Here is a 56654-nt window from a genome sequence, read left to right as displayed (position 1 = left end):
GGCTGCACGCCCAGGGCATCGGCCAGGGCGACGTCGTCGGCCTGCAGATGTACAACTCGCCGGAGTACCTCGAGGCCTTCCTCGCCGCCTGCCGTGTGCGCGCAGTACCGGCCAACATCAACTACCGCTACGTCGCGGACGAGCTGCGCTACATCTACGACAACGCCGGCATCAAGGCCTTGTTCTACAGCGCCGAACTTGAACCCGCCGTGACCGAGGTGCTCGACGCCGCACCGGGCCTGACCGTGAAGGTGCGCACCGGCGGCGGCACGCCGGCGCTCGCCGGCGCCGTCGCCTACGAGAACGCGCTGCTCGATGACACCCGCGCCTTGCAGGGGATCCGCTGCAGCGACGACGACCTCTCGCTGCTCTACACCGGCGGCACCACCGGCAAGCCCAAGGGCGTAATGTGGCCGCACAAGGATCTCTTCTTCGGCAGCCTGGGTGGCGGCGGCTTCTACGCCCCCGCCGACGGCCCGGTCAAGACCCCCGAAGAGCTCGCCGACCGCATCCGCAAGGCGCACCCGATGCGCTTCATGCCGGTCGCCCCGCTGATGCACGGCGCTGCGCACTGGGCAACCATGGTGTCACTGTTCGCCGGCCACACCGTGGTGCTCAACGACCAGCACCACTTCAATGCAGAGCACGTGCTCGACATCGCCGCGACACAGAAGCTCAACGGCATCACCCTCGTCGGCGACGCCATGGCGCTGCCCATCCTCGACGCCCTCAAGGCCCACCCCGGGCGCTGGGACCTGTCCACCCTGTTCCTGTTCGGCAATGGCGGCGCCGTGATGTCGGCCCACATCAAGGAGGCGCTCAAGCCCTTCCTGCCCGCCAACGTGTACTTCAGCGACGGCATCGGCTCGTCCGAGGGCGGCCAGCTCGGCATGGGCGCCAAGCCGATCGAGGGCGGCATGATCAAGATCGCCGCCCGCCCCGATCTCAAGGTCGTCGTCGACGGCAAGCGCATCGCCGCTGCCGGCGAGTCCGGCATCCTCGCCCGCAGCGGCTACCTGCCCCTGGGCTACTACCGCGACCCGGTCAAGACTGCCGAGACCTTCGTCACCATCGACGGCACCCGCTACGCGATCACCGGCGACGCCGCCAAGCTCGCCGACGACGGTGCGATCATCGTCTTCGGGCGCGGCAACAACTGCATCAACACCGGCGGCGAGAAAGTCTTTCCGGAGGAGGTGGAGGAGACGCTGCGCATGAGCCCGCAGATCCTCGACGCCGTCGTCGTCGGCCTGCCCGACCCGCGCTGGGGCCAGAAGGTGACCGCGGTGGTGTCGGTGCGGCCCGGAATGTCGCTCGACCTGGATGCGCTGAAGGCGCTGTGCCATGCCCACCTGGCCGGCTACAAGGTGCCCAAGGAGATCGTGACCGTGCCCGAGGTGATGCGCTCGGCCGCAGGCAAGGCGAACTACGTCTGGGCCAAGGAAGTCGCCCAGCGCGCGCTCGGCACCCCCGCCACCGCCTGACGTCATACTCCCGGCAGGCACCGCGCGCGCCTGCCGGGAGATTGCTTCAGGCGAAAGCGTCAGCGCCCTGCATCCAGCGGGAATGTCGCGCTGGCCCTGCGGTACGCGCCAGACCTCTGCCAGACACCGGGGTGCCATCGGAGCTTTCCTCTACGTGGCATTTCAATCCCGTAGGCGACTGAACACGTAGTCGTGGTCCTTCTGCGGCTCGTGGCAAGCGAAGCAGGCGCTGGCTGCATTGCCCCCCACGACCCGATTTGCTCGGTCGCCACCGCCAAAGCCCTCGAACCCCCAGCCGCCTGTCGCCGCATATTCCCTCGCGTCCCGGTGCATCACACCGACGACCTTTCGCGTCCCCTCCGTGACGGCATTGTCGGCTGGAATCGCTTCCAGAAGATCGAACACGATGACGGCACCATCCGGGAACGTCCCGGACTGGTAGCCGGCCAAGGCTTTCGGGTTCGCGTAAATGTGATGGATGCCGCCGAAGGCCTCATAGAGCGGATGGCCTTCGTCGATGACCATGGTCTTGATGTGATGCCAGCCGCGATACTCCTCCGGGTATGGCACGAGCGGTTCGGCCGAGATAGCCGGCAGAACGAGCGCCATCGAAGATAGAAAGCTCAGGATGCGTTTCATCTTGGATACCTCCTATTTCAGATCGGCCAGCGCAGCGCCAAAGTTGATGTGGAACGGCTGCCCGTCGATGACCAGCGCGGGCACCGACACCACGCCGTAGCGCTCGGCCTGAGCAATACGACTCTTCTGCTTGCCCAGATCGACGACCTCTACCGCGTATCGCGTCGGATCGAGCGCCTGAATGAAGTGCTGCTCGGCGGATACACACACTGGACAACCAGCATGGAAGAACACGGCTTCGCTCATGATTGACTCCTCAGGGCTATCGGTCACATGCATCGAGGCGATGCATAATGCAGATTAGAGTGACCACATCCTGCTTGTCAAGAAATGCATCGAGGCGATACATTACAAGCATGAATCAGACCTCTCTCCTGCTCGAGCGCCTGGGGGCACTCGTGCAGCAGTCCGTCCGCGACGAAGCGACGCGCCACGGCCTGCTGCCGATCCACATTCAGGTCTTGCACTACCTCAAACTGGCCAACCGCTACAGCGACCTGCCCATCGCCATTGCGGAGTATTTCGGCATCACCCGCGGGACGGTCTCGCAGACGCTCGCGGTGCTTGAACGCAAGGGATTGCTGACCAAGGAGCCGGACGCGCGACACGGCAAGCGCGTGCACCTGAAATTGACCCCCGCAGGCGAGTCTGTCTTGAGGGATAGTTGGGTAGAGCGTGTGGAGCAGTTGCTCTGCGAACGAACGGGTGAGGCCGATGCACTCGAGAGCACGCTGCGCAAACTGCTTTCAGCCATGCAGCGCGTGAATGGACAGCGTGCCTTCGGCCTATGTCATCAATGCGCTCACTTTCTGAAAGAGGAAGGCGGCGCACGCTGCGGACTCACTCGCGAGCCGCTCGCCACCGAGCAAACTATTCGCATCTGTCGTGAATGGACAGCAGCAACACCGAAGTGCGCTTGATTACATGGCTGCCCCAGATTAACAGCCACCCTAAGATCTCGCGCAGCAGGTTTCCAATTGCTCAGCCGCCAAGGGTGATGAACAGGTCATCTGTCCCTTGTGGGTCGGGTTGCGAACGACACCTCACCCGACTCGTCGGAGGAAAGCCGCCGTTTGAGGTTCGCTTCCCGCAAACTGCCGCTCGCCAACGAGTCCTGCGGACCCAGGCTGTCATTGCCTTCCGGCTAGATTGCTATGGATCTTGTGAGCAATTTCCACCCTTTCGGCATTGGGGTAGTTCTTATTGGCCAGCAAGACAACCCCAAAGCGCTCTTCAGGCACAAACGCAACGTAAGCACCGAAGCCGTTGGTGGCACCAGTCTTGTTAACCCACACATTGCTTTCAGGTGTGGCTGCAGGAACCTTAGCGCTTACTGGGGTCGGATTCAGGATAAGCTTGGGAGCATTGCCTTCTTGCAGCGTAGGCAAGTCAACAGGCATTGCGTATTCCTCCCAGATGAGGCCTTGAGTCATCTGGCCTACGCTGAAATAGCGCTTGCGAGTATTGTTTAAAGCCGCTTGCAGCATGCTATCCAAGGGCAACATGCCCATGTTGGCCTTCAAAAAGGTGCTCAGGTCAGAAGCCGTTGTTTTGATGCCGTAGGCTTCACTGTCCAACATACCTGGATTGACACGCACAGGCTTCTTATCCTTGTTGTAGCCCCAAGCGTAGCTGGACATCTTCTGTGCAGGGACGCTCAGATAAGTGCTCGTGAGACCAAGGGGCTGGAAAATGGCTTGAGTCATGGCGGTGCTGAAATCTTGCCCCAGACTTTTCGCCGTGATCCACCCTAAAGCACCGATGCTCGGGTTTGCATAAGTACGCATCGTGCCGGCTCTGAATGCAGGCTTCCAGGTGCGGAAGTATTCCAGAAGCTGCTCCCGAGTTTGGACTTCATCAGGCACCTGCAGAGGAATGCCGCCAAGGGTGTGCGTTCCAAGATGGAAAAGCTGCAAGTTGCGGAAGTCCGTACCACCCAACTCCGGTAAGTAACTTGCTGCGGTATCGGTCAGCTTCAGCTTCCCAGTGGCTTCTGCGTGCGTCGCCAGTGTGGCTGTGAAGGTCTTGCTGATAGAGCCAATCTCAAAAATCGTCTCGTCAGTTACTGGTGTTTGTTTCTCAACATCTGACACGCCATAGTTAAAGACATACGTCTTCTCCCCCAAGACCAATGCCACTGCCATACCAGGAATCTGATTCTTTTCCATGGCAGGCAGCACGACTGCAGAGATGGCTTTCATTGCTTCAGCATCGGAAATCTCAGCAGCATTGACAGCCGAGCCCAGACCAAAGACAGCGGCTGTCAGAAGGACAGTAAACAGACGGTTTTTCAACTTTTACCCTACGGGTGAAGGAGGGAAGCCAACGCTGGCAGTTGCGATGCAATTGAGTGCTGTAGCGCTACGAGTTAGGGATTCTAAAGAATCTGATAGCAAATTGGATCGGCATCGCGGAGCGATGACTGACTGCCTCTGGCCGGACTGAGACCTTCACCAGTGATGCAACCCGGCCCACCACCCCCGAGCGTCTCGACCCGATCCATAGCCGCCAGAGAGCTTTGGGGAAAACTGTCGTTCAACGGTGCGGTCAGGCACCCGGGAAAGCGGCCGCGCTCTTCCCGGGTGCCTGACCGCCTGCTATGCGATTCGTTTCGCATGATCCAGGATTAACTCGCCCGTTCCAACGTGAAAACCAGCCCGAATGCGCACTGGATCCTGCACCGGGACCTCTGTGAGATAAAGGAGCCGAGCTTCCTCTCCGCACGTCGGAAAAAACGGCGCCCCTGGTTCTGAATGCAGAAAGAAGTCACCGGACAACATTCCGCAATTGGGGCAGATATTGGCAAAGTACTTAGCTTTATTAACCCGGCAATCAAATAGGTTTTGATATAATTCGGGCATGGAAAAGATCGATGCCCGCAAGCTTCCGCCCGAAGCCCTGGAACACATTCGTCGCCAAGCATTTGTACTGCGCAAGCAAGGCTACACATGGACGCACATCGCTGAGGTGTGTGGGGTTCATGTCGGTACCGTTTTGAAATGGGCACGCCGCGCCCAGGCCGACGACCTCGACGCCGTCATCAAGGGCGGGCAACGTGGTCGGCGCCATGGCTCGGGACGAACTTTGACGCTGGTTCAAGAGGAGCAACTGCGTTTGAAGATCATTGGCTCGAACCCCGCCCAACTGCAGCTCGAGTTTGCGCTGTGGAATCGTCGCGCGGTCATGCTCGCGATCAAGCAGCTCTTTGGCATCGACATGCCCATTCGCACCGTCGGTGAGTACCTTCGGCGGTGGGGTTTCACGCCGCAGCGGCCGGTCAAGCGTGCGCTTGAGCAGGATCCGGCCCGGCTCAAGGCGTGGCTTGAGGACGAGTATCCGAAGATCGTTGCGCGCGCCAAGACTGAGGATGCCGAGATCTACTGGGGTGACGAGACCGCCATTCGCCAGGACTCGCACTGGGTGCGCGGCTACTCGATGGCGGGGCTGACGCCTGAGCTTCGACTGCCGGCCGGTCGCCACGGATCGACATCGATGATCTCGGCGATCACCAACCAGGGCTTGGTGCGCTTCTCGTTCTTCGAGGGCGCCATTGATGCGGACCGCTTCATCGTGTTCTTGAAGGACCTGATTCAGGATGCGCAGCGTAAGGTGTTCCTGATCGTCGACAATTTGCGCGTGCACCGCGCCAACCGTGTCCGCGAGTGGGCTGTCGAAAACACCGAGAAGATCGAGCTGTTTTACCTGCCGCCGTATGCGCCGGAACTCAACCCCGACGAGTATCTGAACCGGGATCTGAAAACGACGATACGCTCCGGGCCGATTGCCAAGACCGCCGCCGCACTTCTCGAGAAGGCGCGTACGTGCATGGAACGCATCGCTGCGATGCCGGATCGTGTGCGGTCGTATTTCAGCCATGAGTACGTTCGGTACGCTCAGTAATTTAGCTATTTGATTGCCGGGTTAATAACTGTCTTAGAGTACCTAAACTGGAACGTTGGCATTCGTTTTTGTACGTAACTCAGTATGTCGTCCGGGAGAGCAACAACATCTGAAAGAACACAAACCTCATCTATACCCTCAACAGTCGGCGCCAAAAGTGCCACCACCGGCATCCTTTCCCCGCACTTCCAGCATCCGATCTTCATTCCGACCATATAGATCGGAGGAGATACTGTCAGAAATTCGTCGTCCATAGCCATCTACGCATAACGTCGCCCATAACCCGAAGCCGAAAGCGGAGCGACGAAGGAGCGTAGCTTTTGGCTGTCGGGGTTCATGGGATTGTTAGCGCCTTTCACGGAACCTCCCAACGGCTTCCTCCACGTTGGTTTGAGCGTTGTAAACGCTCAATGAACAGACTGCGGCCCCGATGACTGATACAGCAAGAGCAATTAGGGCACTCGATGTTGGTTGGCTCCAGTTCGCAAACCAGACGATAATGGAACTGGCCATGAAGATCAGGCTCCATGCAAGCGCTGCACTGAAGCCGGCTTTAAGTCTCCAATAATCCGGCCATTCGAGCAGTACACTCGACTTGTCTTTCTCTGGAAAAAGCAGACGTCGCCCTGACAAGAATGTCCAACCGCACAGGCCAGCAGGAAGCATTACGAGATACTTCAATTGCTCCTCGGGAATCTTTATTGATGTTGCTAATGACAGAACTTGATTGGAATACAGCGCTTCAACGAGGACACCGACAAGCACGACAACCGCCTCAAGGCTCAGAAAAAAGAAGCGAATGGTTTCAAAGAGCTGCCTCATCAGTGCTTCATATCCCTTTCGGCACTTACTCGCTGAAAGTGCCTGACTGCCTCAACAGCCAGATCTTCAGGGTGAGGCTCCTTAGAGAACAAAAAACTCTTTTGGGTGTCCGAAGTACGGATTACGACATCCTCCCCGTCATGAGTCCCAACGACTCGACCTATCCCGTATCCATCTGCTGCCATGAGCATAGCGGCATCTGCCATCGCGACCTCGCCATCTGGTTCGAAGGCTGGGTCACGCAGGATCGCGGTAACGAGACGAGTGATAGCCGTAGAAAGCCCTTCGCCCTGGTCTTGAGTCTCTCGAACAGAAACTTCGGAGGCGTTCCGTTCTTTGATGTAGGTATTCAACGATCCCCAAAGACGACCGAACAGTGGATTTGGCGGATGCACCTTGGCGGACAACTCGGTAATTCGCTCTAACGCTTGGAGCTTGAGGCCAAAGGCTCGATAGTCTGCTACGGGCTCGACATTGCAGCCAACGAAGAAATTGTCATAGGTAGCCTCAATGATCGCTTTGAACCTCCGGGGGAATACGTCGCTTTCGACGCCATTCCACACATGCATGTATGCAAGGCCCGAGTATTCCGGTAGGTAAACAAAGGGAGCGCTCGCAATCAATAGATTTGGTGCTTCTGCATCAACCTCGGACTTGGTCGACGTATCAACAAGCGTAACATGCCCTACGTCAGCGAACTTCGCGAGCTTCCCGAAGATAAATGGGAGACTTTCATGCCGCCTATCTAGGACGGTCGTGATGGTCCAACGGGATTGGCCCACCGAAATAGTGGCGGCTTCAGCGATGGCATTCATGAGCCGCTCTTGATCGAGGGTTCCGAGCTTAATTACTCGGCCCAAGTAATATCGGCCTCTTCGCATCCTGCACTCCCTTTAATAGGCCCTGATAAGCGCTAACGACGGAGCTCAGCGACAGGCGAAAAGCGAAGCTTTTTTCCTGTCCGCTGGAGCGCATTGTTAGCGCTCGGTTCGATGAGACATTGCTCAGCAACACATTCAAACGTGTCGTCGCGGAAATAAAACAAGAAATGTTGGCCATTGCCGCTGGGTGAATCAATAGTTTTCCAGTCTTGTCGCGCATTAAGCAAAGCGCTATCGCCTTGAACTAGATAGAACTCACCCCATGCAGGGGCAAGTTTGCTAAATCGACACTGCCCTCGGAACCAGCCCTCATCATTCATTGAGCCAAGGCGATAACGTTCGCAGTGCACGAAGCGCAAGATTGCAACTTCGTCCTCTTCAAACTCAGGGTACTGAAATGCATTGACGTAGAACGAAAGGACCAAGTCCGAGCCTTGGATCTCGACGGCCGAACTCGGCGCATTGGGCTCTGCATTCCAGCCCTCATTGAGTTGAAGGAACGATGTCTGCATAAGAGCGCTAACGTTCAGCGTAACCGGCGCCCGACGGAGCGCAGCGAAGTTGGGCGTCCGAGTTCACGTTGTTGTTAGACCTCGCTTCAATCTGCGGTCGCGCGAAGGGAATCAAAAACTTCACTGAGGTTATCTGGTTGCAGCGCCCAGCGATAGGCGGGATGAACCTCCCAGTCAAAACCAAAGTCCACGAATTTGTGGGAGAGATATCGGCTCTCCTCAAAGAATCGTCGCTGAATCAACTCCCCAACCTCCTTGCGCGCCGTGATGAAGTTGATCTTGTACAAAAACGCCGCCAAATCCTTGAAGTCCGCCGTCCTACCGCCATGGAACTTGAACGCGCCGCTCTGTTGAACATTGCGAATCTTCGAGAACAAGCCCTCGGTCGTATAAACATACCCGGCCGCGGTCTTCTTCTCTTCGCGCGATGGTTTCATGCCTAGAAGAAGGCGCTCGATGTCAGGAAGCTCTGACCTATACTCATTGACCGTATCTTGAAGGCGGCCCTGTGAGTACTCCTCGAAGACGTCGTTGAAATTGTCCGTACCAATGATGTTCTTGTCGTTGGCGCGAGCATTCCGGGCGGCCAGTGTGCACAGTTTGACGATGTCCCTCGGACGCTTCCTGACCAAAGACATGAGCATCCGATAGGTCGGAATATTTTTCCAGTTTCCTCTACCGTGAAATACCTCCTCCATGACGGGAGACAAGAAGCGTGCTAGCTGAATCTGATTCATCGCAACAAGTTCGGGCGTCGTATGTTGGCGACCGTGGTAGTGTTCGATCCGTTTGGCCAGCATTGCAAGGATTTCGTGGTTGGTCCACGCGTACCACAAAACCGACCCTTCGATCTTGTCGGTGGATTCGTCCGACGTTCGCACAAGGTAGTAGACGTCAGATCGTAGGCTTATTCGGAAACAGACCCCCTTGCATTCCGACGCTAGGTCGCGCACTGCGTTGAGAAGTGCAGAGAGCTTCTTAACGTCTTGAGGATTGCCCTGCCAGCCGCGATCAAGATCGTCCAGGTAGACAAATATCTTTCCGCTCTTCAAGAAGTCATCGACAACCGCGCGCTTAGCTCCAGATAGATTTGCGTAATTGTCGGCCTTAAAGGTTGACTGAAGAAAGTCAATAAACTTACCGCCGTACTCGTTGAGTTTTCCTCGCCAATCGGCGCGGAGCAGCCCAAACGAAATCAGTGCCTTTCTCGCAATAATCTCGGTGATGCCAGTCTTCCATTCGCGGATCAACTTCAGGAAATTTGTTTCTGCGTCGCCGATCCCAGCAATGTCATCCGGTTTGATCAATAGTGATAGCCGCCCTTCTGCGGCATCCTCGGCCATCGCCACATGGAATAAAGCAGATTTTCCGATGCCTTTGTGTCCCACCAAGACCCGTATGGGCAGTTCGTTTGCAACCTGCTCATAAACAGCGCCCTTGAGGTAATAGCTTTTCAAACGCTCTATATCTTCATCTTCCGCGGCTTCATGCCCAAACAGCGCGGCAATGTTTTCTTCGGTGAAATTCACTCTGGTCTTCCTTAGTACGGTAATGGTGCGCTGAGGATGGTAGCTGGTGAGGACTAACGTGCAAGCTCAGGGGCGCGTAGCCGGCTTGCCGGCGAAGCGTCCCTTTGGAGCGTAGTGTTAGGCCTTCCGTGGAGGGGGCATACGGACGCCCAGGCAGTTGTAAATCGGTGATCAAAACGCATCATGCTCGGCCATTGGGAAATGCGTTTCTTCGCCTTCGAATTCTTTGTGCACCACAAAATCACTCACCCTATTAACCCGGCAATCAAATAGGTTTTGATATAATTCGGGCATGGAAAAGATCGATGCCCGCAAGCTTCCGCCCGAAGCCCTGGAACACATTCGTCGCCAAGCATTTGTACTGCGCAAGCAAGGCTACACATGGACGCACATCGCTGAGGTGTGTGGGGTTCATGTCGGTACCGTTTTGAAATGGGCACGCCGCGCCCAGGCCGACGACCTCGACGCCGTCATCAAGGGCGGGCAACGTGGTCGGCGCCATGGCTCGGGACGAACTTTGACGCTGGTTCAAGAGGAGCAACTGCGTTTGAAGATCATTGGCTCGAACCCCGCCCAACTGCAGCTCGAGTTTGCGCTGTGGAATCGTCGCGCGGTCATGCTCGCGATCAAGCAGCTCTTTGGCATCGACATGCCCATTCGCACCGTCGGTGAGTACCTTCGGCGGTGGGGTTTCACGCCGCAGCGGCCGGTCAAGCGTGCGCTTGAGCAGGATCCGGCCCGGCTCAAGGCGTGGCTTGAGGACGAGTATCCGAAGATCGTTGCGCGCGCCAAGACTGAGGATGCCGAGATCTACTGGGGTGACGAGACCGCCATTCGCCAGGACTCGCACTGGGTGCGCGGCTACTCGATGGCGGGGCTGACGCCTGAGCTTCGACTGCCGGCCGGTCGCCACGGATCGACATCGATGATCTCGGCGATCACCAACCAGGGCTTGGTGCGCTTCTCGTTCTTCGAGGGCGCCATTGATGCGGACCGCTTCATCGTGTTCTTGAAGGACCTGATTCAGGATGCGCAGCGTAAGGTGTTCCTGATCGTCGACAATTTGCGCGTGCACCGCGCCAACCGTGTCCGCGAGTGGGCTGTCGAAAACACCGAGAAGATCGAGCTGTTTTACCTGCCGCCGTATGCGCCGGAACTCAACCCCGACGAGTATCTGAACCGGGATCTGAAAACGACGATACGCTCCGGGCCGATTGCCAAGACCGCCGCCGCACTTCTCGAGAAGGCGCGTACGTGCATGGAACGCATCGCTGCGATGCCGGATCGTGTGCGGTCGTATTTCAGCCATGAGTACGTTCGGTACGCTCAGTAATTTAGCTATTTGATTGCCGGGTTAATAAGCACATCGGTTGTAAAGCCCTTTGTGTTTACGGATATCCGTTTGTCAAAAGCGATGGATATGCCCGCGCTGCCGTTCCACGGAAGACGGATGACTCCACCGTCCACTACCACCGGCTCTGGCAAGACTGCATTTATATTCTTCAGCCAAGTATCGGTGATGTATAACCTATTTGGTGTAATTTCACCTTTTGAACCAAGAGCTTCAACCGTGTACGCCATAGCGAATGCGGTATTCATCTGGAATTCGGCTGGATGATAGACGAACTGTTGCTGAAGTAGCCCTTTGCCGTACTCAGACGGCTCTCCGGTGTAATGAAGGATGGAGTGACCAGTAACGTTTTGGGGCGTGTACTGGCACCTTTCTCCCCCGGCTAAGATGGTTCGTAATCCAAGCGCCTGATCAACCAGTATTCGCTGTAATTGGAAATGTTTGATAAGCAGGTCACGAACATAGAACAGAAATGCCCCATGATTTATATATGCGGGATCGGCCAGGTCGGTTGTTCGAGCGATTCCATCATTTATAACCAGAACACGCTCGGTTGGCATCGGCGGGACACCTGAAATAAGGGGATAACCTAGCAATGAATAGGCGCTTTCTAGGGCGTCAAATAGCCCTCTGTCCCGTAGCTTCGTCAACTGCCAACCGACGCTTTCGAGTGCTTGTCCGTACCCGCAAATGTCAAACCAAGACGAAATGCAAGGGACCACCTCCAGTTCCTTGTCTTTTACCCTGTGGCGCCAATGAACCCGCTCGAGGTATTCCGTCGTTTCAAACGGGTGATGGCTATCCTGTGCCATATTTTCAAGGCCTAAGTTTGTTTTAGGGCGACTGCCCTGCTGTGTAACATCGGCACTGCTCCGTAACATCGAACACCGACCTGCGTCGTAAAGCGCTTGCTGCCTTGATGCACAGGGCATAGACTGTACAAAACAACAGTCATAACAAGCCATGAAAACCAGCACTGCACCGTTACCGCCGCTGCGTTCGGTCAAGGTTCTGGACCAGTTGCGGGCACCTCGAAAAACCTCGGCACCTCTGTGATTGGTAAAATTGCGTTGTCCTGATTTGATTCTCTGACGCCAGCCATGAAGAATCGCACCGCCATCAAAACGGACCTATTCGCCGACGAGCATCACCGCAAGAAGATCGACACGCTCGGAGATCCGCTGGCCGAGATCGAGTCGTACATCGACTTCGGGGCGTTGGCGGCGGAAGTGGATCGGGTGGCGCCGCGTCCGGTGAGTCCGCAAGGCGGTCGTCCGCCGTATCTGACCGAGACGATGGTGCGGATTCTGGTGTTGAAGCGGCTGTACAACCTGTCGGACGAACAGATGGAGTATCAGTTGCTCGACCGCATGAGCTACAAGCGCTTCTGCGGGTTGGCCAGCGCGGTCAATATTCCGGATCGAACGACGGTATGGACGTTCGAGAATCGCATCGGCGAAGCCGGCGCGAAGGTCCTGTTCGACGGAGTCACGGCCCAACTGCTCAAGCACGGCTACATTGCCCGCGGCGGTCAGATCGTCGATGCGACGCTGGTACCTGCACCGAAGCAACGTAACAGCCGTGAAGAGAACAAACTCGTCAAGGAAGGTGCGATGCCGGCTGACTGGAAGCCGGCCAAGCGGCGCCAGAAAGACACCGATGCCACCTGGACCAAGAAGCACGGCAAGAGTCACTTCGGCTACAAGCTCTCGATCAACGTCGACAAGAAGTACAAGGTCATCCGCAAAATCGAGACAGGCACGGCCAGCACTCACGACAGCCAGCACTTCGAGAACGTGTTCTACACCCTGAACACGAGCCGAGACGTCTATGCGGACCGGGGCTACACGTCCAAGGGACGTGAAGACTGGCTCAAGGACAAGGGCTACCGTAATCAGATCCAGCGCAAAGGCACCCGTAACAAGCCGCTGTCCGAATGCCAGCAAGGGCGTAATCACCGTATCGCCAAGACGCGCGCCCGGGTCGAGCACGTGTTCGCGGCCATCGATCAGATGGGTGGCAAGATGATTCGCACGATCGGTCAAGCGCGAGCGAACTTTGCGATGACGATGATGGCCGCCTGCTACAACCTGAAGCGGCTGGTGTACTTCCAGAAGGCCGGAGTTGAGGCTTTCTGACGCCTGAAATGGGCCGAATCGCCGCTTCAGAGGGCGATTCGGAAGGAAAACGGGGCGATATCGCCGGGTAAAGCGGTGATTCGCCGAAGAAATCGTACCGAATTCGGTCATGGCCAGTATTTGGCGGTCGGGTTCACTGAAAACCTCGCGTTATTCGAGGTGCCCTTGCGTGAGCGCATACGCTACTTGCATTACAGCTTACGAACCGAACAGGCGTATGTCCACTGGGTTCATGCCTTCATCCGTTTCCACGGTGTGCGTCACCCGACAACCTTGGGCAGCAGCGAAGTCGAGGCATTCCTGTCCTGGCTGGCGAACGAGCGTAAGGTTTCGGCATCCACGCATCGGCAGGCATTGGCGGCCTTGCTGTTCTTCTACGGCAAGGTGCTGTGTGTGGATCTGCCCTGGCTTCAGGAGATCGGAAGACCTCGGCCGTCGCGGCGCTTGCCGCTCGTGCTGACCCCGGATGAGGTGGTTCGCATCCTCGGTTTTCTGGAAGGGGAGCATCGTTTGTTCGCCCAGCTTCTGTATGGAACGGGCATGCGGATCAGCGAGGGTTTGCAACTGCGGGTCAAGGATCTGGATTTCGATCACGGCACGATCATCGTGCGGGAGGGCAAGGGCTCCAAGGATCGGGCATTGATGTTGCCCGAGAGCTTGGTGCCCGGCCTGCGCGAGCAGCTGGCGCGTGCCCGGGCATGGTGGCTGAAGGACCAGGGCAATCGCACCGACTTCGCATAAGCAAATGCAATAACGCTTTTACTTTCATGACCTTGCGAGACTCCTGTTCACATTGTCATAAGTTGTGTAGTTTCCTACCTTTTTGGGTATCCCATGAAGGCAGGAAACGTCATGCCGCTGACGCAGGTGTTCGTCTCGATTTCCGACCCGCGCAGCGCGCGGCATGCGCGCCACGTCCTGGCCGAGTTGCTGACGGTGGCGGTGTGCGCGGTGCTCTCGGGTGTCGACGACTTCGTCGACATCGAGTTGTGGGCCGAGGCCAAGATCGACTGGTTGCGAGGCTTCATGAAGCTTGAGCATGGCATCCCGTCTCACGACACGATCGGACGCGTGTTCGGCCTGATCGCGCCCGACGAGTTCGAGTCCGCGTTCCGGCGCTGGGTGGGCATGGTGGTGCCGGCGCTGGCCGGGGATACGGTCGTGGCGATCGACGGCAAGACGAGCCGGCGCTCGGGCGGCAAGAGCAAGACTGACGCCAGTCCGTTGCACCTGGTGAGCGCGTTTGCGGCCGGCATGGGCGTCGTGCTGGGCCAGACGGCGACCGCCGAGAAGTCGAACGAGATCACCGCGATTCCCGAACTGCTTGCCAAGTTGGCGATCGAGGGCTGCGTGGTGACGATCGACGCGATGGGCACCCAGACAAAGATCGCCCGCACGATCCGCGAGCGCGGCGCGCATTACGTGCTGTGTGTGAAGGAGAACCATCCGAACCTGCACGATTCGATCCTGTTTGCCGACATCGATCCGCGAGGGCCGCTGACGCCGAGCTCGACCCATGAGACCACGATCAAGGACCACGGTCGCATCGAGATCCGCCGATGCCGCGCCTACGCCGCGATCGATCGCCTCTACAAGTCCGAGGACTGGCAGGATCTGGCAAGCTTCGCGGTGGTCGAGCGCATTCGCACCGTGGGCGATCACACCAGCACCGAGCGCGTCTTCTACATCAGCAGCCTGCCCGCCGACGCCGAGCGCATCGCTCGGGCCGTACGCAGTCACTGGGAGGTGGAGAATCGGCTTCACTGGTGTCTGGACGTGCAGTTCAACGAGGATCAGTCACGGGTGCGCAGCGGCTATGCCGCCAACAACCTGGCCATCGTTCGCCACATTGTGATGAACCTGCTGCGGCTCAACACGACGCGCAAGGCGAGCATCAAGTCCAAGCGCATGCTGGCGGCGACTATCGACGAATTTCGTGCCGAGTTGCTTGGGGTTATGACATGAAGGTGCGATTGCCCTGGCTGAAGGACCAGGGCGAGGGCCGCAGCGGCGTTGCGCTTCCCGACGCCCTTGAGCGGAAGTATCCGCGCGCCGGGCATTCTTGGCCGTGGTTCTGGGTCTTTGCGCAGCACACGCATTCGACCGACCCAAGGAGCGGTGTCGTGCGTCGCCATCATATGTATGACCAGACCTTTCAGCGCGCCTTCAAACGTGCTGTGGAAGAAGCAGGTGTCGCGAAGCCTGCTACACCGCATACCCTGCGCCACTCATTCGCAACGGCCTTGCTCCGTAGCGGTTACGACATTCGAACTGTGCAGGATCTGCTCGGCCATTCCGACGTCTCGACGACGATGATCTACACGCACGTACTGAAAGTCGGCGGTGCCGGCGTCCGATCACCTCTCGATGCACTGCCGCCCCTCTAGCGAAAGGTAGAGCGACCCTTGACAATCTTGGCGGATTCACTGCCCATGCCCGGAACCCATCGGCGTCGCGTCGAACGGCCGGTTTCGGAAACTGCTCCCTGTGTCTGCTTCTGGCCGAGTCGAGCCAAGTCAGGGTTCAAGTTGGCCTCCGTAAACCGGTCACCCAAGGCGATCCAGCGAGGGAATTCCTGGCCGGATCTCCAACGGCCGTTGATGACCGGGTAGTTGTCGCACGGGGCTCGGGCGAGGGCTTCCAATCGGCTTGGGGTATCAACTGATGCAACCAGGCAGCGGCGGCCGCCTTCCGAGGAATTACCGGTCATGACGCCCACCTTGGGCGGAACGTCGATCTAGAAAACAAGTTCACTGGCACTTCGGTTTATGGGGACCGGTCTCCGCCAGCGTAAAGAACCGGCCCCGTGAAGGTCCGCTGTCACCTCACAAGCCTTAACAACAGCTTCCGTGCCTCTTCGAGCAAAAGCGTCGAGGATGCGACAGCAGTGGCGATCAGCCAGTCATTCGCGCTCAGGTCGACGGTGTCGAACACCGCCTGCGCTGGCGCCCAATGCACCACGACGATCTGCAGCAGGACCACGCCCAACAGGGCCAGCCACAGCTTTCCGTTGCTGAAGAACTGGCGATTGAAGGCACTCCCATGCTCGGTGCGGGCATTGAAGATGTTGAAGAACTGGAAGAGCACGAAGGTGGTGAAAGCCAGGGTCATCGCGCGTGCGGTATCGCCCGAGGCCATGGCCCAGGCATAGACGCCCAGGGTCCCCGCCGCCATGGTCAGACCGTACAGCGCGATGCGCCACATGCGTTGCGGCGACAGGATGGCGGCATCGTCGGCGCGTGGCGGCTGGTCCATGATCCCCGGGCGGGCCGGCTCCACGCCGAGCGTCATCGCCGGCGGGCCATCCATGATGATGTTCACCCACAGGATCTGCACTGCCGTGAAGGGTGTCGCCAAGCCCATGAAGGGCGCCCCAAGCACGGTAAGAATGGCACCGATGTTGGTCGACAACTGGAAGCGGACGAACTTGACGATGTTTTCGTAGATGGTTCGTCCCTCGCGTACTGCGCCGACGATGGAGGCAAAGTTGTCGTCGGTAAGCACCAGCGTAGCAGCCTCCTTGGTGACTTCCGTACCGGTGATACCCATCGCCACACCGATGTCGGCACGCTTGAGCGCAGGGGCGTCATTGACGCCATCGCCGGTCATCGCCACGACATGACCGCGCCGTTGCAGCGACTCCACGATACGCATCTTGTGTTCAGGCGCCACGCGGGCGAATACCGCGCTGCGTTCGACCAGCACAGTGGTGGCCTCGTCGCTCAGGCCATCGAGTTCGCGTCCCTCGTGCACCTCGCCGACCAGGCCGAACTCGCGCGCGATGGCGGCGGCCGTCACCGGATGGTCGCCGGTGATCATCTTCACCCGGATCCCTGCAGCATGGCACTGCGCAATCGACTCGCGCGCCTCGGGGCGCGGCGGATCGATGATGCCGACCAGTCCGCACAGGCTCAGGTCATTCACCCAGCCCATCAAGTCACCCGAGGGATCGAATGCAGACGCCGGAATCCGGCGCCCAGCGAGCGCGAGCACCCGCATCGCGCCCTCGGCGAGCTCCTGGTTGGCGCGGAGCAACGTTTCTCGGGCCTCCGTGTCCAGTTCGACCTCGCCATCCCTTCCCTGCATGCGTGCGGCGCGGCCGATCAGCACATCGGGCGCACCCTTCACCCAGACCTGCACCGCGTCGCCATCGTGGTGGAAGGTCGCCATGAACTTGTGCGCCGAATCGAACGGCAGCTCGGCAATACGCGGGGAGTGCTGGTTATGTAATGCAGGATCGATCCCGGCCTTGACGGCGAGCGCCAGCAGCGCCCCTTCAGTCGGGTCGCCGATGAGCTGGCCGTCCTGCAGGCGCGCGTCGGCACACAAGGCGGCCGGGAGCAAGAGTTCATGAAGCTCGGTGCCGGCAGCGCGTCCTTCTTCGTCCAGAATGCGGCCGGCGGCGACATAGCCCTCTCCTTCGATGGCATAGCGGCGGCCTGCAGTGTGCAGCACGCGAGCGGTCATCTGGTTCAGCGTCAGCGTACCGGTCTTGTCCGAGCAAATCACCGTGGTGCACCCGAGCGTCTCGACTGCAGCAAGCTTCTTGACGATCACGTGGCGCCTGGCCATGCGGTGCATGCCGAGCGCCAGCGTCACCGTGACCACCGCAGGCAGGCCCTCGGGGATCGCAGCAACGGCAAGGGCGATGGCGGTCATTGCCGTCGTGACCAGGTCATCGCCACGCATCAGCCCGGCCACGAACATCAGGCCGACCACCACGGCGGCGATGAACGCGAGACGCTTGCCCAGCGCGTCGAGCTGGATCTGCAGGGGCGTCGAGGATTCGGCGGTCTGTGCAAGCAGCCCGGCCAGGCGCCCCATTTCGGTGTGCATGCCGGTTGCGATCACCACGGCTTCGATACGCCCCCGGGTCACCACCGTGTTCATGAACACCATGCCGACACGTTCGGCAAGGGATGCGTTCGCATCCACAGCTTCGGCGGTCTTGCCGACCGCCTGAGACTCGCCGGTCAGCGCAGCCTCGGCCACCTCCGCTCCGTACGCCTGCAATACCCGGGCATCGGCGGGCACACGGTCGCCCGCTTCAAGCAGCAGGATATCGCCCGGCACAAGCGCCTCGGCAGGTACAACGCGGGTTTCGTGATCACGTCGTACCCGCGCGCTCGGTGCCAGCATGCCGCGCAAGGCGGCCAGGGCATTCTCCGCACGGAGCTCCTGGAAGAATCCCAGGGTCGCGTTGAGCAGAACAACCACGGCAATGACCGCCGCATCCTTGATGTCGCCGATCAGTCCGGCGAGCAGCGCTGCGCCGATCAGGATCCCGATCAGTACGCTCCTGAACTGGTCGAGAAACTTGAGCCATGCAGGGCGCGGGGGCTTCTCCGCGAGGCGATTCGGACCATGGCGCTGCAGTCGTGCAGCGACCTCCACCTGCAGCAAGCCGGTAGCAGGGGCGACCTCAAGCTTGCGACAGACGGCCTCGTCGGGTATCGCGTGCCAGGGGACCACGGAGGGGCGCAGGTTCGTGTCCAAGTTAGACTCCACAGAAACAACAAAGGGTCTGTTCCCGCAGGACACAGACCCTTGCACGCTGTCGCTGCACGGACCTTGCCCACGGGCAAGGTCTCGCTTGCAACGGATACGCTCGTTGCCCCCGGTACCGGGAAGCGGTCATACGACCAAACCTCCGTGATGACGATACCGGGACGTGTGAAGCTACTCCCCTTGATGCGCCCGAGTGTAAGTGGGTCAGTCGCAAAGTCAACGGAGGCGAGCCGATCGTCCGCGAGGAATCCTTAGCTGTGACTTCATTCGCTTCGTCGAGGAGTGCTGCGCGCGATTACACTTCGAGCACTCTTCAAACCAGCAAGGTGCATCCAAACCAGGCGATCGATCCGCCCCTGTGGATCAGGTTGGATCCGACATTCCGGTGCACACTGAAGACGAGGAACAGGTTGTAGGGGATCAGCAGGAGGTGAAGCGCCAACCAGACAGATCCATCGACGCCTTTTGCGAGCAAGATCAGCGAAATCAGGCCCAGGATGCCGTTTATCAAGGTTCCGACAATCGTCACGTCCCACCAGAAGAGGCTGCGGGCGGGCCGATGCCCGTTCCAGCGGGCACTGAAGTAGGTGGGTAAGGAGCGTTTCAGTGCCATCACGGCCTGTCCTTCAGAAGCGGCGCCGGCTCAATTCTGCTTGTGGATGAAGCGTGGTTGCGGCTACCAAGGTCTGATTCCTCGATCCATTCCCGCCACACCGCCATCAGGACGGCCAGCACGACCGGCCCCAGGAAAAGGCCAACCAGGCCAAATGCCGCCAAGCCACCGAGGACCCCGAACATCACGAGCAGGAACGGTATCTGGGTTGCGTTGCTGATGACAAGGGGGCGAACGAGGTTGTCGACCCAGCTCACGACCAAGGTTCCCCAAAGCAGCAGACCGATGCCGGCTGCCGTATCGCCGCTGACGAGCAACCACACGCCCAAGGAGCCCCAGGCGAATGGTGTGCCGAACGGGATCATCGCAATCAACGCAGTGACAGCGCCCAGCAGCACCGGTGCAGGAAGCCCCGCCCACCAGTACCCCAGACCAGCCACCAGACCTTGCCCCAACGCGGTCGCAATCAAGCCCCACACCACGGCCTTGGTCATTCCGCCGACAGCGGCAAGGTAGGCATCGACGCGCTCGCCGAGAAAACGGTGCAGCACCACGTGGACCTGGGCCAGCACACGCTCGCCGTCACGATAAAGGAAGAACACGGTGATCAGCGCAAAGCCGAGCTTGGCGGCGTTCCGTCCCACATCGCCGATGAGTGCAACCGCTTGGTCGCTACCCTGTCGCACCCACTCGGAAAGTTGTGCCCGGAAGGCGTCAGGATCGCCCGTCAGGTTGTCGAGGCGCGACTGCAGCCAATCGCCGACCCACGGTATCGAGCGGACGAAATCCGGAAGCGCCAGCAAGCCCGCCTTGATCTGGGATGTCACTGTGGCAATGGCCACGCCGACTTCGGTTCGCAGCAGCGCTCCCATCCATAGTACGGGCAGAATAAAGGGCGCCTCGAAAAACCTCGGCACCTCTGTGATTGGTAAAATTGGATTGTCCTGATTTCGTTCTCTGCCACCAGCCATGAAGAAACGCACCGCCATCAAGACCGACCTGTTCGCCGACGAGCATCACCGCAAGAAGATCGACACGCTCGGAGATCCACTGGCCGAAATCGAGTCGTACATCGACTTCGGGGCGTTGGCGGCGGAAGTGGATCGGGTGGCGCCGCGTCCGGTGAGTCCGCAAGGCGGTCGTCCGCCGTATCCGACCGAGACGATGGTACGCATTCTGGTGTTGAAGCGGCTGTACAACCTGTCGGATGAACAGATGGAGTATCAGTTGCTTGACCGGATGAGCTACAAGCGCTTCTGCGGGTTGGCCAGCGCGATCAATATTCCGGATCGAACGACGATGTGGACGTTCGAGAATCGCATCGGTGAAGCCGGCGCGAAGGTCCTGTTCGACGGCGTGTCGGCCCAACTGCTCAAGCGCGGTTTCATCGCCCGCGGTGGTCAGATCATCGACGCCACGCTGGTGCCCGCGCCCAAGCAACGCAACAGCCGTGAAGAGAACAAGCTCGTCAAGGAAGGGGCGATGCCGGCCGACTGGAAACCGGCCAAACGGCGCCAGAAAGACACCGATGCCACCTGGACCAAGAAGCACGGCAAGAGTCACTTCGGCTACAAGCTCTCGATCAACGTCGACAAGAAGTACAAGGTCATCCGCAAGATCGAGACGGGTACGGCCAGCATCCACGACAGCCAGCACTTCGAGAGCGTGTTCTACACCCTGAACACGAGCCGAGACGTCTATGCGGACCGGGGCTACACGTCCAAGGGGCGTGAAGACTGGTTGAAGGACAAGGGTTACCGGAACCAGATTCAGAGAAAGGGTACGCGCAACAAGCCGCTGTCTGAGTGTCAGCAAGGGCGTAACCATCGCATCGCCAAGACGCGCGCCCGTGTCGAGCACGTGTTCGCGGCCATCGATCAGATGGGTGGCAAGCTGATCCGCACGATCGGCCAGGCGCGAGCGAACTTTGCGATGACGATGATGGCCGCCTGCTACAACCTGAAGCGGCTGGTGTACTTCCAGAAGGCCGGAATCGAGGCTTTCTGACGCCCGAAATGGGCCGAATCGCCGATTTCCCGGGCGATTCGAAGAGAAAACGGAGCGACACCGCAGAGAAAAGCGGTGATTTGCCGGAGAAATTGAACCGAGTTCGGTCGCTGTCATTGTTTGGCGGCGGGATTCAACGAAAACCTCGCGTTATTCGAGGTGCCCTTCAACAAGCCCAACGCCGCCTCGCTCGCCACCGCCGGCGGCATGGCCACCAACGTGTATTGCGGCGGCATCTTCGAGCTGGCAGCCGACGAGGCCCTGGTGGTCGAGATGCACCAGCCGGTGGAGCCGGTTTACATCGGCTTCAGCCTGGGCAACATGTGGGGCGAATCGCTGGACTTCGCCAACTACCAGAGCAGCCTCGGCGGCCTGCAGGCGCACCGCGATGCCGACAACGTCTTCCGCCTGGTGGTCTCGCACACCGACCCGGGCATCGCCAACTGGCTCGACACCACCGGCCAGCCCGAGGGCTACATGGCGATACGCTGGGCCTACCCGGTCAAGCCCATGGACAACCTGCCGTGGGCCACGGCGAAGAAGGTGCCGCTTGCCGAGCTGCGCCAGCACCTGCCGGCCGACACCCGCCTGATCTCGCCCGAGGAGCGCCGGCAGCAGATCGCGATCCGCCAGGAACACGTGCAGCGCCGCTACCGCCAGCACTGACAAGGAGCCCCGCATGCCCCACACCCTCAAGGACAAGGTGGCGATCGTCACCGGCGCCAGCCGCGGCATCGGCGCGGCAATCGCCGAACGCTTCGCCGCCGAAGGCGCCAAGGTCGTGCTCGTGGCGCGCACCGGCGAACCCGGCGGCAAGCTGCCCGGCTCGCTGGACGAGACCGCGGCGCGCATCCGCACGACGGGCGGCGACTGCCTGTGCGTGCAGGCTGACCTGGCCAGCGCCGCCGACCGCGAGCGCATCATGGGCGAAACGCTAGGTCATTACGGCGGCATCGACATCCTGGTCAACAACGCCGCCTGGGCGCGTTTCGGCGCGGGTTACGCACAGTCGCCGGAGCGCGTTCAGCTCGCCTATGCGGTCAACCTGTTCGCGCCCCACCACCTCGCGCAGCTCGCCGTCCCGGCGATGAAGGCGCGCGGTGGCGGCTGGATCCTCAACCTCTCGAGTGCGACCAGCACCCGCCCCGGCCCGGCACCCTACGACCCGAAGGACCGCGCCTACCGCTTCCACACCACGCACTCGCCCACGCTCTACGGCTCGACCAAGGCCGCGCTCGAGCGCCTGAGCACCGGCATGGCGATGGAGCTCGCCGCCGACCACATCGCGGTGAACACGCTTGCCCCGGTGGAGGCCGTCGCCAGCGAGGGCGCGCTCGTCAGCGGCTCGATCGACGACCTCGCCCATATGGAGCCGGTGGAAGCCATGGCCGAAGCGGCCCTGGCCTTGTGCTCGCGCCCGCAGGCCGCGCTGTCGGGCCGGGTGGCGCTGAGCCTGCCGCTGCTGCGCGAGCTCGGCCTGCCCGTGATGCGCCTCGATGGCGCCGGCCCGCTGCCCGATTTCAAGCTTTGACCCTTGCCCAGGACTCCCCCCATGTTCGAGATCTTCGCCTCCACCCCTGAAAACCTGAACCTGGCCGACATGGGCGCCTTCGCCCGCCGCGTCGAAGCCATGGGCTACGACGGCCTGTTCGTGTCCGACGCGATCCACGACGGCCTGCTGCTCGCCTGCCAGGCGCTGTCCGCAACCTCGAAACTCAAGGTCGGCACCTCGGTGCTGATCGTCTTCCCGCGCAGCCCGATGAACGTCGCGCTGGCGGCCTGGGACCTGCAGAAGATGTCGGGCGGCCGCTTCGAGCTCGGCATGGGCACGCAGATCAAGCAGAACATCGAGGATCGCTACTCGGCGCGCTGGCTGCCGCCGGCCGCCGGCATGCGCGAATACGTCGGCGCGCTGCGTGCCATCTTCCACGCCTTCCGCACCGGCGAGCGGCTCGAGTACATCGGCGAGCACTACACGTTCACCCGCCTGCAGCCCTTCTTCAACCCGGGGCCGATCGATGCCCCGGACGTGCCGCTGATGCTCGGCGCGGTCGGCCCGAAGATGCTGGAGCTGGTCGGCAAGACCGCCGACGGCATCCACACCCATCCGACCAACACCTCGGTGCGTTACCTGAAGGAAGTGATCCTGCCGCAGATCGCCGTCGGCACCGCACAGCGCGACCCCGGGCGCGCCAAGCCCTTCATCAGCGCCAGCCAGTTCGTTGCCACCGGGCCGGACGACGCCACCGTCGCCGCCGAGCGCGAACGCTTCCGCGACATGCTCGCCTTCCTGTTCTCCACCCCGGCCTACTGGGCCAGCCTGGAACTGTTCGGCTGGCAGCACGTCGGTGAAGCGCTGCTCGCACTTACCCGCGAGGGGCGCTGGAAAGACATGCCGGCCGTGTTCACCGACGAGGTGCTCGACACCTTTCTGGTCTCAGGACGCTACGACGAGTTGCCGGAGCAGCTCGCTACGCGTTTTGGCGGGCTGGTAGATCGCATCACGCTCACAGTGCCGACCGATCCTGCAAACGACGCTGCAGTCACAGAGGCGATCAAGGCCATCCGCGCCAGCGCCTGAGCGACGCGAACCGCAAAGACTGACATCAGGCGGGTGGAGCGCCCCCTCAGGCCTCCCCCGCAGCAGCGCGATGCCGTTCAGGCAGATGCAAACCATCCAGCGTTGCCTTGACGCGAAAGATCAATCACCACGGCAAGAACTGCGCGACCCGCGAAATCATCTCGGTTGCAAGCCGGGCGCCGCCCCACCATAGCAGCGCGACCGAAGCGAGTGCGGCCAACGTGACCAGATGGCCCGTCAGCAGCATCAGGCCATCGCGAAGACGCAGCCCCCACGAGATCAGCACGATGGCAAGTGCCGGCAACACGTTGTCAAAGCTGATGATGGGCACAGGCACCATCATCGACAAACCGGCAAGCGAAAGCATCACCCCATTTGCCACCCGCGCGGGTCTGTTGCTGAGCGCGAGCATGCGTGGCCGCCCCAGCCGCGCCACTACACCGACGACCCGGTCGACCGCCCGCTTGAGCACGGTGACGGCACGGCCGTTGAGCTCGCGCTGAGCCAGCCAGCGCGGCAGCGGCACTGGCTGACCGAGACACAGCCCGAGTGCGATGAACAGGCAGAACGCCCCCACCGCGGAAGCCATGCCCGGCAAGGCCACCGGAAAGAGCAGCGGCATCGCCAGCATGCTCAACCATACCAGCCGCTGCCGATGGCTCTGGCCGACGGTGTCGGCCATCGTGCCTCCCAGCGCGGCAAGCTGGGCGTCGGCGATGCGCTCCACGAACACCCTCCGTCGCTCCCTGGAACAAGCGGACCGGCTTTGCGAGGCAAGAAGCTTGTCTGTCACGATGCTACAGATTCCCCCAATCAACCAGACCGGAGCCGACATGCGCTGATCGAGCTGCCGGCACATTTGGATGGTCAGACGCGAAGCAGCACTTGCCGGTTCCCCGCCCCGCCGCTCGCCCGGTGCATCGTGCCACAGGACAGGCACATCAAACCATGGCAGCATGCAGACACGCTCGATGATGCCGTCACCCGGAGGCCACCGATAAGGACATGACCGATTGTTTACCCACCGAGCGGGATGGCGCGAACGGCGCATGGCGCGGCTGCCCGCCGGCTCCCGCCATTGACCCGGCATCGCCCTTGCTGTTCGTGATCAACGCCTCGGCGGGTGCCCTGGACCTCGATGCCAAACGCGCGGTCATCCAGGCTGCCCTGGCCAGCCACGGACGCAAGGGCGAGTTGCTGAGCTGCAACCCAGGCAATCTGGCACAGGTAGCCACCGCGGCAGCGGTGCGGGCGCTGGAGCGCAATACTGCGGTGATTGCAGTTGGCGGCGACGGCAGCCTCAACACGGTGGCCCAGGCGGCACATGCGGCCGGCTGTGCGATGGGAGTCATTCCGTATGGCACCTTCAATTATTTCGCCCGGGCCCACGGCATTCCCACCGAACCATCGGCAGCGGCCCGGCTGTTGCTGGATGCCCGGCCACAGCCGGTGCAGGTCGGTGGCATCAACGACCGGGTGTTCCTCGTCAATGCCAGCCTGGGCATCTACCCTGAGCTGCTGCAAGACCGCGAGGCCTTCAAGGCCCGCTTCGGACGCAGCCTGTGGGTTGCCTTCATCGCCGCATGCAACACCCTGCTGCGCGCCCAGCGCCGGCTGCGCCTGCACATCGACACCGGCATCGACGTCCGTGATCTGCAGACCCTGACACTGTTCATCGGCAACAATCCGCTGCAGTTGCAGCAGTTTGGCGCCGAACCGGCTGACACCCTTGCCGGCACGCCGGGCGACGGCAGCCTGGCGGCACTGGTGCTACGCCCCATCGGCACGGTGGCGATGATCCGCTTGATGTTGCACGGCGCCATGGGCCGGCTGGGTGAAGCGGCCGGGATCGAGAGCTTCGAATTCCTGAGCATGGTGGTGAAACCCCGGCTGTCACGCGGTCACAGGACCGTCAAGATCGCGTTTGATGGCGAGGTTGCACGCATGCGCACCCCCATCGACATCCGTGTGCTGGATAAACCCTTGTACCTGCTCAAGGCGCCTGCAAGCACAAGCGCCACGCGCCCACCCGGACCATGACATGAGCGTGATACTGCAGATCTCCGATACCCATTTCGGCACCGAACGGGCCGCGGTGGTCGAGGCCCTGGTGACGCTGGCCCTGCAGCAGCGCCCCACGCTGGTGGTGCTGTCGGGTGATATCACCCAACGCGCGACGTCCGCACAGTTCCGTGCCGCCAAAGCCTTCGTCGATCGTCTGGGCGCACCTGTTCTGGCGGTGCCGGGAAACCATGACATCGACCTGTTCAACCTGTGGACGCGAATGACCCGACCCTATGCCCATTATGCCAGGGTGTTCGGCACAGACCTGGAGCCGGTGCACACCTCGCCAGACCTGCTTGTGATCGGCGTCAATACCACCCGCAGCTGGCGACACCGCAACGGCGAGCTCTCCGGCAAGCAGATCGGTCGCGTCAGCGGCCTGCTGGCCACGGCTCACCCCGGGCAACTGCGCGTGGTGGTGGTGCATCAGCCCATCGCCGTTCCGAGGACCGAGAAGCGGACCCCACTGCTGCGCGGCCATCGTGCGGCGCTCAAGGCCTGGTCCGCAGCGGGCGCCGATCTGATCATGGGGGGTCACATCCACCTGCCCTACACCCTGGAGGTGCACGGACTGGCACGCCCGCTATGGGTGCTGCAGGCCGGCACCGCCATCTCGTCTCGCACCCGCCCCAACGCATCCAATTCGGTTAACATCCTGCGCTGGGGCGAGCATGAGGATCACCGCCACTGCCTGATCGAACGCTGGGACTATGCCCGTACTGCACGCGCCTTCATTCACAGCACAACCGACACCATCTGGCCGGAGCGCGTCTGGCCACCCCGCACCCGGGACGGTTGACTGCAAACCGGCCACGCACGCATCAAGCCGTTCAATGGCGTTCAGTCGCTGCCGGCCCTCGCCTTCATCTGCCAGGCGGCGACCAACGCCAAGCCGAAGCACCCCGCCAACAGCATGAAAGCTTCCGCATAGGCGAGTGCAAGATCTGCCGCCTCACCATGCGTCATGGTGCGCCACTCGACGAACACCGCAACAATGGCCACCCCCAGCACACCACCAAACTGACGGGTGTAGTTGCTGACCATTGCGGCCTGCCCATAGTGCGAGGCTGTCACACGACTGAGCGAAGCGACGGTCAGCGCAGGAATGGTCAGGCCAAGGCCAAGACGCCCCAGCAGACTGTAGGCCACGACCTCCTCATAGCTGATGGCACCGCCGCGCAGTGCATAGGGCACGAACGACACACCGAACAGCGCCAGGCCGATCATCGTGATCCAGCGCGGGTCATAGCGATCGGCAAGCAGCCCGCCAGCGGGAATCGCAAGTGCCAGCAGTAGGCCGGAAGGCAGCAGGGCGAGCCCGGCAAGGGTCGCATCGTAGCCAAGCGCATTGAGCAGGAACACCGGGATCAGGTAGGTGGAAGCGTACAGGCCAAAGCCATAACTCACGCCCACCACCGCGCCCATGGTAAAGCAGCGCTCACGGAACAAGCCCAATCCGACAATGGGATGACTGACACGCCCGGCATGACGCACAAACCCGATGACGCACAGCACGCTCAAGGCCAGCACCGCCAACGTCCAGGCCCCGGTTGGCCCGTACTGCCGGAGGCTGGCAATGAAATCGATTGCCAGCAAGGAGGCCGCGCACAGCAGGCCGACACCCAGCCAGTCGAACGGATGGCGTGCGGCTGACGCAGCGCGGGGCAACAGGCGCAGGCCAAGCCCACCCGCCAGTACGCAGAATGGCAGGCTCATCAGGAAGATCGCCGGCCAGCCGAAATGATCGAGCAGCACGCCGGCCACGGAAGGGGCCACGGCCGGGGCCAGCACGATGCCAAAGCCCAGCAGGCCATGTGCCCTGCCCTGACTGCCGGCCGGAAACAGGCGCATCACCAGCAGCATCGGCAAGGGTTGCAGCAGGCCGGCGGCCACGCCCTGCACAACACGCATCGCGACCAGAAAACCAAACCCTTCGGCCAGCGCACCCGCAATGCTGCTCAGGGCGAGCAGCAGGTTGGCCCCCAGGAACAAGCGGCGAAAGCCGACTCGGTCAAGCAGCCACGGCGTCGGCAACATGGCCACCGTGAGCGCGGCCAGAAAGCCGGTGACCGCCCACTGCACCCGATCCTGCCCCAGACCGAAATGCTGCCCGAGCGCCGGCACAGCGACGTTGAAGCTGCTGGTGGCAAGCACGGCGGCAATGGTCGCCAGCGCAACCACAGCCAGCGCCAGCCACTTGAAGGCAGCACCGTACTGCGCCTGCAGCGACTCGAGTGTGGGCGCCTCAGTCAGCCCGCGCATGCACTGCCCTATACCGGTCCGGCACGGATGCGCCTACTGCGGGCTCAGTTCGCCGAAACGCTGTACATGGAAGTCACCATCGCCCAAGCTGGCCTGAGCAACGCGGATACGCTTCAGGTACAGGCCGACGTCCAGCTCGTCAGTGACGCCCATGCCGCCATGCATCTGTACCGCCTCGCGACTGATGCGATGTGCAACCTCGCCCGCCTTCCATTTTGCCAGGCTGGCCATGCGCGCACGGGCCGCAGCATCGAGCGCGGGATCGTCCAGCGCAGCCAGCCCGGCCATCACCGTACTGCGCGCAAGCTGCAGCTGGGCAAAACACCATGCTGCACGGTGCTGCAAGGCCTGAAAGCTGCCAATCGGCACATCAAACTGCACCCGCGTCTTCAGGTACTCGACTGTCGCGTCAAACAGGCTTTGCGTGGCGCCCAGCAGTTCGGCAGCCAGACAGACGCGCCCCCGGTCCAGGGCCGCGTCGAGTGCCCGGAATCCCTCACCCTCGACCCCCAGCAGCGTCGCTGCAGCAAGGCGTACGTCCTGCAGCACGAGATTGGCGTGATTGCGCGCATCCAGGGTCTTCATGGCTGACACCTGCAAGCCCGGCGCACCGGCCGGCACGAGGAACAGGCTGATGCCTGCACGCTCGCCCGCCAGTCCGCCGGTGCGTGCGGCAACGACGAAGGCATCCGCCCCAATGCCGTCGGCGACGAACGCCTTGGCGCCATTGAGCACGTAGTCCTCTCCGTCACGCGTCGCATTCAAGGCAACGGCGGCTGGGTCATGGCGCGACTGCTCGTCAAGCGCCAGCGCAATCCGCTTTTCGCCAGCAATCAGCGCCGCCATCCATTCGGCCTGCTGAGCCGCGGAACCGGCCAGCTCGATCACACCACCGCCGAGCACGACGCTCGACAACAGCGGCGAGGCCGACAGGTTGCGGCCAATCTGTTCGAATACCGCCCCCAGTCCCTTGCAACCAAAGGCCAGGCCGCCAACCGCCTCGGGGAAGGGGATGGCGCTCCAGCCCATGTCGACCATCTCGCGCCACAGCGCGGCGTCAAAACCCTCGGCTACGCCCGCATCACGCAGCTTGCGCTGGGCGGCGACCGGGCTTTTCGCCATCAGGAACTCGGCGGCTGTGTCGGCCAGCAGTTGCTGCTCTTCGGAATAAACCAGACTCATGACACCCTGCTCCTCACTTGCCCTGCTTGCCGCTGTTGCCTTCGGGCAGCTCCAGCACCCGTTTGGCGATCACGTTCAACTGCACCTCGGACGAACCACCGGCGATGGTCTGCGCGAAGCTGCCCAGCCAGGCCTTCGTCAGCGCCAGTTCCTGCGCCTCGAAGGCCTCGCCTTCCCAGCCCAGCGCGCGGTGGCCAAGCACGTCGGCCAGCACTTCGAACTTGTCCTTCTCCTGCTCGGAATGCACCAGCTTCATGATCGACATCAGGCCGGACACATTCCTGCGCGCACGCGCCTCTTCCCCCATGCGCTGGGCCGTCAGGCTGTAGGCCATCTCGTCCATTGCCATCGCAAACACGCGCTGCCGCAGCGCGATATCGGCCGGTGACGAGGCGGACGGCGCAGGCAGGTACTTGCCGGCAATCGACAGCAGGTCGAAGTGCGTCGGCAAGGCAAACTCGCCGAACTTGGACATCGCCCGACGCTCGTGCTGCAGCAGCGCCTTGGCCAGCGTCCACCCGCCATTGAGCGGACCGATCAGCTGGTGCCGGGGCACCTGGACGTTGTAGAAGAACACTTGGCAGAAGGACGACTTGCCGCTGATGAGGTCGATCGGCCGCGCCTCGATGCCCGGCGACGCCATGTCAACCACCAGCAGGCTGATGCCCTGCTGCTTGGGCACGTCGGGGTTAGTGCGCACCAGCATGTACATCCAATCGGACTTGTCGCCGTAGGACGTCCAGATCTTGGTGCCATTGACCACGAAGTGGTCGCCGGCATCGACCGCGCTGGTCTTGAGGCTGGCAAGGTCGGAGCCGGCGTTGGGCTCGGAGAAGCCCTGGCACCAGCGGATCTCGCCGCGCGCCATCGGCGGCAGCAGCTCGCGCTTCTGTGCCTCGCTGCCGAACTCGAGGATCACCGGGCCCAGCATCCAGATGCCGAGGTTGATCTGCGGCGGGCGGCAGCGCAGGCGGCGCATTTCGGCCTCGAGCACCGCGTTCTGCTCCGGCGTCAGCCCGCCGCCGCCATACTCGGCCGGCCAGTCGGGGCAGAACCAGCCCTTGTCGCGCATGCGCTCGAACCACAGGCGCTGGTCCTCGTGCTTGAACTCGACCGTGCGCCCGCCCCATACCAGCTCGCCGTCGGGCATCGCGGTGCGCATCGAGGGCGGGCAGTTGGCCTCGAGCCAGGCCCGGGTCTCGCGGCGGAAATCTTCGAGGGTGCTCATGTCTTCTTCCTGTGCGGGGTTCAGCGCGAACGCGGCATGCCGAGGCCGAACTGTGCCACCAGTTCGCGCTGGATCTCGTTGGTGCCGCCGCCGAAGGTCAGCGTGACCGAGGCGCGCACTTCGTACTCCAGCTCGCCGAGCAGGGCCGCGGCGGCCGAGCCTTCGCGCACCAGGCCGCTGGCGCCGACGATCTCGGACAGCTTGCGCAGGATATCGACCACCGACTCCGAGCCGTACACCTTGGTGGCCGAAGCCAGCGCCACGTCCATGTGGCCGCGCTCGAGGTCGGCGGCGATGCGGAAGTTGATCAGCCGCATGGCCTCGATCCTGGCATAGCACTCGGCGAGCAGGCTGCGCACCCAGGCCGCATCGACCGCGCGGCGGCCGTTCTCGTCCTGGGCCTTGGCCCACAGCAGCACGCGGCGGAACAGGGCGACGACCTTGTCCGACCACGAGCCCAGGCCCAGGCGCTCGTGGTTGAGCTGGGCGGTGATCAACTTCCAGCCGCCGTTGAGCTCGCCCACCAGCATGTCCCTGGGCACCTTGACGTTGTCGTAGTAGGTGGCGGCGGTGGGGTTGCTGCAGGTGGGGATGACGGTGTGCGAGAAGCCTTCCACCGTGGTGTCCAGGATCAGGATGGACACGCCCTTGTGGCGCGGCAGGTTGGGGTCGGTGCGCGCGGCGAGCCAGACGTAGTCGGCGGCCTCGGCGCCCGAGGTCCACAGCTTGTTGCCGTTGACCACGAAGTGGTCGCCTTCGAGCCGCGCGCTGGTCTTGAGCGTGGCGAGGTCTGAGCCCGCCTCCGGCTCCGAATAACCGATGGCGAACATGATCTCGCCGGCGGCGATGCCGGGCAGGAACTTCTTCTTCTGCAGCTCGGTGCCCGCCTCCATCAGCGCCGGGCCGACCGTGCTGATGGTGACGAAGGGCAGCGGCGCGCCGGCGATGTTGGCCTCTTCAAAGAAGATCAGCTGCTCGGTGGCGGCATAGCCCTGGCCGCCGTGCTCCTTGGGCCAGCCCACCGCCAGCCAGCCGTCCGCGCCCATCTTGCGGATGGTGTTGCGGTACAGCTCGCCGCCTTCCTTGCCGCGCAGCTCGCTGCGCAGCTCGGGGGTCATCAGGGTCTGGAAGTAATCGCGCACCTGCAGGCGCAGCGCGTGTTGTTCCGGGGTCAGATCGACGAACATCGTTCCTTCTCCTTCGCTCAGGCGACGCCGAGGATGAGGCCGCTGGTGGGCACGCCGGTACCGGCGGTGACCAGCACGTTCTCGACATCGGCCACCTGGTTGGCGGCCGTGCCACGTACCTGGCGCACCGCCTCGGCGACGCCGTTCATGCCGTGGATGTAGGCCTCGCCGAGCTGGCCGCCGTGGGTGTTGATCGGCAGCTTGCCGCCGCGGGCGTGCTCGCCGGCGCGGATGAAGTCCTTCGCCTCGCCACGCTTGCAGAAGCCGAACTCTTCCAGCTGCGGCAGCACGAAGGGGGTGAAGTGGTCGTAGATGACGGCGGTCTGGAAGGCGTCGGGGCCGAGGCCGGACTGGGCGTAGAGCTCCTTGGCCACCACGCCCATCTCCGGCAGGCCGGTGATGTCGTCGCGGTAGTAGGAGGTCATGCTCTGCTGGCCTTCGGTGATGCCCTGCGAACCGGCCTTGATGATGACCGGCTTCTGCTTGAGGTCACGGGCGCGCTCGGCCGAGGTGATGACCATCGCCACCGCACCGTCGGATTCCTGGCAGCAGTCGAGCAGGCGCAGCGGCTCGGCGATCCACTTCGAGGCCTGGTGCTCTTCCAGCGTGATCGGTTTGCCGTAGAAGAAGGCGGCCGGGTTGGTGGCGGCGAAGTCGCGCACGGCGACCGACACGCGGCCGAAGTCCTCGCTGGTGGCGCCGTATTCGTGCATGTAACGCTGGGCGAACATGCCCACCCAGGCGGCCGGGGTGTGGAAGCCGTAGGGCATGTACCAGCCGTAGTTCACGTTCTCGAAGATCGGCGTGTCGCCAAAGCCGTAGGTGCCGGTGCCGAAGCGGTACCACGAACGCTCGTTCATGGCGCGGAACACCACCACCACCTTGGCCAGGCCGGTGGCCACCGCCATCGCGGCATGCACCACCGGCGCGCAGGCGGCGCCGCCGCCGTGCGGGATCTGCGAGAAGAACTTGACGTTCTTGCAGCCGAGCAGGCGCGCGATCTCGTAGTCGGGCACCTTGTCCATGGTGTAGGACGAGAAGCCTTCGACCTCGGAGGGGTCGATGCCGGCATCGGCCAGCGCGGCCAGGGTGGATTCCATGGCCAGGCGCAGCTCGGTGCGGCCGGAGTTCTTGGAGAATTCGGTCGCGCCCAGGCCAACGATGGCGGCGCGGCCGGAAAGGGACATATCCGTCATGTGTTCGGTTCTCCGCGTGTCAGGGCAGCACCAGCGTGGCCGTGCCGGTCACATGGCTGCCCATCGAGTTCTTGCCCTTGAGGGCGACGTCCACCTCGCGGCTGGCCGCATCGGTGCGGACGACCTCGCCGCTGAAAGTCATGGTGTCGCCCGGGTAGTTGGGCGCGCCGAGCTTGATCCGGAGATCCTTGAAGCGCGCCGCCGGACCGGCCCAGCCTTCCACGAAGCGCTGGGTGAGGCCGCTGGTGGTGAGGATGTTCATGAACACGTGCGGCGAGCCGAGCTGCTGGGCGGCCTCCATGTCGTGGTGGCCGGGGAAGTAGTCGCGGGTGGCGATCGCCGCCGAGGCGATCAGCGTCGTGGTGATCGGGATCGCCAGCTCGGGCAGCGCCTCGCCGAGGCGCACGTCGTCAAAGCGCTTGCTGTTCTTCGAGGTCATATTTCCATCCCAGCTTGTCGTTGTTGGCGAGCCAGTCGCCGAGTCGTTCGAGCGTGGCGGCGCTGCCGCCCAGGGTGATGCCGAGCGCGCGGCTCCAGAAGCGCTTGCTGTTCTTCGAGGTCATATTTCCATCCCAGCTTGTCGTTGTTGGCGAGCCAGTCGCCGAGTCGTTCGAGCGTGGCGGCGCTGCCGCCCAGGGTGATGCCGAGCGCGCGGCTCCAGTACAGGTAGCGGTGGATCGGGTAGGTCAGATCGACGCCGATGCCGCCATGCACGTGCTGCGCCTTGTGGCCGACGAGGTGGCCGCATTCGCTGGCGAGGTACTTGACCGCCAGCGCCTCGGACGGCGACGGCAGGCCGGCATCCAGCCGATACACCAGCTGCCACAGCGCGGAGCGCAGCGCCTCGATGGCGATGTGGGCGTCGGCCATGCTCATCTGCACGGCCTGGAAGGTGGCGATGGCGCGGTCGAACTGGCGGCGGTCGTTGATGTACTCGACCGTGCGGCGTACCTGCTCGGTGCTCACGCCCAGCTGCAGCGCGGCCAGCGCGGCGATCGCTCGCTGCTCCAGCCAGGGCAGCGCGGCCTCGGGCAGCACTGCGTCCGCCGCAAGGCGGTGGGCGTTGAAGCCGAGGTCGGCGACCGCCTCGCGATGCGTGAACACGCCCGGTACTTTCTCGATGCCGGCTGCACGCAGGTCCACCGACACCAGGCGGGGGCCGTCGTCGGTCTCGGCCAGCAGCAGCGCGCGGCACACTTCCGCACCCAGCGCCACGGCGGCCACCTTGCCATCCAGCACCCAGCCGTCGCCCTCGCGGCGGGCCTTGAGCGCGATGCCGTGGGCACGCGCCGCGGCACCGAGCGCCAGCGTGATCATCAGCTTGCTCTCGGCGGCGGCCGTAGCGATCTCGGCACCGCTGGCGCCACCGAAGCGCGCCAGCGTGGCGGCGGCGAGCTGGTGGCGCCACAGCGGCACGTGGCCGAGGCCGCGCCCCTGGGCCTCGAGCACCAGCATCAGCTCGGTCATGCCCAGCCCGCTGCCGCCCGCTTGCTCGGGAATGGCCAGCGCATGCAGGCCGGTTTCGACGCACTGCTTCCACAGGTCGGCCATGAAGGGCTCGCCGGCGGTATCGAAGGCGCGCAGGCGGTCGTCGGTGCACAAGTCACCGAACAGGCTGCCTGCCATGTCGGCGATGGCGCGCTGGTCGTCAGTCAGTTGGAAATCCATGCTCTTCTCCTCAGGCCGCAACCGGGCGGAACATCGGCAGGGTCAGCTCGCCGTCGTCGAAGGACTGGAACTCGACCTGCACGCGCTGGCCGATCTTGACCTCGTCGCGCTTGACGCCGACCAGGCCGGCGATCAGGCGCACGCCCTCGTCGAGTTCGATGAGGCCGATCGGGTTGGGATGCTCGAAGGGCGGCACCTCGGGGTAGTGCATGACGACGAAGGAGTAGATGCTGCCCTTGCCGGAAGCCTCGACGGTGTCCCAGTCGAAGGAATGGCACTTGATGCACACCGGCGCCGGCGGATGGCGCAGCGTGCCGCAGCGGGTGCAGCGCTGGATCAGCAGCTTGCCGGCGGCGGCGCCTTCCCAGAAGAAGCGGGTGTCGTCGCTGACGCCCGGCTTGGGACGCTTGAACTTGGGTACCGCAGGCGCCGCACCCTTCTCCACCGGCTTGGGCACGTTGGCGGGACGGAACTTGAACACGCGGAACAGCAACTGGCCGACCCGCTCGTCGCCACCCTCGTCACCACCGGGCTTCTGCGAGAAGAAGCTCATGATGAGGGTGACGAAGTAGCCGGTGCCGAGCGCGGTGGTCTTCTCCTCGCCGACCGCATCCAGGCGGGTGGTGTAGTAGAGCTTTTCACCCAGCGTCACGTAGCGCTCGAAGCTGAGGTCGGAATTCACCGCCACCACCGAGGGGTAGCCGTGCGCTTCCATGATCTTGAGCACTTCGTACGGGTTTTCGTCAGTCGAACCCGGCGCGTAGTTGTTCATGTGCAGGCCTTCGAGACACCAGGCCTGCAGCATCGCCGGCGGCGCCACGATGCCGCCGAACTCGGTGGTGGCGGCGTAATCCGCATCGAGGTAGAGCGGGTTATCGACGCCCATCACCTCGCACCACTGGCGGATCATCGGCGCGTTGACCTCGTCCCAGGCGTAGACGCGACCGTACTCGCGACCCACCTTGGCACGCACTTCGGACATCCATTCCTGTTCAGCCAAGTTCGTCTCCTGCTGTTGTGTGAGGCGCGCCCGATCGACGGCGGCGCCTGCGGGACCCTGCCGCGACCAGCGGCGCGCATGCATCTGGTGATGCGTCGCAGCTTTTCGCAGCGCTTGCAGCGAGTCTAAGAGCAGGACCCTCGGCGACACTTCGTCTGAACGGACGATGGACAAGGCAAGCGAAACCCGACATTCGGCAGCGAACCGGGTGCCGATCGCCGGCCTCCGTTTCCGAGCCCGCTTTAGTCCCATCGGACGATGTGTCCCCACCCCCCGGGCCCGACCATCCGCCCGACAGAACAAGGCGGCGCGCATCCGCATGCGCTGCATACGGAGACAGCCCATGGATTCACGTACCGACACGCGCTCAGCCTGGGCGGTGTATGCCGCGCTGCTGTTCGGCACCTTCATCACCATCGAGGCTGCCGCCTTCCAGGCCCCTGCGCTGCCGAGCGTGACCCGGCATTTCGGCATTCCGGTGAACATGTCGGCGCTGATCCTGATCCTGTACTCGCTGGCACTGACCGTGTTCGCGCCGATCATGGGCCGCCTGGGCGACCAGTACGGGCGCAAGCGGGTGATCACGATCGGCATGCTGGTGTTCGCAGTGTCGGAGTTCGCCGCCGCCTGGGCGCCCAACTTCGGGTTCTTCCTCGGCGCCCGCTTCGTCCAGGGCCTGGGCGCGGCCTGCATCCTGCCCGGCGTGTTCGCGTATGCGGCGCACCTGTTCCCGGACAACAAGCGCGGCCTGGCGCTGGGCATCCTCGCCTTCACGATGACTTTCGGCGCGGCCTCGGGCGGCCTGCTCGGCGGCCTGCTGATCGACCGCCTGGGCTGGCCCAGCGTGTACTGGATCAGCGGTGCGCTCACCCTGGTCGGCCTCGTCCCCGTGCGCATGCTGGTGCCCGAGATCGCCCCCGCCAAGCACCAGGCCGCCTTCGACTACACCGGTGCGATGCTGCTGTTTGCCGTCATCGCCTCGCTGCTGTCGCTGCCCACCTGGGCAACCAACTTCGGCAAGGAATCGCCCATCACCTGGGCCATCGTGGTCGTGGGCATCAGCGCGCTGGTGGTGCTGTGGCGCCACAGCAAGCGCGCGCCGAACCCGGTGATCGACCTCGGCATCCTGTCGCGCGGCGCCTTCGCCACGCCCTCGGCGATCTACTGGCTGCACATGATCTTCTCCAGCGGCGTCGTCTACTCGCTGGCCTTCTTCATCAACAGCCGCCCGGGCGGCACGGCCGCGCAGTTCGGCTTCGTCACCCTGTTCCTGTACGGCAGCGGGCTCATCAGCTCGCCGATCGCAGGCAAGCTGGTCGACCGCATCGAGCCGCGCGTACTGGTCATCATCGCCATGCTCGCCAGCCTTGGCGGCACCCTGCTCTTCCTCAACATCGACGTCACCACGCCGCTGTGGATGGTGATCGCGGTAGCCTGCATCATGGGCCTGTCGATCGGCTGCAACACCCCGGCGATCATGAAGCTGGCGCTGGGCGCGGTGCCCGCCAAGAACATGGGCGCCGGCAGCGGCCTGTTCAGCATGTTCCGCGACCTCGGCAGCCCCACCGGCTCGTCGCTGTCGCTGGCGGTGTTCGGCGCCAGCCTGGCCTACGCCACGCAGGACGCAATCATGCGCCAGACCGCAGCGCTAGGGCTCGACACGGCGAGCCTGGAGGCGCTGGCCCGCGCCACCGGCAGCCGCGCCCGCGAACTGCCCGCCGAAGTCGCCACCCGCCTGGGCGAGGCCGGCCTGTCGGCCAACACCGTGCTCGCCGAAGCCAACATCGCCGGCCTGAATACCGCCCTCACCAACGTGGGCTACATGCTCCTCGGCCGTAAGCGTCCGCCCAATGCCGTCTTCCCTTCAGCGTAGCTGTCGCTGACGATCACCCCCTCGGAGGGGGCACCCAACTTTGTGCCCACAATGGATTTCATGGACACAAATTTGGACCAACGCCCGCATCGCGGCCCGCGCGGCCCATACCGCCGCCATTCGATCGATTTCAAGCGCACCGTCGTCGAACAGTCGCTGCAGCCGGGCGCCTCCGTGTCGCGTCTCGCGCGCCAACACGACGTCAACGCCAACCAGATCTTCGCGTGGCGCAAGGCCTACCAGGAAGGTCGCCTGGGGGTGGCTGCGTTCGTGCCGATCATCCTCGCCGACACCGACGATGAGGACGCGCCCGAGATGCTCGATACCCCAGCGGCCGCGTTCGGTCGGCTGACGATCGAGCGCAAGGGCGCACGGCTGACTGTCGAAGGACGTCCCGACGCCCAGGTGCTCGCGCAGGTTCTCGCGGTGCTGCTGCGGTGATCGTCCCGCCTGCGGGCACGCGGATCTGGATCGCAGCCGGGATCACCGACATGCGGCGCGGCTTCGACGGCCTGGCCGCGCTCGTTCACACCCAACTCCAAGCCGATCCCTTCAGCGGACAGATCTTCGTGTTCCGGGGCCGGCGTGGAGATCGGATCAAGGTGCTGTGGTGGGACGGCGACGGGCTGTGCCTGTTCGCCAAGCGGCTCGAGAACGGTAAATTCGTCTGGCCGCAGGTGACTCATGGGACCGTGGCGCTGACGCCGGCCCAGTTGTCGATGCTGCTCGAGGGCATCGACTGGCGGCGTCCGGTCAGAACGGCGCCGAATCGCGCTGCATAGCGGCTTATAGGAGCTTTTTAGCGTCATTTGGCGGCGTTTGGCGGCATGCTCCGGTATCATGTCGCCATGTCGAACACCCCTGTTTCCTCTCCTGACGAAGTCATCGCCCTGCGGGCGAAGGTGAGCGAACAGGCCGCCGAGATCGAGCACCTGAAGCTGGTGATCGCCAAGCTGCGCCGCATGCAGTTCGGCCGCAGCTCGGAGCAGATGAACGAGATGCTCGGCCAGTTGGAGCTCTCGCTCGAGGAGCTCGAGACCCTGCGTGCCGAGACCCCGGCCGAACCGCCCGCGCCAGCCGATATGCGCGAGGTGCCCCCGCCCCGCAAACCGCTCCCCGATCATCTGCCACGCGACATTGAGGAGCACCTGCCTTCGGCGTGCGACTGCCCAGCCTGTGGCGCCTCGCTCAAGAAGCTGGGCGAGACCGTCAGCGAGATGCTCGAGTACGTGCCGGCGAGCTTCCGGGTGATCCGTCATGTGCGCCCGAAGTTCGCCTGCAGCCGCTGCGACACGATCGTGCAGGCGAACGCGCCCGCGCGACCGATCGCCCGGGGGCTGGCCGGCGCGGGGCTCCTGGCCCATGTGCTGGTCGCGAAGTATTGCGATCACCTGCCGCTGTACCGCCAGAGCACCATCTACGCTCGGGAGGGTGTCGAACTCGAGCGCTCCACGCTGGCCGACTGGGTGGGGCAATGCAATGCGCTGCTGCGCCCGTTGGTCGAGGCGCTGCGCAAGCATGTGCTCTCGGCCACCAAGCTGCACGCCGATGACACACCGGTGCCGGTACTCTCGCCGGGCGAAGGCCAGACCCGGACCGGTCGGCTGTGGACCTACGTGCGTGACGACGGCCCTGCAGGCGACGAGACGCCCCCGGCCGTGTGGTTCGCCTACTCGCCCAATCGCCGGGGCGAGCACCCGCAACGCCACCTCGCGCGCTTCAAGGGCGTGCTGCAGGCAGATGCCTTTGCCGGATTCGCGCCGCTCTATCTGGGCGGGGCCATCCAGGAGGCCGCCTGCTGGGCGCATGTGCGGCGCAAGTTCTACGATCTGCACAAGGCGCAGGCCTCGCCCCTGGCGGCCGAGGCGCTCAAGCAGATCGGCCTGCTGTACGCGGTTGAAGAGGCGATTCGCGGCAAACCGCCCGAACTGCGCCGGGCCGAGCGGCAGGCGCGCGCTGGCCCCGTGCTGGTCGCGCTACGCGCCTGGTTCGACGCCACGCTCAAACAACTCTCGCAGAAATCGGCATTGGCCGAGGCGATCCGCTATGCGCTCGCCCGCTGGGACGCGCTCGTGCGCTACAGCACCGACGGGCGCATCGAGATCGACAACAACGCCGCCGAACGGGCGCTGCGCACGGTCGCCCTGGGTCGGAAGAATTTCCTCTTCGCGGGCTCCGACGCCGGGGGCGAGCGTGCGGCGGCGATCTACAGCCTGATCGGCTCGGCCAAGCTCAACGGCCTCGACCCCGAGGCCTACCTGCGTCATGTGATCGGCCGCATCGCCGAGCATCCGGTCAATCGTGTCGACGAGCTGTTGCCGTGGAAGGTCGAGCTGAAGGTGCCGGCTCCCGAACAGAAGGCCGCCTGATGAAGTATCCCGCCGCCGACCCGCTGGCAGCGCTCAAGAACGTGGACTGGCTGATCTCAAATGGGGGCCAGATCTCGCTCGGCGCTGTCGGCCCGGTTGAGTGTCCCGCAGTGGCAAGTGACGAGAGTGAATGCCTGGCGATGCTACAGCGCCGCGATGGTGAATCCCTCCACCAGCTTCTGACCCGCCTCGATGCCGCCATCGCCCGCGCATGGAATGAGGGCGAGTTCACCGACGAGATCAACCCGGACTGCTGAATAACTGGCAAGACGGCGATCGTCGGACGCTTACCCTCGGCCTCATCGGCCTGGCGCTGGTGCTGAGCCTGCGGCTCAAGCGCACACAGGTGGGCGTGGACGAAGCGCAGTCGCACAAGGCCGCGACATAGTGATTAGCAAAACCTCAGCATTGTGATGGAACGAAAGAAGTCCAAGGTACCTTCCTTCAATGGCGCACCCAAGCGAAGCTGTGATTAATGTTCGCCATGAGCGGCAGCGCCCAACTCGCCGGTAATGTCCTCTCGATGGAGGGCTCGAAAGGCGTGCCATTAACGTTGCCGCTAGGTCAACACAAACGCGGCTTCAACCGCTTCCCTAAGTTTCGCTAACAGTGCCCCTGGACGAGCAGCAACAATCTCCAGCAGAGCCTTGTCTGTATGCCTCGGCAGACCAGGACGAGTATTCGTGTTTCGAATCAAGAGAAAAAGCAGCGATTTTCCTCGGACAAGCATTCCGTAATGGGAAGACAGTGCAGCTCTCAACTCGACTGGATACATTTCTCCTGGACGCAGCGCTATAAGCGCGGGCTTTGCAGTGGCATCCAATACGTGATCAGGATGGTTCGAAATGGAATCAGACGGATTAGCCAGATGGCGAGAAAGTGCCAAAGCGTACCAATCGAGAAACTCCTCAAGCTCCGCTTTATAGCTCGTCACTTCGGAACCAACCAAAAGACCCTCGAGATTTCCGTCAGCTATAACATCGTTCTCTATCGAATACCCAGAGGTGAGGCAGAGTGCAGGCGCTACATATGCTGTAGGAATCTCAGTATTGACCCATGTGTCGCGATCAGCGATGAATGCAAGCCGCACTGAGGTTGGAATCTCACCGCGTCTCTCAAAAACTTCAAGTACATTTTCTCGTCCCCCTGCAGGCAGAATGGACACACCAATGTGGCTCAAATGCTCCTCGAAACGTCGGTAGACTATTAGATCATCGGATCCCTCGCATACAACTGTCGGCAAATCCGTCTTCTTGAGAAGGGCGATGATCTCATCCACAGTCGGTTGGGCTTTCCTAGCTCTTGCGGATGCCACGACTACGCCTCCTCATCACCGCGTGCGGGGTCGATCAGAAGCTCCTTATCTGGATACTTGCTATAGATAAAAGGCGAATGGGTGGCTATTACGAATTGGTTGCTCGTCTGCTGGCTCATCAAAATAGAAAACAATTGGCGTTGCCAATCCACATGAAGACTCAGCTCAGGTTCGTCGACAAAGAACACCGCATCGCGATAGAACGCGTTGTATGCAATGAAGCTCAACATTTGCTTCTCGCCAGCCGAGAGCGCGTCGGAGTTAACAGCACCAGCCGCATCACCGAAACTCAGACTGCGGCCAAGCTTGATGCCAGAATGACGAAATAGTCGCATCGCCAAGCCCCGGACGGCTTCCAGAGGACGCATGATTTCCTCCCGGGAGTCTTCCATGCCTTCAATTTCTGTGCGAATGTCATCTAGAAGCTGATTTGCACTATGTAGCTTTGCGGTATCGCCTGCCTCTCGCTTGTAGGCCTTTATTTTTGCAATCACATCTTGGGACATTCTCTGCTGAAGATTGTTGTACTCCTCTGAAAGGTCGGTGTATTGCCGAACCAAGAGGTTTACAACATCTACAGTGCTCAATGCTGCCACGAAGACATGACTGCCGTTCGTTAGCCGCTTGGATAATGCAATAAGTGACTCTTCAATGTCATTCCTCGCTCGCGATAGCGCATTACTTCGATCGCTTAGCGTAAATCCGCCCTCTATTCGGCGAAAGGTTGGCAGGAATACTGACGAACCAATCGCAATTAATCGACTATTAGCCTCATCTTCTGCATTGAAAACCACATCCCCGTCGTCGTCCTTTAAATCCTCAAAAGTTTGAACTCCGTCAGAGTCCCGCCAATCTATCCGGCATGTCATTGGGGAAAGGCGATAGACCGTACAACTGTACTCTGACGTCTCAAGAGTGGCCTTTCTGAAGCTCACCTCCTTAACAGCCTGCAAAATATTACCGCTCATGATGTACCAAGCAAGCTTTAGAATGCTTGTCTTTCCGGCGCCATTCCTACCCGTGACAATGTTTAAGTCCTGATTGAAGTTGAGTCGGAGCGGGCTTTCGCGCCCGAATAGTCCAATAACTTCGAAGCTCTTAATATGCATACCACCACTCCGTTCTTGATTGGTTTTTGAGGCTTAGCAGCGCGATGAAAAAGCCGGCGGTACCGCGCCAGCACTGAGGTTCAGGTCGAATTTCATCGTGACATCGTTTTCCGGAATCGCCTTCGCACCGCGTTCGAATTGTCTTCGTGGCCGCAACGGCGACCACGAAGGTCCGTTTGCGCGCCTGCGCTCATACCTTCACCTCCGAAACGCTCAACTTCGCGATTCGGAGCAAGTTGTATGCGGCACCGGAAATGAAGGCCGCCATCTGAGTCCTCGCCTGGCCGATGAAACGGGTCTTTCGCAATCCGCCGACCGTTTTCAACCAACCGAAGATCTCCTCGACGCGCTTTCGCTTGCGCTGGCTGACCCGGTATCCGTCGGTCCGGGTGGTTCGTCCATCGAGGCCAGGGGTCTTCCGATCCTTGATGCGCGCGATATGCGGTCGCACCTGCTGCTCGCGCAAGTGCCCGACAAATTCCTTCACGTGGTAGCCCTTGTCGGCGCCGAGCGTCTTGGGGTGAATGTGCCGTCGACGTGCGCGAGTGAGCAGCTGCCGCGCGGCACGGTGCTCGGCCTGGGTCGATTCGGTGATGAGGATATCGACGCACAGCCCATTGCGGTTCTCCATGAGCACATGCCCGCCATAGCTGAGCTTGGCCGGCTGGCCGTTGCCCTTGCGCATGAGTCGAGACTCGGGATCGGTCGTGCTTTGATGCGTGGCGTTCGAGCGCTTCTCGCCCTTGAAGTCGACCATCCCGGTGCCGTCATCACCGTCCTTGGGCGGGGTGCCATCCTTGGGCTTGAAGCTCTTGAACGAAGCCCAGGCGTCGATCAGCGAGCCGTCGACCGTGAAGTGGTCCGAGGACAGCAGCTTCTGCTTGCGGGCCAGATTGACGACCTCATCGAAGAAGCGTCGAGCCACGTCGATGACGACAAGGCGTTCGCGCAGCCGGCTGAAGTTCGACTGGTCCAGCGTCGGGCTCTCGAGATCCATGTCGAGAAACCAACGGAACAGGATGTTGTAGTCGAGTTGTTCGCAGAACTGCCGGTCCGAGCGAACCGAATACAGTGCGATCAGCAATTGCGCCTTGAGCAGTCGCTCTGGCGGAATCGATGGGCGACCGACCGAGGAGTACAGCGCGTCCAACTCCCCGGAAATTGCGCCCAGGGCACGGTCGGCCAAACGCTTCACCCGTCGCAGCGGATGATCCGCCGGCACACGCGACTCCGGCGAGAAGTAGTGGAACAGCGAGGACTGGGGGTCGAGTTGGCCGCGCATCGTTGCAGGACAAGGAGACTGGAGATACATATATGACAGGCAGCTTTTCGGATCGTTCACAGCCTTTTGCATCACGCTGCTAGCGATTTTCGATGATGAGTTGGTCATTTGGGATCTCGAGCTTTCTTGTTGCAGTGCCGTAAGCGCTCACCCAGCGGCGTCGTTGCTACGCAGCGCGCCTTGAGATTTCCGAGCGCAACGGCGCTTTCCCGAAGTGCTGCTTCCACAGTCTGGGCGTGAGCTGCGCGACGTCGGCGGCCGGGTGCTGGGCGACGCGCTGCAGTACGTCGACGAGATAGTCGTAGGGATCGAGCTCATGCAGCCGACAGGTCGCAATCAGGCTCTGGACGACGCCGACGTGCTGGGCGCCGAGCTCGGTCCAGCTGAACATCCAGTTTTTCCGACCCAGCGGAATCGGCCGCAGCGCCCGTTCGAGGTGGTTGGTATCGATCGGCACATCCGGGTCGGCGAGGAACACTTCCAGTGCCGCCCGTCGCTTGTGTGCGTAGATCAGCGCCTTGGTCAGCGGGTTGCTCGGTAGCAGCCCCTGCGCGTCCAGGCGCTCCTGTACCCAGGTGAAGAAGGCCGTCACGATCGGACGGGCGTGATCGAGCCGGTACTCGCGCTTGGCCTCGCCCTTGAGCTTGTCGTCGCGGATCTTCGCTTCGACCGCGTAGAGCGCACCAATGAACTCGAGCGCCTTGGCCGCCAGCGCTGGCTCGGCCGCCTCGGCGTTGATGAATTCGCGCCGGCAGTGCGTCCAGCACTGCGCGTGCGTGAGCCCGGTCTTGCTCGCGTAGGTCTCGTAGGCGCCGTAGCCGTCCGAGAGCAGCACACCCCCTTCGGTGGGCTTGAGCCCGAGCACCTTCTCGACGTTGCTGTGGGCGCGGCTGTCGAAGAACGGGAAGCAGATCTCGTGCAGTTCGCCATACACCGGCCAGAAGTAGCAGGCCTTCATCTTGCCCGGGCCGGCACGGCCGGCCTTGATCGGGGTTTCGTCCATGGCCTTGACGCGACTGGCACGGATCGACGCGAGCTGCGCCTCGTAGATCGGCGTGAGCAGCGCGGCCGCCTGCGCAGCCAGTTGCGTGAGCCAGGCGCGGCTGACCGTGATGCCAGCGTCAGCCAGGCGCTGATGCTGGCGGTACAGCGGCAGGTGCCAGGCGAACTTGTCGAGCAGCAGCCCGACCAGGAAACTCACGTCGGCGCGGCTGCCCTCGAGCACCCCGACAGGCGCCGCCGGGCAGTGGATCGTCTGCGTGTCGCGGCGCTTAATGACCGGGCGCACGTACTTGAGGATCACGTAGCTGCCCGGGCGCTGCGCCAGGCGATGGCTGACCTTCTCGCCGATCACCTCGAACTGGTCGGCGGCAAGCCCCTCGGTCTCGGGGTTGGCGAGCGTGATGGTCTCGACCGGCACGCGCGTCTCGTCGAAGAACAGCGCCGATTCGTCCTTGTCCTGGGCGTAGTCGGTGCGCGACGCACGGCGGGTGTGTCCCGCCACGGTCTTGCCGGGGACATCGGGCTGCGTGTCGGGGATCGGTAGCTCGCCCAGATACATCTGCGCCGGGTCCGGTGGGACCAGGCGCTTCTCGCTCTTCTGGCCGAAGAGCTGGCGGCGGAACCACTCGAGCTGATGTTGGATGGTCTGCACTTGGCGCTGCAGATCCTCATGCGCCTGGGCCAGTTCGACGACGCGCTCGGGCGCCCACTGGGCGGCCTCGGCAAGGGTCGGAACGGGGGCGGAGTGCGGCGCGGGCATGGCGCATATTTTACCGTATGACCCAGCATTCATGCGGGTTACACGGCGTTTGCGGGCAGTCGGAAACGGCGCTTGTAGCGTGCCGGCTCGATGCCTTCGAGCAGCAGCTTGAGCCCGGTCCAGTCCATCTGGCGCGTGCGAACCTGCGCCCAGTTCGACACGAAGCGTCCCTGTTCGAGGCGCTTGGCCCACACACAGAATCCGGTGCGATCCCAGTACAGCACCTTCATCTGCGTGCCGCGCCGGTTGATGAATACGAACAGCTCGCCCGAAAGCGGATCGCAGCCGAGCGCCTGGCGGGTGAGCGCGTACAGGCCATCGAAGGATTTGCGCATGTCGACCGGGCGGCCATAAACATGGACGCGGACCGCGCCTTCGGGGAAGAACATCAGCCGCGCGACAGGTGAAGGATCACGCCGTCGCCCAGATCGAGCCGCAGCTCGAGGCGACCCGTGCCGCCGAGTTTGACCGTGCCGGCGTCGACGAAGCCGATGCGCTCCATCGCCGGCGCGGCGGACTGCGTACTCGGCTCGCCCAGCAGGCTACGCCAGCGCCGGAAGGTCGACTCGCTGAGCCCCTCACGGGCGCAGAACGGCTCGACCCCCAGCCCACTCTCGGCAAACCGCGCGATGACTGCTTGCCATTCCTGACGGCTACGCCGCCGCCACTTGTTGTTGGTCGCTGTCGCCCTAGTCACTGCCGGCTCCTCCCTGATGAATGTGGGAGGGATTGTTCCGCGCGGACGGAGGCCGGAGAAGGACGCCGCTCAGTGACCGGTTACGCAGTGCCGTCTGGGAAAGAAATGACAGTTGTTTTTCCAAAGCCTTTAAAGAGAACTACCGTTCCATCGAACGCCGTGTAGTCCTTCGGTGCGTTCCGGCTCTTCGAGGTCAGAGCTTTCGGAAGTAACGATGAGTAAGGCTCTTTAACGTAGATGACGGGCTTTTCAACCCGAACGTGAGCGGTTCGCATGGCAGCATCGAGTAATTGGCCAGAAACCCCGCCGATGAGCAGAGGCAGCACCAAAATTGCCGCAAGGCTAAACAATTGTACCCGTCTGAGCTTTTCTGGATTGCCCAGCTGAACAATATTCTCGTTTTCATCGGTGAGCAAGACGGCGTTCTTCACTGCCTCAATTTTCTTGATCTTGTTTCCACTCGATACGTAGACCGAGTAGAACAAATACAGACCGACTGAAAGCATCGGCAAGTTCCAGTAAGCGGTTGAATCTTGACTGCCTAGAGCCAGAATGATGACTACGGAGTACAAAGCGAATAGAACCGCTGACCATTGAAAAGGTGCAAGCGTGTGGGCGGGTTCGGCTTTGCGTTTGCGGAAAATATTGACTCCCCAAACAAAAGCATTGAACACGACCCTTATGGCTGGCGACAGGGTAATTCCAAGCGAAACCAAACTGGCAGTGAAGAATACGTAAATCACCCCGAAGCACGCGGCAGCCATGAGAAATAGCAAACCATCACCGACGGATAGATCCTGAGGAAAGTGGTTGATTCTCAGCAAATAGGTGATAACGCAGACACCACCAACAAGAATGCCAAACTTCGACGCAGCGGTGACTATCTTCGACACCGACTCGATGTTTTTCTCAAGAGATGAAGTGGAGATCGACATGATTTATCGCTACCGTCGAAGGTAAGGGGCACTGCTCGACGCTTTATCGCTCAGCGTCCAGCGACCGCAGGAAGCGATCTTGACCGATAGGTTAGGCCTCATTGTTCTAGCCAAGAACATTGTAAGCGCCAGCGGATGCATTCGGAATTCGATGACACTTCTCGATGATGGCCAATATTTCGTAACCGAGTTCCCGTGCTCTCTTTGTAATGCGTAGTGCTTCCTCATATGCCTCAACCGGTGCCGGCCTCGCGTTCAATAGACCACCAGGCTTAACGTCTTGAACTACAGCCTCCAATAGTTGGTAGAACTCAACTACCTTCACCTGAATGTCGACTTCGAGCACGCCAAGGCGATCTAGACTACTCTTGTAGATGAGAAATCTATCCTCTGACACTTGAATCTCGTATGAGTACGATGTTATCTGATTGGAATTAAACGCCTCTACCACGCGCTCCAGTTGTTTTATGTAATACCGGTGTTCAGCAAGTTCGATAGTTGCTTTAACTTCCGCATATAACTGGAGAGCGGTAGAACGTTTTTCTTTACGATCTTTGAGCTTGGCAATTATGTAGTTTGGAAAGAACGACGATACTGCCCCGACAAAAGCGCCACCAAGGGCGCTGTAAATAGGAAGGTATGGATTCTGCTCAACGAACAGAGACTTGACGGTTCGTATTATCTCAATCGTTTCGAGAATAGATTTCGCATCGATTTCGGCCATGGGAGAAGGTATTGTGAGGTCTAACGAATAGGGCTTATCCCTCACGCCGCAAGCACCGTTCAGTGTGCGGGCGCCTGCCGCGAGGGATAAGCCTTGTTGAACTGAACCGCCGCTCTGGCGGTGATACTGGGGATTCTACGCGCGGCTCATCCACATTGGATAGAGCGCGACAGAACTCTGGCATCAGCGGGTCGCCGCTCCCGGCTCAGCGCTCGCGGCCATCGCCGTAATCGGCCGCAATCGTGTGCCGACCCTGCGTCGGGCGTGTGGTGTCGGTCGCGTTCGCCAGTCCGAGAACGTGCCACGGCCTACCGGTGCGAGCGCCGCATCAGCGAGGATTGAGATGGGGGCGCGTGAGTGTTCATGGTGGCCCATCCCGACAGCGCGGCGCCGACGCAGGCGGATCGTACCGGCGAGCCATGACGATCTCGACCGTGTGCCAACGACCGCCCCCACAGTGCGGGCAGCATCGCGGGTCTTCGCCACTGACGTGGTCGAGGAAGTCCTCGGCTGCTTCGATCACCACCGCTTGTGGTGCCGGCGTCTGAAGTTCCGCACAGGTGGCGGCAAGCCGGGCCCGCTTGTGGCCGCAGGCGAGCAGCCCGTAGTAGCGCAGGCGCTTGAAGCCGGCCGGCAACGCATGGCGCCGACCGCGTGTCCTCAGTGCCCTGGCCAGTTCAAGATCGCCGGGACATCCCGGGCGTGGTGCAGGACGCGCGCAACAGTGATCCCATCGTACTCAACGAAATAGAACAGAACATAGGGCGTCGACGTCGGCCAACTGCGCAGGCCATCCGCCAGTTCGTCACGCACCCGGCCCATTTTCGGCTGCAAGAGCAGCGTTCGCGAATCGCTTTGGATCTGATCGAGTAAGCGGTCGGCAGCCTCGACGCTGTCCTCGGCGATGAACAGCCAAGCCTCAAGCAAATCGTTCTCCGCACTGGCGGAATACAGAACCTTGCTCACGCCGTCGCTACGCCGGTCGCCGAGCTGCCAGTGCTGCCCGGCCGCGTTGCTTGATTTCGTTGATGTCGAGCTCGCGCGCCCGACCCGACTCGATGTCGGCGACACCTTGGGCGATGTCGGCTTTCAGGCTGGCCAGGTTCGCCGCCTGCACGCCCTGGTAGGCCTCGAACAATCGCAGTGCTTCGCGGATGACTTCGCTCGCAGAGCTATAGAGGCCAGACTCCACGTGCTGGCGCACCCGCTTTTCCAGCTCCGGTGGTAAGGAGACGTTGAGGGACATGGCGCACTCCAGGCGATGTCAAGCAATGGCATAGTTTGCCACTAAACCGACTGCCCGTGCGCCTGGCAGCGCATTCCTGCAGCCTCGAAGAGCCGCTCCCTTTCCCCCACTCACCCATCCCCCCGCTCCCCCGCAAACTCCCCCGGCGTCGCCCCGAAATGCTCCCTGAAGCTGGCGATGAAGGCCGACACCGAGTCGTAGCCGCAGGCGATGGCGACATCGGTGACGCGCTCGCCGGCTTCGAGCAGAGGTAAGGCGCTGATCAGGCGCAGGCGCTGGCGCCAGAGGCGGAAGTTCAAGCCGGTATGCTCGCGGAAGAGCCGCGCCAGTGTGCGTTCGGAACACCCCAGGCGTTCCGCCCAGGTGGCCAGGCCTTCGCGTGAGTCGGGTTCGGCCTCGAGCGCTTCGCAGAGCTGGCGCAGGCGGGGTTCCCGCGGCAGCGGCAGCATCAGGCCCAGCGTGGGCGCTGCGGCCACCTGGTCGAGCAGGACGGCTGCGAGCCGGCCGCCCGGGCCGCGCTCGTCATACTCCGCGGGCAAGTCGCCGAAGCTGCGGATCAGCTCGCGCAGCAGCGGGCTCACGGCAAGCACGCGGCAGCCGCCCAGCGCAGCGGGCAAGGCGGCGGGCTCGATGTACAGGCTGCGGATCTCGGTGTTGGCCGAGCAACGCACCTGATGCGCAACGCCCGCAGGGATCCACACCGCGCGCTGCGGGGGCGCGATGAATCGCCCGCTGTCGGTGCGCACGTCGAGCACGCCCGCCACCGCATACGCGAACTGGACCCAGGGATGGACGTGGCGATAGCCGAGCGCGCGATTGGCCACCGACTCGGCGTGGCCGAAGACCGATCGCGGCAGGACGACGAGCCCGGCAAGTTCTTCTGATGGAGACGGCGGCATGTCTGGTCAGCGATATTGAAGAGCCGACTGGCGTTAGCTGGAAGTATCGCCCTTGGTTAGGCTCCCTCACAAGCGCGCCGCCGTCATGCCGAGCCCGCCCTCCACAGGCCTGTTTCCAGCCCGTTTTCTACCGCTTCTTACGCAGCTTCCCGCACCGCAATGAACCTTCTGCATCTGCTTTTCGACCGCTTCACGATCCTGCTCACTGCCGTCGTGGTGCTGGCCACCGTTGTGCCCGCGCAGGGCGCATTCGCCGTGTTCTTCGACTGGCTGACCCATGCGGGGATCGCGTTGCTGTTCTTCCTGCACGGCGCACGGCTTTCGCGCCGCGCCATCATCGACGGGGCGATGCACTGGCGCCTGCACCTGCTGGTGTTCGTGTGCACCTTCGCGATGTTCCCCTTGCTCGGCCTGGCACTCGGGCCCGTGCTGCGGCCGCTGCTGGGCGATGCGCTCTGGCTTGGCATGCTCTATCTGTGCCTGCTGCCGGGCACGGTGCAGTCGGCCATCGCCTTCACCTCGATCGCGCGCGGCAACATTCCGGCGGCCGTCTGCGCGGCGTCGGCATCGAGCCTGGTGGGCATCGTGCTGACGCCGCTGCTGGCGGGCCTGGTGCTGGGCAGCACCGGGGCGGGCGTGCCGCTCGGGGAAGCCGTACTGAAGATCGGCCTGCAGTTGCTGCTGCCCTTCGCGGCCGGCCATGCCCTGCGGCCATGGATCGGCAGCTGGGTGATGCAGCAACAGCGCTGGCTGCGCCTTGTGGACCAGGGCTCGATCCTGCTCGTGGTGTACACGGCCTTCGGCGCGGCGGTGCTCGACGGGATCTGGCGCGTGGTGCCGGCCTGGGCACTGGCGCAGTTGGTGGTGTGCTGCGTGGTGCTGCTTGCGGTGGTGCTGGTCGCCACCACCTGGCTCGCGCGCACGCTCAGCTTCAGTGTCGAGGACGAGGTCACGATCGTGTTCTGCGGCTCGAAGAAGAGCATGGCCACCGGGGTGCCGATGGCACAGATCATCTTCAGCGGCGGGGCGGCAGGCCTCGCCATCCTGCCCTTGATGGTGTTCCACCAGATCCAGTTGATGGTGTGCGCCGTGATGGCGAGGCGCTACGCCGATCGGGCGTCCCTGACCGAAGCGTCAGCTCCGCGTCAATGAGCCCGACCGACGCATATGCGCCGTGCTGCGATCTAGGTCCGGAAGTCCGAGATCGCACCGGCCAGGCGATGCGTCGCCTCGCGCAGGCTTGCCGCCGATTCACTCATTCGGCGTGCGGCGCCGCTGGTTTCCCCCGAGGACCGCGAGATTCTCTCCATGTTCTGAGCGATCTCGGTGCTGGCGATCTTCTGCTCCCTGACCGAGAGGGCAATCTCGTCGACGCCCCTTCCTGCGTGTTCGACCGATGTTCGTGCCTGTTCGAGCGTGGTCTCCACGTCGCCGGCAAGGCCAGAGCTCACCTCGACCGACCTCAGGCCCGCCTCCAGCGCAGTGCGTACCTGTGCCGTCCGTTCCATGATGCCGCGCGCAACGCCGTCGATCTCGGCTGCCGAGCTGGCAGACTTCTCTGCGAGCTTGCGGACTTCATCCGCCACCACGGCAAAGCCGCGTCCCTGCTCACCTGCCCGCGCTGCCTCGATAGCCGCGTTGAGCGCCAGCAGGTTGGTCTGGTCGGCGATATCCCTCACCTCGCCCGTCATGTGGGTGATCGCACTCGTACTGCTGACGAATTCCTCGACCGCATGCGCGATGCCGTCGACCGTGTTGCCGATCCGGCGAATTTCGGCAACGAGCTGGGCAACCTTTCGATGACCTTCGGTGCTGTTGGATACGCTCTCCAGGGATTGCCGGTGCACGACGTCGGCCGACTCCGCAACCGTGGCGATGGACACGGTGAGTTCCTCGACCGACGCAGCATTGCTTGATACCGCCTGGGACTGCTCCTCGGCGGTGTCCTGCAGGGTATCGGCCGTTTTCGCCACATCGCCCGCCGTACCATTGACGGACTGGACCGACACGGCGACCTGCCCAACCAGCGAATGCATCTTGGCCAACATCGCGTCAAGCGCATTGGCCATCTTGCCGATCTCGTCCTGGTTCGAGATCCTGGCGCGCAGCGTCAGATCATTCGTGCGGGCGACTTCCGCCATCGTGTGTTCGAGTTGCATGACGGGCCGGGTAATGGAGCGGATGATCATCCAGGCGAGGGCTGCGAGTATCGCAACCGCAGCTGCGATGAAAACCGCCAGTCCGGTCTTTACGGCAGCGTAAATGTCGCGCGCGGCCTGCGCCTCCGCCGTTGCCCGCTCGCTGGCAATCGCCACGATCCGCTCCACCAGACCATCAATCTGCGCAGTGGGCGCACGATCGACCCCCCTGACCAGCGCGTCGACCTTCGTTGCCGGGTCGAGGTCGTCACGATCGTAGGATCTGAGCGCATTCAGATAAGCCGGAGCCAGTTCAGCGAAGATCGTCCTGACCCGAGCGACCTCCAGACGATCGGCGATCCCCATCTCTCGACTCAGCGCCTCCAGGCGCTCCAAAGCGTCGGATACGGCCTTGTCCTGCTGGTTGAAGCCCTGGAGGTGGCGTTCGTAGCTGGCCGGATCCTTGCCCCGGAGCAGCACATTCTTCCACTCCTGGACCTGGGTCTTGAAACTGACCTGAGCGCTCCGGGCGGTATCCACGGCACGCATCAGCTTCTCGCTATCGCCGACGACAACCTCCAGGCGGTCGTTGAGCCTGCTGGCCTGAAAGAAGGAGAAGCCGCCGACGAGAATCAGAAGCAGTAGGCAACAGAGCGTCAGCAGGAACAGCCGCGCCTTGATCGTGATGTTCTTCATTTCCGGTTCTTCCTTGCTGTGAGCTAAGCAACTCTGAACGCCCTCGGCGTTCAACATACGCCGGCAGCGAGGCGCGGCTGTGACAAGGCCCGGGAAACGAAGTCGTCACACGGCTCGGGCAGAAAGCGCTGTTGCGGACAATAACGGCAGATCGTCTCGATGAATTTAGACGGATTCATGCCTGCGGGTGAAGAAGATCGTCGTGCCCGCCCTGGCCCGACGGCTCGCCACCCCGCACGCCACGCCCACCGCTGGCGCAGCGGCCCTCTGCTAGCGCTGCTCCGCCGTATTTGCCGCCGCCAGGAAGGCCGGCCGCTCGCCGCCACCGTGCAGCAGCAGGTTGGTGCCGGCGAAGTAGGCCGCCATCGGCGAGCCGGCATACAGGCAGGCGTTGGCGATGTCGTCCGGCGTGGCCATGCGGCCGGCAGGGATGGTGGCGCCCACCGCGGCGATGCCTGCGTCGTCGCCGTAGTGCAGGTGCGACTGCTCGGTCTGCACCAGCCCCGGGCTGACCGCGAGCACGCGCACCTTGGGCGCCCACTCCACCGCCAGTGACGATGCCAGCGACAGCACGCCGGCCTTGGCCGCGCCATACGCAGCGGTGCCCGGCGAAGGGCGCGAGGCGGCGACGCTGCCGATGAAGATGATGACGCCGCCTTCGGCCTGCTCCTGCATCAGCGCATTGGCTTGCTGGGCGACGTTGAGCGGGGCGATCAGGTTGAGGCGGATGATGCCTTCGTGAAAGCGCGGCGAGGCCTTGTCGGCAAGCGCGAAGGGCGCGCCGCCGGCGTTGTTGACCACCACGTCGAGGCGGCCGAAGCGCTCGCGAATGGTGGCGAACAGCGCCTGCAGCGACTCGATGTCGCGCACGTCGGCGGGGATGAAGTCGGCGCGGGCGCCGCCCGCCTCGGGCAGGGCCTCGGGCGCGTTGCGACCACACACGACCACCGCCGCCCCGGCGGCGAGAAACCCGCGCGCAATGCCCGCGCCGATGCCCTTGGTGCCGCCGGTCACGAGCACGACCTTGCCGTGGTAGCCGAGCGCTGCGGCGCCGGTGGAAGCCTGTGTGTTCATGCGTTTCTCCGCAATGGTTGGATGCCTGCGAGTCTAGGTGCGGCCCCCGTGGCATTCGTCGTCTGAACGGACGATGAGCCGCTTGCGCCGAGGGCGGAACATGCATCCCATCCCCTTCCCCGGTCGCCGCACCCGCACGGGCCGTCGCACCGGGAGCGTCCCCTGGAGGCTCCATGACCACAGACCCGACACCGCCGTCCGACCCGGCCTCGCCCCTGCTGCTCGAACGCCTCGACGGCGGCGTTGCCGTGCTGCGCCTGAACCGGCCGCAGGCGACCAACGCCCTGTCTCTCGAACTTCAGGCCCTGCTGTCGCAGCGCTTCACCGAGCTGGCGACCGACGACACCGTGCGCTGCATCGTGCTCACCGGCGGCGACAAGGTGTTTGCAGCCGGTGGCGACATCACCAGCATGGCCGGCGCCGGCCCGATCGAAATCACCCAACGCCACACCGAACGCGTGTGGGGCCCCATCCAGCATTGCCCCAAGCCGGTGATCGCCGCAGTGTGCGGCTACGCCTACGGCGGCGGCTGCGAGCTGGCGATGCTGGCCGACATCATCGTCGCCGGCGAGGGCGCGCGCTTCTGCCAGCCCGAGATCCGCATCGGCATCATGCCCGGCATCGGCGGCACCCAGCGCCTGGTGCGCGCAGTCGGCAAGGCCAAGGCGATGCGCATGGCGCTCACCGGCAAGCCGATCAGCGCGCACGAGGCGTGGACCGCCGGCCTGGTGAGCGACCTTGTGGCCGACGACCAGGTGATCCCGACCGCGATCGAACTGGCGAGCGTCATCGCCGCCATGCCGCCACTCGCCGCCGAGCAGATCAAGGAGTGCATCCTGCTCGGCATGGATGCCCCGCTCGAGACCGCGCTGGCGATGGAACGCCGCGCCAACGCGCTGCTGTTTGCCTCGCGCGACCAGAAGGAAGGCATGCAGGCCTTCATCGACAAGCGGCCACCGCGCTTCGAAGGCCGCTGAAAGCCTGTCTCCACACACTCCACCCGAACCAGAGGAAGCACGATGTCCGACTCACCGATGACCCCGGCCCTTTTCAGACTCGATGGCTGCGTTGCCATCGTTACCGGCGCCGGCCGCGGCATGGGCCGCGGCGTGGCCGAGACCCTGGCCCGCCAGGGCGCCACCGTGGCGATCAATGACTTCTTCCCCGAGCGCGCCGAGGCCGCAGCCGCCGAGCTGCGCGCCACCGGGCTCAAGGCCCTGGCCGCGCCCGCCGACGTCACCGATTACGACGCCGTGCAGAAGATGGTCGCCGCCGTGCGCGAGCAGGCCGGCATCGTGGACGTCTACGTCTCCAATGCCGGCGTACCGACCACCGGCATGGGCTACGGCAAGTTCCTCGAGTCGAAACCGGAGGATTGGGAACGCTTCGTCAAGCTCAACATGTACGGCCTGATGAACGGCTGCCACGCCGTGCTGCCCGGCATGATCGAGAAGAAGTGGGGCCGCATCGTCGCCATCACCTCCGAGTCCTGGCGTGCCGCGGTACCGATGGGCATCGCCGCCTACGCCGCATCCAAGGCCGGCGTGGTCGGCTTCGTGCGCCAGCTCGCTGCCGAGGTCGGACGCAAGGGCGTGAATGTGAATGCCCTGTCGCTGGGCACGATGAACAACTGGGAAGGCTCGGAGGAGCTGGCACGCAAGAACTGCATCATCCCGCGCGCCGGCTCGCCTGCCGATGTCGGCGCCGGCGTGGCTTACCTCGCTTCGCGCGAGGCCGAGTGGGTCACCGGCCAGATCGTGCCGCTGAACGGCGGCGGTATCACCGCCTGAGGCGGGTCGGCAGCCCAGCGGGGCAGCCGCCGAGTTTCGCGCCAGGCACCGCTAGTCTGGCCGCGAATTCTGGAGCATGCCCTCGATGATGCGGGCAGTGCTGAGCAGGCGCTTGACCGACTCGCGGGTGAACGCGTGGGTGCGCTCATCGATGCCCTCACGCAGTGCGTCCCAGAGCCCGTCCTCGGTTCGCCGGACCTTGCCCCGTTGGCGCAGCTTCTCGAGCTTGCGCCGCACGGTTTCCTTGGGTAGCCCCGTCACCTGGACGAGGTCGGTCAGGCGCACCGGGCGATGTGCGCCCAGCAGAAAGCCATCCGGCGCCAGCAGTTCGGTAGGCGGCGCCCCCGGCCGGATGGCTTGTGCCACGTTGAGGTGAGCCAGCGTCCCCCACAGCATCGCGCTCTCGAGATCCATGTCGAGGGTCGTGGTCATCCGGCGCATGTGATCCACCAGATGGCGGTTGGCCGCAAAGGCAACCATGGTGAAGGCCTTGTCGATACGGCGATCAAGGTCGTCCATCTCTTCGTACTCCTGTCAGGCTGGCCCAAAATGGGCCAGCAGCGCTGTCATGATGTGGATCGAGCCGTTACTCTGCAACGCTGGCGTCCGGATGCGGACCCTGCGCTGACAGATCTCTCGCCATGAAACTACTCATTTCGGGCCTCGGCCCAGACACCGACCTGGACACGCTCCGCGAGCGCATGCGGCATTTCGGGCCGGTCCTCGACATCCTCGTCGTGCGCGAAGGTGATCCCGAGCGACCATGGTTCATCATCGACATGGACATCACGCCCGACGTTGCCACCGAAGTCGCCCGCCGCATCGACGGCATCTATTTTCACGGCAGCTTTGTACACGCACGCGTGATGCTCCATGACTGACACCCTGAGCCGACAACGGCGATCGAAAGTTCGTCTGTCGCGCTTGTCCCTCCGTCACGATATGCGCTTAAGCTAGGCACTCCGGATGCCAAACCTCGATTCCGTCTCGATC

54 protein-coding genes and 4 pseudogenes (1 of these 58 only partly in view) are annotated in these 56654 nt (G+C 62.8%); 23 read left to right on the top strand and 35 right to left on the bottom strand.

Features of this window, described 5'->3' with window-relative positions:
* Positions 1 to 1484, top strand: partial view of an AMP-binding protein gene (locus tag LQF09_RS01720; protein ID WP_002925102.1) — the 3' portion only. 139 nt of this gene lie to the left of the window's left edge; only the last 1484 of its 1623 coding nucleotides appear in the window; the start codon falls outside the window, past its left edge; its stop codon occupies positions 1482 to 1484.
* Between the two features lie 162 nt (positions 1485 to 1646).
* Here the strand turns inward: LQF09_RS01720 and LQF09_RS01715 are convergent, their stop codons facing one another.
* Positions 1647 to 2123 (bottom strand): cytochrome P460 family protein, encoded by a 477-nt coding sequence (locus LQF09_RS01715; protein ID WP_270069004.1) that lies wholly within the window; start codon positions 2121 to 2123, stop codon positions 1647 to 1649.
* A 12-nt stretch (positions 2124 to 2135) separates the two neighbouring features.
* Positions 2136 to 2369: a thioredoxin family protein gene (locus LQF09_RS01710; RefSeq protein WP_270069003.1), complete on the bottom strand. Its 234-nt coding sequence runs from the start codon at positions 2367 to 2369 to the stop codon at positions 2136 to 2138.
* A 110-nt stretch (positions 2370 to 2479) separates the two neighbouring features.
* On the opposite strand from LQF09_RS01710, the gene LQF09_RS01705 reads away from it, so the two are divergent.
* Positions 2480 to 3043, top strand: a complete 564-nt coding sequence (locus LQF09_RS01705; RefSeq protein ID WP_002925108.1) for a MarR family winged helix-turn-helix transcriptional regulator — start codon at positions 2480 to 2482, stop codon at positions 3041 to 3043.
* Positions 3044 to 3253: 210 nt separating this feature from the next.
* Here LQF09_RS01705 and ampC read toward each other — a convergent pair whose 3' ends face one another.
* On the bottom strand, positions 3254 to 4417 hold the full coding sequence (gene ampC, locus LQF09_RS01700) for a class C beta-lactamase (RefSeq protein WP_270069002.1): 1164 nt from the start codon (positions 4415 to 4417) through the stop codon (positions 3254 to 3256).
* Positions 4418 to 4982: 565 nt separating this feature from the next.
* Between ampC and LQF09_RS01695 the strand changes: the two genes are divergently transcribed.
* Entirely contained in the window at positions 4983 to 6023 is a 1041-nt protein-coding gene (locus LQF09_RS01695; RefSeq protein WP_270068655.1) for an IS630 family transposase, read from the top strand.
* Between the two features lie 345 nt (positions 6024 to 6368).
* Here the strand turns inward: LQF09_RS01695 and LQF09_RS01690 are convergent, their stop codons facing one another.
* From LQF09_RS01690 to LQF09_RS01675, 4 genes are all read right to left on the bottom strand, one after another.
* Complete coding sequence (locus tag LQF09_RS01690) at positions 6369 to 6845, bottom strand: hypothetical protein (protein WP_270069001.1); 477 nt, start codon at positions 6843 to 6845, stop codon at positions 6369 to 6371.
* Positions 6845 to 7660, bottom strand: coding sequence for a hypothetical protein (locus LQF09_RS01685; protein ID WP_270069000.1), 816 nt, complete (start codon positions 7658 to 7660; stop codon positions 6845 to 6847). The genes LQF09_RS01690 and LQF09_RS01685 overlap by 1 nt, the downstream gene beginning before the upstream one ends.
* A gap of 98 nt (positions 7661 to 7758) precedes the next feature.
* Complete coding sequence (locus LQF09_RS01680; protein WP_270068999.1) at positions 7759 to 8238, bottom strand: hypothetical protein; 480 nt, start codon at positions 8236 to 8238, stop codon at positions 7759 to 7761.
* 86 nt (positions 8239 to 8324) lie between these two features.
* A complete protein-coding gene (locus LQF09_RS01675; protein ID WP_270068998.1) occupies positions 8325 to 9767 on the bottom strand; it encodes a P-loop ATPase, Sll1717 family in 1443 nt (480 codons plus the stop codon).
* Positions 9768 to 10059: 292 nt separating this feature from the next.
* Between LQF09_RS01675 and LQF09_RS01670 the strand changes: the two genes are divergently transcribed.
* A complete protein-coding gene (locus LQF09_RS01670; protein ID WP_270068655.1) occupies positions 10060 to 11100 on the top strand; it encodes an IS630 family transposase in 1041 nt (346 codons plus the stop codon).
* Between the two features lie 5 nt (positions 11101 to 11105).
* On the opposite strand, the gene LQF09_RS01665 is transcribed toward LQF09_RS01670, so the two are convergent.
* Entirely contained in the window at positions 11106 to 12125 is a 1020-nt protein-coding gene (locus LQF09_RS01665) for a hypothetical protein (RefSeq protein WP_270068997.1), read from the bottom strand.
* 93 nt (positions 12126 to 12218) lie between these two features.
* On the opposite strand from LQF09_RS01665, the gene LQF09_RS01660 reads away from it, so the two are divergent.
* From LQF09_RS01660 to LQF09_RS01645, 4 genes and pseudogenes are all read left to right on the top strand, one after another.
* Positions 12219 to 13256: an IS5 family transposase gene (locus tag LQF09_RS01660; protein WP_270068996.1), complete on the top strand. Its 1038-nt coding sequence runs from the start codon at positions 12219 to 12221 to the stop codon at positions 13254 to 13256.
* A 120-nt stretch (positions 13257 to 13376) separates the two neighbouring features.
* Positions 13377 to 13973: pseudogene (locus LQF09_RS01655) on the top strand (phage integrase N-terminal SAM-like domain-containing protein); the annotation flags it as partial.
* 117 nt (positions 13974 to 14090) lie between these two features.
* Positions 14091 to 15221 carry an ISAs1-like element ISTha2 family transposase gene (locus tag LQF09_RS01650; protein ID WP_083485707.1) on the top strand — a complete coding sequence of 377 codons (1131 nt, stop codon included), beginning with the start codon at positions 14091 to 14093 and terminating at the stop codon, positions 15219 to 15221.
* A pseudogene (locus tag LQF09_RS01645) lies at positions 15221 to 15643 on the top strand (tyrosine-type recombinase/integrase); the annotation flags it as partial. The gene LQF09_RS01650 and the pseudogene LQF09_RS01645, both read left to right, overlap by 1 nt.
* A gap of 433 nt (positions 15644 to 16076) precedes the next feature.
* Here the strand turns inward: LQF09_RS01645 and LQF09_RS01640 are convergent.
* The 3 genes from LQF09_RS01640 to LQF09_RS01630 form a co-directional block, all read right to left on the bottom strand.
* Positions 16077 to 18752, bottom strand: coding sequence for a cation-translocating P-type ATPase (locus LQF09_RS01640; RefSeq protein WP_270068995.1), 2676 nt, complete (start codon positions 18750 to 18752; stop codon positions 16077 to 16079).
* Between the two features lie 325 nt (positions 18753 to 19077).
* Positions 19078 to 19377 carry a hypothetical protein gene (locus LQF09_RS01635; RefSeq protein WP_270068994.1) on the bottom strand — a complete coding sequence of 100 codons (300 nt, stop codon included), beginning with the start codon at positions 19375 to 19377 and terminating at the stop codon, positions 19078 to 19080.
* Positions 19377 to 20366 carry an AI-2E family transporter gene (locus tag LQF09_RS01630; protein ID WP_270068993.1) on the bottom strand — a complete coding sequence of 330 codons (990 nt, stop codon included), beginning with the start codon at positions 20364 to 20366 and terminating at the stop codon, positions 19377 to 19379. The genes LQF09_RS01635 and LQF09_RS01630 overlap by 1 nt, the downstream gene beginning before the upstream one ends.
* Here LQF09_RS01630 and LQF09_RS01625 point away from each other — a divergent pair.
* From LQF09_RS01625 to LQF09_RS01610, 4 genes are all read left to right on the top strand, one after another.
* Complete coding sequence (locus LQF09_RS01625) at positions 20347 to 21384, top strand: IS5 family transposase (RefSeq protein WP_270067868.1); 1038 nt, start codon at positions 20347 to 20349, stop codon at positions 21382 to 21384. The two genes, LQF09_RS01630 and LQF09_RS01625, sit on opposite strands and share 20 nt — an antisense overlap.
* Positions 21385 to 21543: 159 nt before the next feature.
* A complete protein-coding gene (locus LQF09_RS01620; protein ID WP_270068992.1) occupies positions 21544 to 22050 on the top strand; it encodes a hypothetical protein in 507 nt (168 codons plus the stop codon).
* A gap of 13 nt (positions 22051 to 22063) precedes the next feature.
* Entirely contained in the window at positions 22064 to 22915 is an 852-nt protein-coding gene (locus LQF09_RS01615) for an SDR family NAD(P)-dependent oxidoreductase (protein ID WP_270068991.1), read from the top strand.
* 21 nt (positions 22916 to 22936) lie between these two features.
* Positions 22937 to 23965, top strand: coding sequence for a TIGR03617 family F420-dependent LLM class oxidoreductase (locus LQF09_RS01610; protein WP_270068990.1), 1029 nt, complete (start codon positions 22937 to 22939; stop codon positions 23963 to 23965).
* Between the two features lie 124 nt (positions 23966 to 24089).
* Here the strand turns inward: LQF09_RS01610 and LQF09_RS01605 are convergent, their stop codons facing one another.
* The gene (locus tag LQF09_RS01605) at positions 24090 to 24692 is read right to left on the bottom strand and encodes an exopolysaccharide biosynthesis protein (RefSeq protein WP_270068989.1); all 603 of its coding nucleotides are present in this window, start codon (positions 24690 to 24692) and stop codon (positions 24090 to 24092) included.
* A gap of 278 nt (positions 24693 to 24970) precedes the next feature.
* On the opposite strand from LQF09_RS01605, the gene LQF09_RS01600 reads away from it, so the two are divergent.
* Complete coding sequence (locus LQF09_RS01600; RefSeq protein WP_270068988.1) at positions 24971 to 26005, top strand: diacylglycerol/lipid kinase family protein; 1035 nt, start codon at positions 24971 to 24973, stop codon at positions 26003 to 26005.
* A gap of 1 nt (position 26006) precedes the next feature.
* On the top strand, positions 26007 to 26828 hold the full coding sequence (locus LQF09_RS01595; protein WP_270068987.1) for a metallophosphoesterase family protein: 822 nt from the start codon (positions 26007 to 26009) through the stop codon (positions 26826 to 26828).
* A gap of 41 nt (positions 26829 to 26869) precedes the next feature.
* On the opposite strand, the gene LQF09_RS01590 is transcribed toward LQF09_RS01595, so the two are convergent.
* From LQF09_RS01590 to LQF09_RS01555, 8 genes are read right to left on the bottom strand one after another with little or no spacing between them, the layout of a single operon-like run.
* Positions 26870 to 28291 carry a DHA2 family efflux MFS transporter permease subunit gene (locus tag LQF09_RS01590; RefSeq protein ID WP_270068986.1) on the bottom strand — a complete coding sequence of 474 codons (1422 nt, stop codon included), beginning with the start codon at positions 28289 to 28291 and terminating at the stop codon, positions 26870 to 26872.
* Positions 28292 to 28324: 33 nt separating this feature from the next.
* On the bottom strand, positions 28325 to 29473 hold the full coding sequence (locus LQF09_RS01585; protein WP_270068985.1) for an acyl-CoA dehydrogenase family protein: 1149 nt from the start codon (positions 29471 to 29473) through the stop codon (positions 28325 to 28327).
* Between the two features lie 13 nt (positions 29474 to 29486).
* Complete coding sequence (locus LQF09_RS01580; RefSeq protein WP_270068984.1) at positions 29487 to 30701, bottom strand: acyl-CoA dehydrogenase family protein; 1215 nt, start codon at positions 30699 to 30701, stop codon at positions 29487 to 29489.
* Positions 30702 to 30721: 20 nt separating this feature from the next.
* Positions 30722 to 31888, bottom strand: a complete 1167-nt coding sequence (locus tag LQF09_RS01575) for an acyl-CoA dehydrogenase family protein (protein ID WP_270068983.1) — start codon at positions 31886 to 31888, stop codon at positions 30722 to 30724.
* A gap of 17 nt (positions 31889 to 31905) precedes the next feature.
* Positions 31906 to 33084, bottom strand: coding sequence for a lipid-transfer protein (locus tag LQF09_RS01570; RefSeq protein ID WP_270068982.1), 1179 nt, complete (start codon positions 33082 to 33084; stop codon positions 31906 to 31908).
* Between the two features lie 19 nt (positions 33085 to 33103).
* Positions 33104 to 33523: a MaoC family dehydratase gene (locus tag LQF09_RS01565; RefSeq protein WP_002925295.1), complete on the bottom strand. Its 420-nt coding sequence runs from the start codon at positions 33521 to 33523 to the stop codon at positions 33104 to 33106.
* Positions 33520 to 34752, bottom strand: coding sequence for an acyl-CoA dehydrogenase family protein (locus tag LQF09_RS01560; RefSeq protein WP_270068981.1), 1233 nt, complete (start codon positions 34750 to 34752; stop codon positions 33520 to 33522). The genes LQF09_RS01565 and LQF09_RS01560 overlap by 4 nt, the downstream gene beginning before the upstream one ends.
* A 10-nt stretch (positions 34753 to 34762) precedes the next feature.
* Positions 34763 to 35752: a bifunctional MaoC family dehydratase N-terminal/OB-fold nucleic acid binding domain-containing protein gene (locus LQF09_RS01555; protein WP_270068980.1), complete on the bottom strand. Its 990-nt coding sequence runs from the start codon at positions 35750 to 35752 to the stop codon at positions 34763 to 34765.
* Positions 35753 to 36095: 343 nt separating this feature from the next.
* On the opposite strand from LQF09_RS01555, the gene LQF09_RS01550 reads away from it, so the two are divergent.
* The 5 genes and pseudogenes from LQF09_RS01550 to LQF09_RS01530 all read left to right on the top strand — a co-directional run bounded on the left by LQF09_RS01550 (position 36096) and on the right by LQF09_RS01530 (position 40251).
* Positions 36096 to 37625, top strand: a complete 1530-nt coding sequence (locus LQF09_RS01550; protein WP_270068979.1) for an MFS transporter — start codon at positions 36096 to 36098, stop codon at positions 37623 to 37625.
* A gap of 153 nt (positions 37626 to 37778) precedes the next feature.
* A pseudogene (locus LQF09_RS01545) lies at positions 37779 to 38066 on the top strand (transposase); the annotation flags it as partial.
* Positions 38063 to 38407 carry an IS66 family insertion sequence element accessory protein TnpB gene (tnpB, locus tag LQF09_RS01540; RefSeq protein ID WP_270068977.1) on the top strand — a complete coding sequence of 115 codons (345 nt, stop codon included), beginning with the start codon at positions 38063 to 38065 and terminating at the stop codon, positions 38405 to 38407. The pseudogene LQF09_RS01545 and the gene tnpB (LQF09_RS01540), both read left to right, overlap by 4 nt.
* Positions 38408 to 38473: 66 nt before the next feature.
* The gene (gene tnpC, locus LQF09_RS01535; protein WP_270068976.1) at positions 38474 to 39994 is read left to right on the top strand and encodes an IS66 family transposase; all 1521 of its coding nucleotides are present in this window, start codon (positions 38474 to 38476) and stop codon (positions 39992 to 39994) included.
* Positions 39994 to 40251: a hypothetical protein gene (locus tag LQF09_RS01530; protein WP_270068975.1), complete on the top strand. Its 258-nt coding sequence runs from the start codon at positions 39994 to 39996 to the stop codon at positions 40249 to 40251. The genes tnpC (LQF09_RS01535) and LQF09_RS01530 overlap by 1 nt, the downstream gene beginning before the upstream one ends.
* Positions 40252 to 40553: 302 nt before the next feature.
* On the opposite strand, the gene LQF09_RS01525 is transcribed toward LQF09_RS01530, so the two are convergent.
* From LQF09_RS01525 to LQF09_RS01470, 12 genes and pseudogenes are all read right to left on the bottom strand, one after another.
* Complete coding sequence (locus LQF09_RS01525) at positions 40554 to 41273, bottom strand: hypothetical protein (protein WP_270068974.1); 720 nt, start codon at positions 41271 to 41273, stop codon at positions 40554 to 40556.
* Positions 41274 to 41311: 38 nt separating this feature from the next.
* On the bottom strand, positions 41312 to 42418 hold the full coding sequence (locus LQF09_RS01520) for an AAA family ATPase (protein ID WP_270068973.1): 1107 nt from the start codon (positions 42416 to 42418) through the stop codon (positions 41312 to 41314).
* A gap of 190 nt (positions 42419 to 42608) precedes the next feature.
* A complete protein-coding gene (locus LQF09_RS01515; protein WP_270069908.1) occupies positions 42609 to 43700 on the bottom strand; it encodes an IS5 family transposase in 1092 nt (363 codons plus the stop codon).
* A gap of 166 nt (positions 43701 to 43866) precedes the next feature.
* Positions 43867 to 45462, bottom strand: coding sequence for an IS66 family transposase (tnpC, locus tag LQF09_RS01510; protein WP_270068972.1), 1596 nt, complete (start codon positions 45460 to 45462; stop codon positions 43867 to 43869).
* A gap of 38 nt (positions 45463 to 45500) precedes the next feature.
* Positions 45501 to 45851: an IS66 family insertion sequence element accessory protein TnpB gene (gene tnpB, locus LQF09_RS01505; RefSeq protein ID WP_270068489.1), complete on the bottom strand. Its 351-nt coding sequence runs from the start codon at positions 45849 to 45851 to the stop codon at positions 45501 to 45503.
* Positions 45851 to 46159, bottom strand: coding sequence for an IS66 family insertion sequence element accessory protein TnpA (gene tnpA / locus LQF09_RS01500; RefSeq protein ID WP_168987771.1), 309 nt, complete (start codon positions 46157 to 46159; stop codon positions 45851 to 45853). Before tnpA ends, tnpB (LQF09_RS01505) begins: the two co-directional genes overlap by 1 nt.
* A gap of 80 nt (positions 46160 to 46239) precedes the next feature.
* Positions 46240 to 47094, bottom strand: coding sequence for a hypothetical protein (locus LQF09_RS01495; protein ID WP_270068971.1), 855 nt, complete (start codon positions 47092 to 47094; stop codon positions 46240 to 46242).
* Between the two features lie 106 nt (positions 47095 to 47200).
* On the bottom strand, positions 47201 to 47818 hold the full coding sequence (locus LQF09_RS01490; protein WP_270068970.1) for a hypothetical protein: 618 nt from the start codon (positions 47816 to 47818) through the stop codon (positions 47201 to 47203).
* Between the two features lie 361 nt (positions 47819 to 48179).
* Positions 48180 to 48464: pseudogene (locus tag LQF09_RS01485) on the bottom strand (IS91 family transposase); the annotation flags it as partial.
* A 14-nt stretch (positions 48465 to 48478) separates the two neighbouring features.
* Entirely contained in the window at positions 48479 to 48784 is a 306-nt protein-coding gene (locus tag LQF09_RS01480; RefSeq protein WP_270068969.1) for a type II toxin-antitoxin system RelE/ParE family toxin, read from the bottom strand.
* A 7-nt stretch (positions 48785 to 48791) separates the two neighbouring features.
* Entirely contained in the window at positions 48792 to 49064 is a 273-nt protein-coding gene (locus tag LQF09_RS01475) for a type II toxin-antitoxin system ParD family antitoxin (protein ID WP_270068968.1), read from the bottom strand.
* A gap of 110 nt (positions 49065 to 49174) precedes the next feature.
* Positions 49175 to 49963: an AraC family transcriptional regulator gene (locus LQF09_RS01470; protein WP_270068967.1), complete on the bottom strand. Its 789-nt coding sequence runs from the start codon at positions 49961 to 49963 to the stop codon at positions 49175 to 49177.
* A 159-nt stretch (positions 49964 to 50122) separates the two neighbouring features.
* Here LQF09_RS01470 and LQF09_RS01465 point away from each other — a divergent pair, with 159 nt between their 5' ends.
* Entirely contained in the window at positions 50123 to 51115 is a 993-nt protein-coding gene (locus tag LQF09_RS01465) for a bile acid:sodium symporter family protein (RefSeq protein ID WP_270068966.1), read from the top strand.
* 32 nt (positions 51116 to 51147) lie between these two features.
* On the opposite strand, the gene LQF09_RS01460 is transcribed toward LQF09_RS01465, so the two are convergent.
* Together LQF09_RS01460 and LQF09_RS01455 are read right to left on the bottom strand one after the other, a co-directional pair.
* Positions 51148 to 52854 (bottom strand): methyl-accepting chemotaxis protein, encoded by a 1707-nt coding sequence (locus LQF09_RS01460; RefSeq protein WP_270068965.1) that lies wholly within the window; start codon positions 52852 to 52854, stop codon positions 51148 to 51150.
* 213 nt (positions 52855 to 53067) lie between these two features.
* Positions 53068 to 53871: an SDR family oxidoreductase gene (locus LQF09_RS01455; RefSeq protein WP_002925323.1), complete on the bottom strand. Its 804-nt coding sequence runs from the start codon at positions 53869 to 53871 to the stop codon at positions 53068 to 53070.
* A 173-nt stretch (positions 53872 to 54044) separates the two neighbouring features.
* On the opposite strand from LQF09_RS01455, the gene LQF09_RS01450 reads away from it, so the two are divergent.
* Positions 54045 to 54848 carry an enoyl-CoA hydratase gene (locus tag LQF09_RS01450; protein WP_002925326.1) on the top strand — a complete coding sequence of 268 codons (804 nt, stop codon included), beginning with the start codon at positions 54045 to 54047 and terminating at the stop codon, positions 54846 to 54848.
* 42 nt (positions 54849 to 54890) lie between these two features.
* Positions 54891 to 55661, top strand: a complete 771-nt coding sequence (locus tag LQF09_RS01445) for an SDR family NAD(P)-dependent oxidoreductase (RefSeq protein ID WP_232431555.1) — start codon at positions 54891 to 54893, stop codon at positions 55659 to 55661.
* A gap of 51 nt (positions 55662 to 55712) precedes the next feature.
* On the opposite strand, the gene LQF09_RS01440 is transcribed toward LQF09_RS01445, so the two are convergent.
* Complete coding sequence (locus LQF09_RS01440) at positions 55713 to 56180, bottom strand: helix-turn-helix domain-containing protein (RefSeq protein ID WP_002937715.1); 468 nt, start codon at positions 56178 to 56180, stop codon at positions 55713 to 55715.
* A gap of 122 nt (positions 56181 to 56302) precedes the next feature.
* Here LQF09_RS01440 and LQF09_RS01435 point away from each other — a divergent pair, with 122 nt between their 5' ends.
* Positions 56303 to 56542, top strand: a complete 240-nt coding sequence (locus tag LQF09_RS01435) for an RNA recognition motif domain-containing protein (RefSeq protein ID WP_002925334.1) — start codon at positions 56303 to 56305, stop codon at positions 56540 to 56542.
* The last annotated feature ends 112 nt before the right edge of the window (positions 56543 to 56654 follow it).

It is taken from the genome of Thauera sp. WB-2 (assembly GCF_027594845.1).
GTDB classification, from domain to species: domain Bacteria; phylum Pseudomonadota; class Gammaproteobacteria; order Burkholderiales; family Rhodocyclaceae; genus Thauera; species Thauera mechernichensis.
The sequence above is the reverse complement of the archived record's forward strand: the minus strand, read 5'-3'. Positions and strand labels throughout refer to the sequence as shown.

Coding starts and splice junctions, on each gene's coding strand:
- LQF09_RS01715 (WP_270069004.1), bottom strand. CDS start 2,123: ATGAAACGCATCCTGAGCTTTCTATCTTCGATGGCGCTCGTTCTGCCG.
- LQF09_RS01710 (WP_270069003.1), bottom strand. CDS start 2,369: ATGAGCGAAGCCGTGTTCTTCCATGCTGGTTGTCCAGTGTGTGTATCC.
- LQF09_RS01705 (WP_002925108.1), top strand. CDS start 2,480: ATGAATCAGACCTCTCTCCTGCTCGAGCGCCTGGGGGCACTCGTGCAG.
- LQF09_RS01695 (WP_270068655.1), top strand. CDS start 4,983: ATGGAAAAGATCGATGCCCGCAAGCTTCCGCCCGAAGCCCTGGAACAC.
- LQF09_RS01690 (WP_270069001.1), bottom strand. CDS start 6,845: ATGAGGCAGCTCTTTGAAACCATTCGCTTCTTTTTTCTGAGCCTTGAG.
- LQF09_RS01685 (WP_270069000.1), bottom strand. CDS start 7,660: ATGAATGCCATCGCTGAAGCCGCCACTATTTCGGTGGGCCAATCCCGT.
- LQF09_RS01680 (WP_270068999.1), bottom strand. CDS start 8,238: ATGCAGACATCGTTCCTTCAACTCAATGAGGGCTGGAATGCAGAGCCC.
- LQF09_RS01670 (WP_270068655.1), top strand. CDS start 10,060: ATGGAAAAGATCGATGCCCGCAAGCTTCCGCCCGAAGCCCTGGAACAC.
- LQF09_RS01660 (WP_270068996.1), top strand. CDS start 12,219: ATGAAGAATCGCACCGCCATCAAAACGGACCTATTCGCCGACGAGCAT.
- LQF09_RS01650 (WP_083485707.1), top strand. CDS start 14,091: ATGAAGGCAGGAAACGTCATGCCGCTGACGCAGGTGTTCGTCTCGATT.
- LQF09_RS01635 (WP_270068994.1), bottom strand. CDS start 19,377: ATGGCACTGAAACGCTCCTTACCCACCTACTTCAGTGCCCGCTGGAAC.
- LQF09_RS01625 (WP_270067868.1), top strand. CDS start 20,347: ATGAAGAAACGCACCGCCATCAAGACCGACCTGTTCGCCGACGAGCAT.
- LQF09_RS01630 (WP_270068993.1), bottom strand. CDS start 20,366: ATGGCGGTGCGTTTCTTCATGGCTGGTGGCAGAGAACGAAATCAGGAC.
- LQF09_RS01615 (WP_270068991.1), top strand. CDS start 22,064: ATGCCCCACACCCTCAAGGACAAGGTGGCGATCGTCACCGGCGCCAGC.
- LQF09_RS01610 (WP_270068990.1), top strand. CDS start 22,937: ATGTTCGAGATCTTCGCCTCCACCCCTGAAAACCTGAACCTGGCCGAC.
- LQF09_RS01600 (WP_270068988.1), top strand. CDS start 24,971: ATGACCGATTGTTTACCCACCGAGCGGGATGGCGCGAACGGCGCATGG.
- LQF09_RS01595 (WP_270068987.1), top strand. CDS start 26,007: ATGAGCGTGATACTGCAGATCTCCGATACCCATTTCGGCACCGAACGG.
- LQF09_RS01590 (WP_270068986.1), bottom strand. CDS start 28,291: ATGCGCGGGCTGACTGAGGCGCCCACACTCGAGTCGCTGCAGGCGCAG.
- LQF09_RS01585 (WP_270068985.1), bottom strand. CDS start 29,473: ATGAGTCTGGTTTATTCCGAAGAGCAGCAACTGCTGGCCGACACAGCC.
- LQF09_RS01580 (WP_270068984.1), bottom strand. CDS start 30,701: ATGAGCACCCTCGAAGATTTCCGCCGCGAGACCCGGGCCTGGCTCGAG.
- LQF09_RS01575 (WP_270068983.1), bottom strand. CDS start 31,888: ATGTTCGTCGATCTGACCCCGGAACAACACGCGCTGCGCCTGCAGGTG.
- LQF09_RS01570 (WP_270068982.1), bottom strand. CDS start 33,084: ATGACGGATATGTCCCTTTCCGGCCGCGCCGCCATCGTTGGCCTGGGC.
- LQF09_RS01565 (WP_002925295.1), bottom strand. CDS start 33,523: ATGACCTCGAAGAACAGCAAGCGCTTTGACGACGTGCGCCTCGGCGAG.
- LQF09_RS01560 (WP_270068981.1), bottom strand. CDS start 34,752: ATGGATTTCCAACTGACTGACGACCAGCGCGCCATCGCCGACATGGCA.
- LQF09_RS01550 (WP_270068979.1), top strand. CDS start 36,096: ATGGATTCACGTACCGACACGCGCTCAGCCTGGGCGGTGTATGCCGCG.
- tnpC (WP_270068976.1), top strand. CDS start 38,474: ATGTCGAACACCCCTGTTTCCTCTCCTGACGAAGTCATCGCCCTGCGG.
- LQF09_RS01530 (WP_270068975.1), top strand. CDS start 39,994: ATGAAGTATCCCGCCGCCGACCCGCTGGCAGCGCTCAAGAACGTGGAC.
- LQF09_RS01520 (WP_270068973.1), bottom strand. CDS start 42,418: ATGCATATTAAGAGCTTCGAAGTTATTGGACTATTCGGGCGCGAAAGC.
- LQF09_RS01515 (WP_270069908.1), bottom strand. CDS start 43,700: ATGCGCGGCCAACTCGACCCCCAGTCCTCGCTGTTCCACTACTTCTCG.
- tnpC (WP_270068972.1), bottom strand. CDS start 45,462: ATGCCCGCGCCGCACTCCGCCCCCGTTCCGACCCTTGCCGAGGCCGCC.
- tnpB (WP_270068489.1), bottom strand. CDS start 45,851: ATGTTCTTCCCCGAAGGCGCGGTCCGCGTCCATGTTTATGGCCGCCCG.
- LQF09_RS01495 (WP_270068971.1), bottom strand. CDS start 47,094: ATGTCGATCTCCACTTCATCTCTTGAGAAAAACATCGAGTCGGTGTCG.
- LQF09_RS01490 (WP_270068970.1), bottom strand. CDS start 47,818: ATGGCCGAAATCGATGCGAAATCTATTCTCGAAACGATTGAGATAATA.
- LQF09_RS01475 (WP_270068968.1), bottom strand. CDS start 49,064: ATGTCCCTCAACGTCTCCTTACCACCGGAGCTGGAAAAGCGGGTGCGC.
- LQF09_RS01470 (WP_270068967.1), bottom strand. CDS start 49,963: ATGCCGCCGTCTCCATCAGAAGAACTTGCCGGGCTCGTCGTCCTGCCG.
- LQF09_RS01465 (WP_270068966.1), top strand. CDS start 50,123: ATGAACCTTCTGCATCTGCTTTTCGACCGCTTCACGATCCTGCTCACT.
- LQF09_RS01460 (WP_270068965.1), bottom strand. CDS start 52,854: ATGTTGAACGCCGAGGGCGTTCAGAGTTGCTTAGCTCACAGCAAGGAA.
- LQF09_RS01455 (WP_002925323.1), bottom strand. CDS start 53,871: ATGAACACACAGGCTTCCACCGGCGCCGCAGCGCTCGGCTACCACGGC.
- LQF09_RS01450 (WP_002925326.1), top strand. CDS start 54,045: ATGACCACAGACCCGACACCGCCGTCCGACCCGGCCTCGCCCCTGCTG.
- LQF09_RS01445 (WP_232431555.1), top strand. CDS start 54,891: ATGTCCGACTCACCGATGACCCCGGCCCTTTTCAGACTCGATGGCTGC.
- LQF09_RS01440 (WP_002937715.1), bottom strand. CDS start 56,180: ATGGACGACCTTGATCGCCGTATCGACAAGGCCTTCACCATGGTTGCC.
- LQF09_RS01435 (WP_002925334.1), top strand. CDS start 56,303: ATGAAACTACTCATTTCGGGCCTCGGCCCAGACACCGACCTGGACACG.